This window comes from Chlamydia sp. (assembly GCF_017472245.1).
Lineage (GTDB): Bacteria > Chlamydiota > Chlamydiia > Chlamydiales > Chlamydiaceae > Chlamydia.
In genome coordinates, this window is sequence record NZ_JAFUQR010000002.1 from 1 (window position 1) to 57,671 (window position 57,671).

Genomic DNA, 57,671 nt, shown 5'->3' on the forward strand with positions numbered 1-57,671 from the left:
GCACCAGTCCAGCAAATCATTTAGGGAAACATTGTATTTTTCTCCTAATCGAGATTCGATTTCTACCAATCCTGTATTATGGAATGATTTTCCAATGATCATTTTATACGGGATACCAAGCAGATCACTATCTTTCAACTTAAAGCCCAGACGTTCATTACGATCATCAAGCAGAGGTTCATAGCCTTGTTCGTTAAGATTGTGATAAATTTGTGAAGCGATCGTCTCTCCTTCGGAATCGCCTCCATTAAACAGTATTGCAATAGAAAAAGGTGCGATAGCTGAGGGCCAGACTATACCTTTATCATCAGAAAGTTGTTCTAAGCAAGCCGCGAGAGTCCTTCCAACACCAATACCGTATGTCCCCATCCAACAAGGCTGTTTATTTCCATGCTCGTCTTGAAATTCTACAGAGAAGCAATCCGTATAACGTGTTCCGAGATTGAAAATGTGTGCGACTTCAACACCTTGAAAAATCTCGTAAGGAGCATATTCGTTTTGTGGGCAAAGATCGCCAGCTTCCGCTAAGAGAAAGTCTCCGAAAGTTGGAAGGGGAATATCTCGCCCCCAATTCACATGTTTGCAATGCACGTCTTTTCGATTGTTCGCACAGATAAAGTTTGTCATAGGGCGAGCTGTTTCATCAGCATAATAAGGAATTGGACAATGTAACGGTCCAATAAATCCTTTTTCAACATGAAGATGTTTGAGAATATCTTCATCAGATGCGAGCTGACAGTCATCAACTTGTAAGAAGGAGGCAACCTTTGTTAGGTTAATTTGACGATCTCCTCTGATGCAAATGGCGAAAAACTTTTCGCTGCCATTTTTGTTTGTTTTAACTACTAACGTTTTCAGAATTTGCTGTTTAGGAGTTTTAAAGAATGCCTCCAAATCCTCAATCGTTCGAATATTAGGAGTTTCGATCTCTTCCATAGGAAGAAAATTGGGGGCATAGGTGTAGGACGGAGGGATTGCTTGTGCAGCTTCTATGTTTGCTCCAAAAGAGCCGCTAACGCAGATAGTATCTTCTCCCAACGAGCAGAGAACATGAAATTCTTCAGATTTGCCTTTACCGATTTTCCCTCCATCTGCAGTAACGATTACGTACTTAAGGTTCAATCGATCAAAGATGCGTTGATAGGCTAAACGAAGTTTCTTATACTGCTCTTCCATTTGCTGTGGAGAGTCGGAAAAGGTGTAACTATCCTCCATTAAGAACTCTTTAGCTCGCATGAGGCCGAAGCGAGGTCGGATTTCATCGCGGAATTTAGTTCCAATTTGATAGAGGTGGATAGGTAGCTGCTTTCTTCCTGTCAGCCATTGTGATACGAATTCTGACACGATTTCTTCATGGGTAGGAGCTAAACACATTTCCTTATTTTCTCTGTCTTTAAGCACATAGAGCAATTTTTCTGATAAAAATGCTTCCCAGCGCCCTGTTTTTTGCCATAATTCTGCAGGATGCAGAAGAGGAAGGCAAACTTCTTGTCCTCCAATGGCATTGAGCTCTTCACGGATGATGGTAGTCATTTTTATGATAACTCTCTGGAAAAGAGGAGTATAGGCATAAATCCCTTTCGATGTTTTAAAAAGATAGCCAGCCTTCTCAAGTAGTTCATAGGAAAGAACAGAGGCTTGTTTATTGGCGTTTTTGGAAGTTTTATAAAACAAAAGGGATGCTCTCATAAGGAAGAAAGTGCTTTATTTTTTTCTCAAGGAAAAGGATCTTAACATAAGAATGTTTCTGAATCAATCTCTGTAATTTATGTTCATTTTGAGTTTTATTTATTTTAGATTTTCTGTTTTTTGAACTCTTGATATTTCTTTTGTTGGACAATTAGAATTGTTTTATTCTTATTAATAATTTTTATTTTTAAATCTCTATGTCTTCTATACAAGGAACACCAGGTTCTTCTCCAGGAGATCTTCCCAATTCTAGGGAAGATGAGGAGGTTAATCCAGAAGGAGTCACCCCTGCAGGTCAGACTGTTTCTTTATCTGCCACTGGGAAAAATGATTCTATTGAAAATGTCCAGCAGGTCGCTCTTCCAATCATTCAGTCAGATGCCATGGCTTCTTCTTCGATTTTGGGAGGGGCTGTCGGAGAAATGGAGGTTGCTGAGATTATTAATGATGTAGCAGAGAAGAGTGAAGCGAATGCTCAACAATTAGATGAAAATCTTGAAGCTGTTTCACAATTCATTTCTTCTAGTGAGGAGCAGTTAGAAGCTCTTGGAGCGAAAAGTAGGAGTTTATTGAAAGGGACGAAACGTTCTAGTGATCGTAGAGAGGGGGTGGTGTCTCAAAGACTAAGACTCGGCTCTCTTTCTGCGCGAAGTAGATTATCATCTGTCCGATCTTCATTAAGAAGACAAGCTAGAGAAATGCGCCATGGAATGGGATTAGTTTCTTCTGCTCTTGCAGGGTTGCATAAGAAACTACGTACAGTTTCCGAGGAAGAACTTCAAAAAGCTTTGGGGACAACTGGAAAGACTGTTCTTTCTCGATTAAATCAGTTAGGGCTGAGGGTAAATGATAGAGGAGAATGGAGACTTCGTGGAGATGGAGAGGTAGGAAGGCTAAGTCAATCTATTCAAGACCTATCTCTGATTGCAGAACGTTTGTATGACGAGCGATATCTTGATCCAAATGCTGAAGTTGCTGAAGAGGATGTGGCAACTTGTTGCTCTGCAGCGAAGAAAGCTTGTCTTTTTTTACAAGAGCACTTGATGCATGCTCTACGTATTATCTACAACCTGATACTGCGTTTCTTTAATTTGATCTCAAAGAAAGTAAGAGGAACAGAGCCTGAAAATACAGGTTATTACACTCATCCAGGAATATTTATCAATCCTTATGCATCTTACTTAGGAACTCCAACTTCTTTAGAGGACCCACGTTCTTTACGAGATAGATTAAGAGATGGAGACGGATCAGGGGACGATATTCTTTTCTCAATGCCTCAAGATGAAAACTTAAATTCAGAATCTGTTTCGGACGATGACAGAGGATTTCGGTAAAAGTTTAGAGAGTTTGGCATAGAATCTAGTCCAATAGTATCTACAGAGTGAAAGGAAACAAATTGATGTGCCGGAGTCATGCTAAATGGAAGGCCAAGAAATCGGATGACTTCTTCATTAAAAGTTATTTTAGAAAGAATAGGTTCTGCACTAATTTGTCGCAAATTTTCTTCATTAGTTTTCTTGCTCAACAAGTAGCGGATAATATACGCAATTTGCTTTCCAGATAATTTGTAATCGACACTGCACGCTGCACAGGCTCCTTCCATTACCAGGGATGAGTCGTCTGTGATAAGAGGTATATTTTCTTTTAAGATACTTTTAATAAGTGTAGTGCCCATTTTTTCTGATAAGGCAGAAAAAGGGAAAAAGACTGCGGACGGACGATTTTCTGCAATAAGCTGAATGCGAGAAGCAACGTTCGCCGTAGAGATAGGTAATCCTGTTACTTTGATGCCTGAAGAGCGAAGCTTATTTGTGATTTCCTCCTGTAAAGAGGAAGGGAAAGGCTCATGGGGTTGTAAGTAAATTAAAGAGGTTGCGTTATTAGTTACCGCATGAATTGCGAAACAGCATTGGTTCGTATCTACGCTATCATGAACACCATATATATTAGACTGTTTTTTAGGGAAACGCAGAGCATCCCCATTAGGGACAACAGCATAGATAATAGGCTTCTGTGTTTCGATTTGACTCATCACCTTGGTAGCAATAGGTCCCAGCGTAACAATGGCAATAATATTAGGGTCGTTATGAAGAGTGCGAGCGATTTTTCTTGCTCTGAGTACACTATCTTCAGCATTGAACAGCGAAATTGTGGGCATATTCCCAAAGCTAGTAAGTTCTTTTTTACAGCTTTCGATACATTCACTGAGAGAATTATGTGAGAATGAAGAAAAGATCGCTATACCAGGAGCTGTTGGTTCCGAGCGAAAAGAAACAGCGATTACGGAAATGAAGGAACAGGCTAGAGAACTACAAAAAAGATAGCTAAAAATTTTTCGCAAAAGCATACAGAGATCCCATTATTGTAGAGCAGGAGCCATTTGTAGACGTTCGCAAGCAACCAATATATCTTCACGCTTCCCGAGGGAAGAGAATCGAACAAATCCTGAGCCGCAAAGGCCAAACCCGATTCCCGGTGTAACTGCGATATGGTATTCTTTTAAGAAAAAGTCAAAAAGATCTCCGTCAGAAATTGTTTTGATAATAGGTTTAACCCATAAATAAGGGGCGTGCTTTCCACCAAAAACTTGAAATCCAGCCTCTAATAGAGCATTTCTGAGTAGAGTGCTATTCTTTCTATAATAGTGAACTGCTTCGAGCTTGGGAAGAATGGATAGGCCTGCGATACCGGCTTCTTGGGCAGGTATTGAGGCTCCATTAAACGTTGTCGAGAGAAACCGCTCCCAATCTCGAATAACGGAGAGTCCGTCCCTATAATTCAACTCTTTAGGAACTACAGTCCAGCCTAATCGAATACCAGCAAATCCCAATGGCTTAGAGAAAGAGTTAACTTCTATTGCACAAAAGCGTGCATCAGGAATTTCAAAGATGCTCTTAGGTAAAGAGGGGTCCGAAATAAATGTACTGTAAGCGGCATCAAATAAGATAAGTATATCGTGTTCTATGGCATAGCGAACAATCGCTTGTAGTTGACTTCTATTCAATACTGTTCCTGTTGGATTGTTAGGGGAGCACAGACACAAAATATCGATCGAGGAGTTCTCTGGAAATACTGGGAAAAAGTCATTTTCTTCTAAACAGGGAAGAGAGATGATCTCTTTTGCTCCTGTTAAGCGAGCGATATCAATATAAGCAGGATAAGAAGGATCTTGGACAGCAACGATTTGATTAGGGCCAAAAAATGATAACAAGCGAAAAATATCAACCTTTGCTCCGTCAGAGATAAAAATTTCTTCAGGATCAACGCACCCTCGGTAGAAATCTTCAGACAATTTTTGTCTCAGAGCAGGCAGTCCAAAATCTGGCCCATATCCACAATAAGTTGTTGGAGAGCTCAAGCGTGCAATAGCGTTAGAGAAAGCTTCAGCAACACTAATGTCCAAAGGTTGAGTAGTATCTCCAATAGATAAGCCAATAACTTTATGTTGAGGATTTTCTAAACGAAATTGGGTGACTCGCTTTTGTAGATCTGAAAATAAATAATTTGGCGTTAATGACGCGAAATTATGATTTCTTTTCATGGGACACCTACTATGCTAGCAAAACACAAAATAATCAAAACAGTGGACGGTAATATAGAGATGAGATTACCATCTGTCCAGAGTAATTTTTCTGAGTATAAAGATTAAAAACCGTAACTTAATCTAAAGCCATAGTAGTCACATTTTTCTCGGATGAATTGTCCTTCATGAGAGAAGCCTTGATGGTACTCCAATACAGCGCGAACTTTGCGACCTATGTCTTGGAATTTAGACCATTCCATACCTAAAATATAAGTTTGATCTATAGAAAAGTCATGCTCTTCCCAAAAGCGAAAATGCATAGCAAAAATGGGTTGGGCATGCAGGTTATCCTCACGTAAACCGAAAGGCCGGAGTTCCACTCCTCCCTCAAAATAAAGAGGGTCTTCTGGAAAACTTAAATCTCGACTGATAATGTAGCCAAGACCTCCATAGATTCGGATTTGTGGGGTGTAGCGGAAAGATGCGAAGAAATCAATAGCTTCATCGCTACGGTTATAGCGATTGTTAGGAGGCAATTGATTAGCGAGAATGAATTCGTCTCCTAAATGAGAGGAAAGATGCCAAAGTCTCATGCGATAGCTCCACTTATTGACGGCAAAACTACACAAAGCAGAGACAAAAAAATCGGAGTTGACCATGCAGGCATCAGGGTGATCTAGGTCAAATACGGAGAATACAGCTCCTTGAAGACCAATATCCATATCTCCATGGAAACGAGAAACGTCGAATAGTCGAAGGAAAATGAAATCTCCTCCGAACACAGCAGATCCGACACGTTTCCCTACAACTTCATCATCAAAACGAATTCCCGCACTGTTAGTTGCTTGTCTAGGATCTGCTATAAGAGGAGTGAAGAGGATAGTATTTTGCGGTAGCCAGATAGCTTCTTTTCCGCAAACTTTTGTGCAGAAAGAGCGTTGTTCTGGAAGGGATGTTATGTTGGACCCTTGGTGGTGACAGGTTTGGTAGGAAGCCTGACAGATTTCAACAGAGTGAATAAAAGGAAGATCTTTGATCAGATTAATGATAGCGTTACGTGTAACATCATCTGTAGGGAGAGAAAATAGATAAGCTACTTGATTTTCAACAATAACCTGACAGCAGCTATCTAAAAAATGCATGTCAATTAAAGCCTGTACATAGCCGGAGTGGAAACAGTCATCATCAGCATGGACGATATTTTCAGGAAGTTGATCTGTATGGGTTACTTCTTTCCAATGACTTTGGCAGTCAGGACAGGACTCCGTTTCTTTAGTAAAAGCTACCTGCGATAAGCCAAGAGAAAGGATAAGCAAATAACCTAAAGGTTTCATCATTTTGGTATGGGTTAGGAGACAACCTCGTTATAACTCGGAGGCAGAGAAAAAACAAGATTTTTTGGGAGAAGAGTTTCGAAGTTTTAGCATATTTTTTTTTGAAAGGAAAAAAATGCTTTTATAGAGGTCAATGAAATCAAGAATAGGTATTCTTGTGTATTAGTAAACTGTATAGGAAAGGCTTAAAAAGAATAGGTCTTCCTTAACCCTTTAAAAGGAAAGGAGAAAATTTTGCTAGAAGGCTTTTGGGTTTTAGAGGTTAGGGTTACTACAAAGGCACGAGAAAACAGGGTAGTAGGACTCGAAGATGGTATATTGAGAGTTCGCGTGACTGAGGTTCCGGAAAAAGGTAAGGCTAACGATGCTGTTGTAGCATTGCTTGCAAACTTCTTATCGATTCCCAAGAGCGATGTCACGCTAATAGCAGGAGAAGCGTCTCGTAAGAAGAAGATATTATTACCTAGGGCTGTGAAAGCTTTTCTGTTTGAACAATTCCCTCCACAATCTTCTCCCTCTGCAGAAAAACGATGTTAAAAGATGCTTTTTCAAACAATAACTAGTCCATCTGGAGCTGGGGGATAGTCGTATCCTATAGGAAGTTCTCCAGCAAGAAATTGTTCAAATACAGCGACTCCAGCTTCGGGTGATGTAATGCAGTATAGGCAGTTGCTGATCCATTCAGAACCGCGGATAGTTCCTGCTTTGAGATTAATCTCATAGGCGTGAGCGACCTTTTCTTTCCAATACTCGACGGGTCCGAGAAGGAAGATCGGAGTCGGTAGCTTGGCCCCAGTTTTCAGATAGACAAGCTCTAAATAAAGTTCGAAATCTGTACCAACACCTCCGACAACTAAAATAGCTAGATCTGCGTAAAAATGCTCTTGTCTTTCTATAAGTTGAGGGAGACGGTAAGTCATTTTGGCATCTAAAAATTCGTTTGTAGGCTGGTCAATTTGTGCTGGTGATGCCTCCAAATCGAGAACAGTCCCACAAGAAAGGATACCAAGCTCTTTAGCTACACGATTTCCCGTTGCCATCACTCCTGTTCCTCCTCCGGTGATTACCGCGAGAGGAGTTGGTTTTGAGAAACCAGGAATTCCCATTTTTTGTGCAGCTTGCTGCACTCCTTCCAGAAGTGTACGGAGTTGTGCGGAGAAATTATTCTCAAGAAGACGTGATCCATAAATGGCAACAAAATATGCAGATTGGAACTCTTCGACTCGATGTTTAACAACAAACATTCCACTATTTTTGTCGCGTCGTTTCGTGTATTGTAATACTCTTCCGCTCTCTTCATCTGCCCAAAAAACATCAATATTTGCTTGATGAAGATCTAATAACAAACTTCGGTCGTTGTGAGAGAAATAATTACCGTGAGTATAAGAAGGGATTTGGAAGTAAATTTGTTTGAGATAATGACGTACATGATAGGAGATCAGCATACCTTTCAGGCTAGATGAGGGGAAAAATCGGGTGAGTAAGGCTCCCTCACTGTTGATGAGCCCTGTTTCCATGGCCTCTAAGAAAGGATAACAGGGTTGAGCACGAATATACTCATCTCTGTTTACCTGATTCTCTTCGGGTTGGTATGCAATTGCAGATCCTGTAAGCCAAGAGTCTGAGTTAAGAGAAGGAATTTCGCTTCCTTTGGACAAATAAGTAGTTGCTTTTACAGGTTCTTGAGGGGCCGTTTCAAAGATTTTTTTTATTTCACTTTCTGATTGCAATGAGGTTCGTAATAAATCTCGATTACAAAAGTAGGAGTGTTCTTTGTAAGGTTCGATAGTAAAAAATTCCAAAGGAATTCTTTCTACAGGTGTGGAAGGAGTTCCAAAGAATTCAAAAATATCCCCAGACTCTCGTGTAGTTGGTTCCAGAATATTAGCAGAAGTATGTGTGAGGCCTTGAGGGAGAAGTTGATCGACTACACGAGCAAATACTGTGCGGATATGTAAGGGCTCTGTTTTAATCAAGAGAATGTCCTCCCCACAGGGGATATGCTGCCCTTCAACAATCTGTTGGTAAAGAGCTAAGAAATGACGGATGCTTAGTTTAGGATTGCCGAGAGATTTTTGAATCAGAGGAAGGAGACCGTAGATGTCTGAATCGTAGCGGACCACTCCTGGTAAAGAGGGAAGAGATACGATCAGGCGATCATCTACCACATCAAAAGAGATTAGATGTTCTAGCTTTTTTCCGAAGCAGAGCAAGGGTTGTCCAGTTTTATCAGTATTTTTCAACATGCTTTCAAGATAATCTGGAGAGCGAACAAGTCTACGATCATCTGCAGCAAATAATTTAGCTACCCTATCTCCTGGCTTAAGAAGTGCAAGCATAGCTTCTGCAATTGGTCCATGACTAGTGAATCGAACGTGCAAGTGTGCTCGGTGTTGGTTTTGGCTAAGTTCGCAGTGAAGAAGAGATGCATTGATCCCTAACTGAGCTAGAGAACTTTTCAAATTAAGATGAATACAATGAGAGGGTAGTCGAAATCCAAGAAAATAGTTAGGGATATTTTGAATTTCAATTTCTCCTTCATATACACCAGCATCAGTTGATTGAAGGGAAGAACATAAGTAGCCATCAGGAGAGACGGCATCATGATGAGAGTGAAAGAGTGTCATTGGAATCCTCGTATGTGAAGAACCAGCTTATCTGAAAAATTTTTTTGAGAGAGCACAAAGGATGCTATATGCTGTTTAACAAGAGGTTTGTAAAGAATTTATTTTTAAATGTGCTGTGTGTAAAGAAGGCTCAACGATTCCCCAATAGCAAATACCTCCAGCGGAGAACTTGATATTAATCTTAAAGAGCAAGTAGGATGGAGGATTTTCAGCTTTTGGATAAGGGACTACCAGCCGAGGTTGTTCGTTGTTCTATTGTTGAGGGGATCACGGAGGATAATAAGAATGCAAAATCCAAGAAGTGTTGGCACGCATGATGGTTCTTTTCACGCAGATGAAGTGACGGCTTGCGCTTTATTGATCTTGTTCGATCTTGTTGATGAAGATAAAATCATTCGAACTAGAGACCCTGAAAAGCTTGCACAATGTGAGTATGTTTGTGATGTAGGGGGGCGTTATTCTTTAGAAGATAAGCGTTTCGATCATCACCAGGTATCTTATTCTGGCTTCTGGAGCAGCGCGGGTATGGTTCTTGATTACTTGCGTAATTTAGGATTCCTTTCTTTAGATGAGTATGAGTACTTAAATAATACATTGGTGCACGGTGTAGATGAGCAGGACAACGGACGTTTTTTCTCTAAAGAGGGGTTCTGTTCTTTCTCTGACATCATCAAAATCTATAATCCCTTGGAAGAAGGGGGGAATACAGATAAAGAGTTTTTCTTTGCTTTACATTTCGCAATAGATCTACTCATTCGGTTACGAAAGAAATTTCGTTACGATTGTGTTTGTCGGGATGTCGTTAAGCAGGTAATGGCAAAAGAAGATATTTGTTTGCGTTTTGATCGTCCACTAGCATGGCAAGAAAATTTTTTCTCTTTAGGGGGTGAAAATCATCCTGCTGCTTTTGTAAGTTTTCCTTGTTCTGATCAGTGGATTTTACGAGGGATTCCTCCAACTTTAGATCGTCGGATGGAAGTAAGAATTCCTTTCCCGGAGGAATGGGCAGGATTGCTTGGTGACCAGTTAGTTGCAGCTACGGGTATTCCTGGTGCCATTTTCTGTCATAAAGGACTATTTCTCTCTGTGTGGGACAGTCAAGAAAGTTGCGAAGAAGCGTTGAATTTAGTGTTAAAACGACAGGGATTAGTATGACTACAATTTTTGAGCATATTATAGAAGGAGCAGTGGAGTGTGATAAAGTTTTTGAGGATGAAAATTTTATTGTGATTAAGGATAAATTTCCTCAGGCTCCAGTACATTTACTTATTATTCCGAAGAAGCATATTGAGAAGTTACAAGATATGCAAGGAGCAGATTTTTTCTTGCTTGCGGAAGCTGGAAAGATTATTCAGCAGATGGCTCGCGATTTCGGTATAGAAAACGGATATCGTGTTGTTATCAATAATGGATTAGAAGGAGGACAGAGCGTATTCCACCTACATATTCATCTTCTTGGTGGAGGCTTGTTGGGCTCCATAGCGTAGTTTGTTTGTCGATACCTTGCTATGTGGAAGGTTCTGATTCTATCCGTCGACAGATGCTTTTTCACGAGTATCATGCAGCAGCACGAGAAGCCAAAACTCTCTTAAATACTAACTGTTCGTTATGTGAGGTTCGTACAGCTCTGCAGGCATTGGCTAGAAATCACGAGTACGGATTTTGGGAAGAGGCGTTTCTTCGGTCTAAACAGCGTTTCCCTTCATTGGAATCCGATCGCGTGGTTCACGAAGATCTTGCCGCAGCTCTTCTTTATAAAAATATTCGACATTCTTCACTTACCGTTCGAGTGATCACAATTTTGGCTGTAGGGATGGCGAATGATTATCGATTAGTCCCTATAGTTTTACAGGCTTTGGCTGATGATAGTGATACGGTGCAGGAGATTGCTTTACAGGTAGCCGTTATGTACGGTTCTGGTAGTTTGCTGCATGCTGTAGGCGATTTAGCAAAGAATGCTTCCTCTATAAATGTTCGCATAGCGGCATATCGTGCAGCAGCCTTGTTAAAAATTACAGATTTAGTCCCTCATTTACAAGGTATTATTCGGAATTCTCAATTAGATGGATCTGAGAGAAGAGAAGCTTGGAAAGCTCTGTGTGCGCTTGCCTGTCCATCCGGTAGTGTGTTGACTGGGATTGATCAAGCTTTGATGGCTTGTGAGATGCTAAAGGAGCATCCAGAAAAATCTATAGAGAAATTCATTCATCATTTGTTTGTTATAGATCATCCAGAAGTTCAGGTAGCTACTTTACAAATGATTTTAAGGAGTGGGAAACCGCACGCATCATCTGTGATGGAGGTCGTTCAAAGATTGGCTTTTGATTCTCCCTCTGTACGAGTTCAGATGCAGGCTGCAGCTGTTTTGTATCTACAGGGGAATTCTTTAGGAGAAGATAAGCTTATCGAAGGATTAACATCATCTTCTAGTGCGATTTGTGAGGCTGCTTCAGAAGCAATTTGTTCACTGGGGATCAGAGGAGCTTTGCTAGCAGGGAGATTTCTATCAGTAGTACAAGGAGTCCGTGCCAAGGTAAATTTAGCGCTTGTTCTTTTAGTAAGTAGAGAAAAGATAGAAGAAGCAGGAGATGTCATAGCTATGTTTATGCATCGAATAGAGTCCTGTCGAGCTATTGAACAATTTTTGTATGAAGATCAGAAGATTCTCGCGCCATCTTCTCCTTTACAAGCAGAAATTGTAAAGAGAGAGTTGGCTAAAAAAATAATCCGTTTGTTAGTCGCTGCTCAGTACAGTAAGGTGAAAACAGTTGTGACTCAATACTTAGCAGGACAACAGATAGGATGGAGTTTTTGTTCTGGAGTTTTTTGGGAAGAAGGAGATAGTGAGGTCTTTGCTGAGCCTGTACAGGAAGAGAGCTTTGCTTTTACTTTAGAGAAAGCGCTTTCTTCTTTGCAACGAGAGGGTAGTGAAATGGGGTTGGACGCAGTAATACGCCTGTATCCAAATAGTCGTTGGCAAGATAAATTGACCATTCTTGAAGCTATTTCTTTCTCAGAAAACAGAGAGGCAGCTTGGTTTTTAAGAGAGCGCTGTCTACAGGAAGCAGCGTCTTTACAGTCTGCAGCAGCCGGGGCTCTGTTTGCCTTGTTTAAATAACTAAGTTCTAACTATTAGCTGTAATAGTAGTTTTTTAAAATTTTCCGTGTTCGGGCAGAAAGTTTGCATGCTGTCTTTTTAATAATTACCCGGAAGTTTCTTCGCTGATAGGGGCTGCCCTCGGAGCGAGAGGAGCTGGACGGACGAATTGTTTCGTAGCAAGTTGGAGGGAATTCTGTTAACAAAGTGTAACATTCGGAGCCAGCTTGAACAGGAACGCTTGTGGAAGAGTTAATAATTAATCTAGAAAGCTTTTGCCATTCCCGAGTCATTTTCTGGGAAATTCGAGCGCATGAGAAGGCTCCTAACGAGAAGGCAATGGCAACTCCTAGTAAAACAAAAGGGATAAAGGAAGCAAATGCTGGAGTAATCACAAACTGTATGATGACCCCAACAATAGCGAAGAGTGCTGTAAGGACCGCGAAGCATAAGGTGAGGATATCCAGGTAGTGAACCCGAGAACAAAGCTTCAGCATTTGTTGGTAAGTTTCTGTTAAGGAGGTCGATGGAGAGGGGCGTAAGCCTTTTAATGAGGTAATCGGACCCCCAGATTGTAGTCCTTTGATCGGGTGGTTCTTGCAGCGTAGAACAGAGAGTTTGGATTCTGACTTAGCAACTGGTTTGTTAAGAGAAACAAGCGCAACATCCACACTCGTAGGAGAAACGATGCTATCACAAAGCTCGCAGTAGAAATAGTGATCGTTGTATTCAAGAGTATTTTTATATCCAGGATAACAAGGAATGGATCCGAACATTATTTTTAAAGCCTCTTATGAGTAGCCCAGAGATTTTAACAAAAGCTTTGTTTGTCTTCAATAAAGCTTAACATTTTTATTTGAAATTAATTTCTATTTTTAAGATCTGTTTATTTTAGTTTTTATAATAGAAACTATTATGTTTTGTGAGAAAATATGCTAAAACAAAAATGTAAATTGTTTTTTATACAAGGGGTGATGTGTTTAACTTGTAGCTTACTGTGTTATTGTAGGAAGCTGCTCAAAGGAGGACCTGATTATGCCGATGAAGCATTATTTCAAGCTTTTCTTACAACGTTGATCGACGTTATCTCTGATATCAAACAGTTACCTAAAGGATCAGAATAGATAAAAATTTTTAAATTGGCCCCCTTCTCATGAAAAGAAGGGGGGCAGTTTTTTATAAAAAATCTTTCCTTTCTATTTCTTTTCTCTCTTCTCTGTGTATGATTTGTTCTTCATTTGTGAAAAACAAGGACAAAAGATTTCATGGACAGATGCCGGGTTTTGTTACCTTATGTGTTTGATCAACGAAGGAACCCTGTTATTCGCTTATCTGAAACTTTATTGATAGGTAATGGGAAGCCTATTATTGTTGCCGGGCCTTGTACTTTAGAAAGCTTAGAGCACACGATTTCTTTAGGGTTAATGGTTAAGGAGGCTGGGGCGCATATCTTCCGAGGCTCTGTTCGTAAGCCAAGAACTAGCCCATATTCTTTTCAAGGTTGGTCACCTGATTGTGTAGTTTGGCATAGTCAAGCAAAAGCTGTGCATGGATTATTAACAGAAACAGAGGTTTTAGATGTCCATGACGTTGAGATGACCGCAGAACATGTAGATTTTTTGCGAATAGGGGCTCGTAATATGCAAAATTTTGTGCTACTGAATGAAGTAAGCCAGAGTCATCGTCCAGTTATTTTAAAAAGAAATCCTGGCGCCACGGTTAAGGAGTGGCTTGCTGCAGCAGAGTATTTGTTACGTAATGCAAGCTGTCCAGGTGTGATTCTTTGTGAGAGAGGGATTCGTTCTTTTGAAACATCTACTCGTTATACACTAGACTTGAATTCTGTGGCATGGGTCAAAAAGGAGACTAACTTGCCTGTTATTGTTGATCCTTCTCATGCAGCAGGCACTCGTGATTTGGTGCAGCCTCTAGCTCGTGCGGCAATAGCACTTGGAGCAGACGGCGTAATGATTGAAGTGCATGAGAGACCGGAGCTTGCTTTGTGTGATGGAGCGCAACATATTTCTCCTGGAGATTTGGCAGAATTATCATCTTGGGTACAAAAAGCAATTCCTTCAAAGGAGGAAAATGCTTGTGCATAGATTCTTATTTTTTTTAAGAAGAGTGCTGGGTATATTCTCTTTCAATATATCTTTGGGCTGGAATGAATATGTGTGCAAAAAGAGGAAGATTTTGGAGAGCTTTTTTAGCTGTTATTTGTAGTTTCTGTCTGACAAATTGTTCAAAAGAAGGGGAGACTTCTCTCAGTGAGAAGTTCATTGTGGGCACTAATGCAACTTATCCTCCTTTTGAATTTGTTGACAATAAGGGAGAAATAGTTGGTTTTGATATTGATTTGGCTAAGGAGATTAGTAAAAAATTAGGGAAACAATTGGATGTTCGAGAGTTCGCTTTTGATGCGCTTATTTTAAATCTAAAGCAACATCGGATTGATGCAATTATGACAGGAATGTCCATTACTCCATCTCGTTCGAAGGAAATTCTTATGATTCCTTATTACGGCGAAGAAATAAAACATTTAGTTTTAGTATTTCAAGGAGAAAACGAGCAGCCTTTACCGTTGACTCAGTACAGTTCTGTTGCTGTTCAAACTGGAACGTATCAGGAAGACTACTTACGGTCTCTTCCAGGAGTACATGTGCGATCTTTCGATAGTACTTTAGAAGTGCTTATGGAAGTGATGCATAATAAGTCTCCTGTAGCGATTCTAGAGCCATCTATTGCACAGGTTGTTCTAAAAGATTTTCCAACTCTTTCTACTGCAACTATAGATCTTCCTGAGGATCAATGGGTTTTAGGATATGGAATTGGAGTTGCGTCTGATCGTCCTGTTTTAGCTTTTGAAATAGAAGGGGCTTTGCAAGAGATAAAGAAAGAGGGAATTTTGGCTGAGTTAGAACAGAAATGGGGCTTAAACAGTTAATTTCAAGAAACTTAAAAGGTCCTTGTATGGAGGCGTCTTCTTCTGGGAAGATTGTTTTTTTAGGCACAGGAGACCCTGAGGGGACTCCTGTGCCATTTTGTTCTTGCGAGGTGTGTTCACAAAGAAAGATTTATCGTTTACGTTCTTCCGTATTAGTTCAAAGTCAAGGCAAGAATTTTATCATTGACACAGGGCCAGATCTTCGATCTCAATTATTGAGATACGAGATTCATCGCCTGGATGGGGTATTTCTTACGCATCCGCATTATGATCATATTGGTGGACTTGATGATCTCCGCTCTTGGTATATTACGCATTTAGAACAAGTTCCTATTGTACTTTCTTCATTCACCTATGATTATTTGTGCAAAACCCGTGAGCATCTGATTCAAAAAGAAAATCCTGAACATAGTTTAACGGCTTCTTTGCGTTATATCATTTTAAATGAAAAATGTGGGAAACAGGAGTTGTTAGGTCTCCCGTTTACCTATGTTTCCTATTTTCAAAAAAATTGCCAAGTGACTGGGTATCGTTTTGGAAATTTAGCATATCTGACAGATATGTCTTGTTATGATGAACAGATTTTAGATTATTTACAGGGAGTAGATACTGTTGTTGTTTCCGCTTCATTGGGCGTTCTTCCAAAAGCGTTTGGGAATCGATCTCCTTCTCATTTAACTCTAGAACAAATAGATCTCTTGGTGGAGAAGATAGGAGCTTCGCGTTTAGTGATCACACATGTTAGTCATTATCTACATAAAGTTCTGGAGGAAGATCTCACGAGAGAGTGTGCTTATGATGGGATGGAGCTTTTATGGACATAAGGAAAAAAATGAATGAGTAAAGATAATTCGATAGAACAACAAGAGCGACAAAACACAATAGGTTGGAGATTTTCTCTTCCAAGGGCAGAACAAGATCCTGCGCAAGTTTTGGCTGTTTGCTGTTATGCAAATCGTGCAGAACAGGAGCGAGTTTCTGAATATGTTGAGGAATTAATTTCTCTCGCGAAGTCTTGCGATCTTAGTATATTGGAGACTTGTACATGGTTGTTGCGCTCTCCTTCTTCTTCTTTTTATCTGAATGAAGGGAAATTAGAGGAAATTGAGCAAATTTTAGAACGGTTTCCCACGATAGGAACCTTGTTGGTAGATGAAGAGATTTCTCCTTCTCAACAAAGAAATTTAGAGAAGCGATTGAATGTCGTTGTATTAGATCGTACAGAATTAATTTTAGAGATTTTTGCTAGTCGTGCGTTTACTGCTGAAGCAGGATTACAAGTAGAGCTTGCGCAAGCACGATATTTATTACCAAGATTAAAACGCATGTGGGGGCACCTTTCCAGGCAGAAATCCGGAGGGAGTGGGGGAGGTTTCGTAAAAGGAGAGGGAGAAAAACAGATTGAATTAGATCGAAGAATAGTTCGAGAGAGGATTCATAAGCTTTCTAAAGAATTAAAAGCTGTTGAACGACAAAGAAAAGAACGTCGTAAAGCTAAGGAAAAGAATCAGATACCAGCTTTTGCTTTGATTGGTTATACAAACTCAGGAAAAAGCACTCTCTTAAATCTACTGACTTCGGCAGAGACTTATGCCGAGGATAAGCTTTTTGCAACATTGGATCCTAAAACCCGGCGTTGTGTTTTGCCCTGTGGTCAGCGAGTATTACTTACGGATACAGTAGGATTTATACGGAAACTTCCACATACTTTAGTTGCTGCATTTAAAAGTACTTTAGAAGCCGCATTACATGAGGATATTTTACTACATGTAGTCGATGCTTCACATCCTCTCGCTTTAGAACATGTTGAAACAACACGATCTATTTTACAAGAATTAGGAATAGAGCAGCCTCGAGTCATTACTGTATTGAATAAAATAGATAGAATCTCAGATTGGGGAGTGGCATCTAGGTTACGTCTTATTTCACCAACTCCTGTATGCGTTTCTGCTAAAACTGGAGAGGGAATCCGCGATTTGCTGCAAGCTATGGCTGATATGGTGCAAGAGGATTATCCTCAAGTACTTTTACATCTTCCTTATAAAGAATATGGACTATTTACAGAATTGTGTGATGCAGGATTGGTGATTTCTCATTACTATGAAAATGATGTACTCGTAGTTAAAGCATTTTTACCTAATTTTTTACGGAAAAAGTACGCAGAGCATATCGTGGGGATGGATTAAAAAACACACTACTACTTAGAAAAAAATGGATCGAGAAAGATTATAAAAGACAGAGAGGAAATCTTTCTCATGTCAAAGCTTCTTCATAAGGAGGATCATTGTGGTGAAAAGTTTTTTGGATTGCGAGGCATTTGTTGCTTTGCAGGAGGTTGCTTTGCAACCCATTGATTTAACTTTTCCGGGAGTCTTATCCCAGAAACGGATTCAGAAGTATGCCTTGTCTGCAGAAGGATTTACCTTTAGTTATGCTACAGAGCGTGTTGATGAAAGGTGTCTTAATGCTTTAGAAGGACTCGCCGAAGAGCGAGAGTTAATCCAGCAGATGGAGCATATGCAACAGGGCATGATTGTGAATTATATACAAGGATTTCAGAGCGAGTCTCGTCCTGTGTTACATACGGCAACACGAGCATGGGTTAGAGAGAATGATCTCCAGAAAGAAGCCTTGGCTATATCTCGTCACTCTGAGGAGGAGGCTTATCGTCTTGCAGAGTTTTTGTACAAAGCCCGATCTAAATTCTCTACACTTGTGCAGATAGGTATTGGTGGATCAGAGTTGGGCCCTAAAGCTATGTATTTTGCTATGCAAGGAATCTGTCCATCCGATAAGCGGATCTTTTTTGTTTCCAACGTGGATCCGGATAATGCTGCAGAAGTATTGCAAGAGATAGATCTTGAAACAACTTTAGTTGTTGTCGTATCTAAGTCTGGGACAACTTTAGAGCCTGCTGTGAATGAAGAGTTATTCAGACAAGCGTATCAAAACAAGAGGTTGTCTGTTGCAGAGCATTTTGTATCTGTCACTTCTGTAGGAAGCCCTATGGATGACAAGAGTCGTTATCTAGAGGTATTTCATCTTTGGGATAGTATTGGAGGCAGATTCTCTTCTACTTCTATGGTAGGAGGGGTAGTATTAGGATTTGCTTTCGGCTATGAGGTGTTTACTGAGTTTTTGCAAGGTGCAGCTTCTATGGATGAGCATGCATTGACTCCGAAAATGGAAAAAAACCTGCCTCTTTTATCTGCTATGCTTGGAATTTGGAATCGCAATCTGTTGGGATATCCTACAACTGCTGTTATCCCTTATGCGACAGGATTAAGATATTTTACTGCACATCTTCAACAGTGTGGAATGGAATCCAATGGAAAAAGCCTTTCTATACAAGGGAAGGAAGTAGGATGTAAGACTACACCTGTTATTTGGGGAGGAGTGGGAACAGACTGCCAGCATTCTTTTTTCCAAAGTCTTCACCAGGGGACAGATATTATTCCCGTGGAGTTTATTGGGTTTTTACATAATCAGCGTGGAGTGGATTGTGTACTATCGGGGAGTTCTTCTTCTCAGAAATTATTCGCCAATCTTGTTGCGCAGTCTTTGGCATTAGCTCAAGGACAAGATAATGCAAATCCTAATAAGAAATTTAGGGGGAATAGACCTTCCTCGTTACTGGTGGCTCAGCAGCTGACTCCTCGTATTGCCGGAGGATTACTTGCGTTTTACGAGCATAAGTTTGTCTTTCAAGGTTTTTGTTGGGGGATAAACTCGTTTGATCAGGAAGGAGTTTCTTTAGGGAAGGAATTGGCGACTAAAATTATAGGTATGATATCCGGAACTGGGTCGATAGAGTTTCCTGAAGCTCAGAATATGTTAAGACTTTTTAACGTTTTAGAATAACGTTCTCGAAGACCCAAGTTCCTGATATTTTATATACACAGTTTTTATTTTAAATATGTTATAATGGGCCCGTTTCTCTTAAAAAGAAAAGTTTTTTGGGGGCTCTTCTATGTTTTTTATTCGTGCACGATTCATTGGCTTCCTAGATGTTCATGGTTATCTAGCAGCTAAAAAAGGACAACAAGTCATGCGGTCTGGATCGAGTATGTGGGTAGGAACCCGAGGGCCCATTTTTTATAAAGTGCTTTGAGTTTCTAGCCGACTGAAGTCCCTCTTTTGAAGGGCTTTTTTTTATGCCGAAATCTTTATTAAATAGAGAGACTTGATTCTTTTGTTAGCCAAACGTATGTTGGGATCAGAATTGGTGTTTTGTGAACACTGCATTGAAAGAGTGTGCATTTGGAACGAGCAAAGGGAAGGAGGCTTATGTTTTCTCGAGTGGTGAGCGTTGCAGTAACGGGGGGAACAGGGCAAATAGCTTACAGCTTTCTATTTGCTTTGGCTCATGGAGATGTTTTTGGTTCTGACACTGGGATAGATTTGCGTATATACGATGTTCCTGGTACTGAAAGGACTTTATCAGGGGTGCGTATGGAATTAGACGATGGTGCGTTTCCTCTGTTACAGCGTGTGCAAGTAACTACATCATTGCATGATGCTTTTGATGGTATTGATACAGCTTTTCTTATTGGAGCTCTTCCTAGAGGCCCAGGAATGGAAAGAAGAGATCTTCTAAAGAAAAATGGAGAGATTTTCGCTACTCAAGGAAAGGCGTTGAATACAGTTGCTAAGCGGGATGCAAAGATTTTTGTGGTTGGCAATCCTGTTAATACTAACTGTTGGATAGCAATGCACCACGCGCCTAGATTGGCGAGAAAAAATTTTCATGCGATGTTGCGCTTGGATCAGAATCGTATGCATAGTATGTTAGCGCATAGATCTGAAGTCCCTTTAGCTGCAGTATCTCGGGTTGTTGTTTGGGGGAATCATTCTGCAAAACAAGTACCGGATTTTACCCAAGCATTAATTTATGGACGTCCTATTTCAGAAACGATCACGGATCGTGATTGGCTAGAAAATATCATGATACCCTCTGTGCAAAATCGGGGAAGTGCTGTAATAGAAGCTAGAGGGAAGTCTTCTGCAGCTTCCGCAGCAAGGGCTTTAACAGAGGCTGCACGGTCTATATATCAGCCTAAAGAGGAAGAATGGTTTTCTTCTGGAGTGTGCTCGGATCATAATCCTTATGGATTACCTGAAGATGTGATTTTTGGGTTCCCCTGTCGCATGTTAGCAACTGGGGAGTATGAAATTATCCCAGGACTTCCCTGGGATACATTCATTCGTGGGAAGATACAAATTTCACTTGATGAGATCCTTCAGGAAAAAGCAAGTATTTCTTTATAAAGGAACGGACATCTTGTCCTAACAGGCTAGATGGTAGCTTCTGGGGTATAAAGAAACTCTTTGGCTATGTATGCTGTGGAATCCCGCAGCAGGGCTTGCGCGAGCATGTCTCCTAAAAGTCCATGGTATAGAAGACCCTTAGATCCTAATCCTCCAAGATACCAGAGTTTTTCTTGGACCCGGCTGATTATAGGCAAATGGGTGGGGCTCGATGACCGCATACCTGCGTAGTAGTTGAGAACTTTAGCATCTTTGAGTCCATGGAAAAGAGCCAGAATAGGAGGCATAATTTCTTGATAAGCTACTTCAGCATCTGGAGTAGCATCTGGTTGGTTGTGCTCAAAAGTTGCTCCCAGTATGCATGTATTTCTCTCTGTATCAGCCACCATGTACTTAGGCCCGTTAATGCTAAACGGCGGCATGGGAATGTCCGCTGGCCAAGCAATTTCTACAAGTTGGCCCTTAACTTTCGATAGAGGAAGGTGTTTCAGTTCAGGGAGAAGATCTGCATTAGCTCCGGGAGTAACGATAATGTGATCATAAAACTCAGCAATGGCAGAAAGATCATCGATAAGTTCATCATAGTATTGTGTCCCTAGGCTAGCACAGGCATTCCATAACCCATTGATGTACTTATCATTGTTAATTGTTACGCCATGTTTGACATAGAGAGCCCCAAGCCCTTCTGGAATTACGATCCCAGGAATCGTGATTTCGCAGCGAGCCTTATCCCACCATTCCGTCTCATTAGGAAATTCTTGTGCTCTTTGCATGAAAATTGCTGCTTGTTCTTGTGAAGCTGCTGGACGGAGGATACCATTAGATGTAACAATGGGTTCTCCTATCGAAAGGCTGGCTTTGGTAATCAGAGCATGAGTTATAGTGATTCCGAGATCCGCTAGTGGTCGTTTAATCGCTTTTTTCCCTGTAAAACCATGGAGAAGACCAGAAGACAGTCCAGAAGCTCCACTTCCAATGGGTGTTGGGTCAAAGAGATCTACGCTAACTCTTCCCTGTGTATAAAGAAGAAGATGCCAGGTCACGGATAACCCTGCATATCCTGCTCCCAAAACCGCTATGTGCATAAAGTACCTTAAGAACTGAAAAAGATTTTTTTAGAAATTTAATCTGGATTTACTTTTGAGGATAAGAGAAGAGTCTTTTAAAGAATAGAAAGAACTGATTCTCCTCAGGGGAGAATCAGCTCTTTTTTAAGGAATTGAGAAGCTGAGATAGTGGTACTTAACACACTTTTTATAAGTGAATTTTACCTGCAGAAAATAGAATTATTGCCAGTAAAGCGATAAGAGCCATTACGGTCATTTTCATGATTTCTTTACGATTCAAGAAAATCTTTTCTTGTCCGTGTTTTAGACTCGAGTCTACGTAGAAAGGAATCCCTAAGGCAAGAAGAACAGCAACCATAAATAAATGTTGCAGCCCTCCAGCATAGATCAGCCATAAAGAGTATAAACTTCCCAGTAGGCCTGTGAATATCGCAACACGAGCTTTAATAGGAGCTCCTGTGGGATACTTTTTACCGAGACTGAGTTTAACAAGGAAAAGAGCACTAGTCAAATAAGCGGGAAGAACCATAACTCCTGTTATCTCTAACATTGTTTGCCAAGCATTAGAGGAGAAATACACCAGTAGCATGGTAATTTGCATCAATCCACTTGTGATAAATAGAGAGAATGAAGGCGATCGCTTATCATTTTCGATGGCAAAGCACGCTGGGAAGGTTCCATTTTTTGCCGCTGCGTAAGGGATTTCTGCTGCAAGGATAGTCCAAGATAACCAACTTGTTAGGACAGCAACCAGAAGCCCTACATTCATAAGAACTTCTCCCCATTCCCCAACTAGAAAATTCAAGACGCCAGCAGTGGAAGGATCCGCAATTTTAGCAAGTTGATATTGGTATAAGGAACCAAAAGGAAGTAAAGAAAGAAGGACATAAATAAGTAAGCATCCTGAAAAGCCTAAAATGGTTGCTTTCCCTACAGAAGAAGGATTGGCAGCTCTACCTGATACGACTACAGCTCCCTCGATACCAATGAAAGCCCAAAGAGTAACTAACATCGTACTTTTGAGTTGGGAGCCAATAGGCCCTAAAAAGTGTTGTGGAGATTCTCCCCAAAAGTTTGTTTTGAATATCGAGATTTTAAAGAACAGTGCAGTAATAAGAATGAAAATAAGCAAAGAAGTTAATGTGAAAGCTTCACCAATGATATTAACGAAAGTCGCTTGACGGATTCCTTTTAGAACAATGTAATTGAATAACCAAATGAGTATAGATCCTAATAAAATAGACAAGAGTGTATTCCCTCCTGCAAAGTAGGGAGGAAAGAAATAGTTAAGAGCATCCATGGTAATCACGGCATACCCGACATTTCCAAAGATTTGGCAAAGCCAATATCCCCAAGCTATTGTAAATCCAATATAAGGACCAAATCCTTCTCTGCTATAAGTATAGATCCCTGCTTTTAAATCAGGGCGAACAAGCGAGAGTGTTTTGAAAGTGTTCGCAATAAAAAATATCCCCATGCCAGAGAGAATCCAAGCCAGGATAACAGCTCCTGCACTTGCGGAGGCTGCCATGTTTTGAGGAAGGCTGAAAATACCTCCTCCGATCATAGAGCTGATCACGATTCCAGTGAGAGACAAGGTTCTTAAAACGTTTAAGGGAGCCGCTTTTTTCGTAGAGGATTGTTTTTTTAAAAACATGGCAAACCTCCTTTTTTATTGAATAACAGCAGGAGCTGCATTTTCAAAATTTAGAAACCCAAGAGCAGTTAGGCAAAACCCGAATTTCTGTGTGATATTGATATAGTTATGGAAATACTGAAATTCACTATGTTTGCTTACTGAGCGAAGATCTAATTCATGTTGAAGAGATTTTTTTAACCACATTTGGGCATGGGATTCAGCAATGTCATCATCAATCCAGGTTGGGAAAAACTCAACGTATTCAGCTGCCCAGCCTCCTATAAGTTCTCCATTTTTGTCTTTGCCCCAACAAATACCTATACCCGTTGCTATCGCTTGGGTTCCACTAGCAACAGCTGCTCCCTTCCCCGCCATAATAACTTCCAATACAGATCCATGTTTGAAAAATTTTGTGCATTGATCGACAGGTAGGATATTTCCAAATAACTCCTTAGGCAAAACGGAGGTGTAGGGAACGATATTGAAATTCTCTATTTTTGCTTCTAGTAAAGCAGAATCATAACAAAAGGTTTCAAAAGGTTGAGGAGGCATGCCGTCATTAGATTCACCAACGCCTCCTGTATGAAAAGCTAATGTAGGGTAACGAGTTCCGTAAGGCATAGGGCCTCCTTTTTTATTGTTCAAATGATTTTCAACCGTAAGAGCGCTTTCCCTTCAAACAAATTGTTAGATAGCTAAATTGGCGCGAACACTATAAACTTGAGCAGACTGTTTGCTTGGGCGAAGGGCTGGATAGAGATAAAGTTGGAAATCTGGGGAGAAAGAAAGGTAGGGGCCGCAGCCGATAGTAGCGAATCCTTCGATTACAGTTTCGTATTTTCTTTGAGCGCTTGAAGCTGCAGAAGGATTTACGTTATTAAACGCGCAAGCAATTCCAAGTAAATCTTGCGGGTTACGGTCAAATAAATTTGCAGAAACTACACCAAAAGAGTAAGTTCTGTTAATAGGGAATGCCTGTCCTGTAGCACCGCCATATCTTCCAAATACATAAAATTTAGGAGAAATATACTGACTAGCATTCACAGACCATCCGGTTGTCTGAAACAGCTGTTCTGGCACTTTTCTGGTTGAGTAAAGGAGAATGGAGTACTGACCGGATCCTAAGCGACAATTTGGAGCCCATGATGCGTAGCCGTAGAAGTTGTATTTATTTTTTGTTAGATTATTCCATTTGATAGAAGAGCCAGAGATGTTGTAAGCATCTTGAAATCCTACTTGAAGGCAAGTACTTTCTGTTGGAGTTATTTGTAGATAAGCTCCGAGACTTCCAGAAGAATAGGTAGCTGTTGGATTTTGTGATAACGCGTAACTAATAAAACCTTGTTGTTGATCATTATTGTATAGCGTTCCGTCTACGGAATAGAGAGAGTATTGACCAATTGTTAAATTTACTTTTTCACCAGGGAATGTTTGAGAAAAAGTAAATTGAGAGAAAGTGTTTTGGCGAGAGGGGTAATCGTTTATGCTTCCAGCAAGCATGATGGCATTGCCTGCAAGAGCTGCATTCCCTTCCCAATAGCGAACCAGAGTATAAGATATCTGAAAAACTCCTGTTCCATACGAAGAGTCATACACAGTGATAGACGCTGATGGATTGAAACAAGTTTGCCAGCAGGGAGGGTCAGCTTCCAGAGGAGTCTGCCGTGTGCCATATCCAGGGTCGCGGATGGTAAGAGTTTTCAATTGGGAGATTCTAGGATTGAACCATTGAGGGAGAATGGACCAATCTAATGCAATTTGTGTTCCGGCTACGTTTTTTAATTCTTGTTTAATATTTCTAATAGAAAACCCATTCGAGCAGGGGTTTGCTTTGATTAGGTCACAGATGGGAGATAGAAGACCTCGTTGCTTAGATAAGGAGATAGGCTTGTCGCTATAAGAATAGGGAGTGTAATTCTCCTCTTCCGAAGGTTTTTGAGTGGGCTTTTGAGTAGGTAAATCTTTCTTATGGAGATGTCTGTGTAGCTTATTATCGTAGCGATGATAGTGGCGATGAGCGGCTTGTACTGCGTTCGTAAACGAAAGAGAAATCAGGGTAGTTAGTAAAACCGAGCGAAAAAACACAAAAACCTCAAAGGAAACTTTTCTATGCATGTAGTAAAAAAAAGATTTTTTTTGCCAGAGTTTAATTTCTTCTTTAATTAGTCATTTATTTATCCAATCGATGACGGGATAGAAGAGCTGCAGCCTCATTGCTTATTAGTTTTTGTCGGTATAAGTATTGGATTTTGGCAATATCAGGAAGGTAGACAGGAGGGAGATACTGAGAAGCTGTGTAAACGACACCTAAATAGGAGATCTTTTTGTGTTTACAAATTTCGCCAATGCGCAAAACATTGTATTTTTCATTATCAATATAAATAATTTTTTCTGGCAAAGAGGTTTGTGCATCTAGAAAGTACTGTAGGCCCGGTCCTTTACGAATTTCCGCCCCAAAGAGAACTCCTTTTGTGAAACTGATCATGGATGGAAGCTTTGTATCGGGCAGATTTGATTTCTCAAAGGAGAGATTTATGGATGCAAGTTGGTTAAAAGTTATTTCTTGAGCACAAAATTTTCGTTCTGAATAGGCAAAGACAATCTTGTTTTGATGTTGAACCTTGTTAATCAATAAAGGAATGGCCGTTTCTATCTGTTTGATAGAACCTTGGTGCTGAATCGCTAACCACTCAGGATAAAGAGCTTCCCAGGCTTCTTGTTCTGAAGTCCCTAAGGCGCGCATTCCTTGTATGGAGCGTTCAAACCAGGTAGAATGACTAAGTGCCTCTGCTCCTTGAAATAGAACATCATCAATATCAAATATTAACCAATAGTTCGTGTCATCATAAAGGATATCCGAAGCAATTTCATGAATCGTTTTAACGGTTACAATGCGTTGAGAAGCCTCAGAGATCCAGGGAGACAGCAAGACAACAAAAAAGAACAAAAAACGCATAAAGCCTCTCAAAAACGAAAAGTAAGATAAAAAAAATTTTTTTATGAAGCGATGGAAAAAAGAGAGGCTAAGACAGCAGCTCTGCGAGAGAAAGTTTTTTCTAAATGACTAAATGCAAGATCTGGGAACCATAGGCGAAATTGTAAAAAAGCCTGTTCCGAAAACATTTCATGTCCATGAATGATAGTACAACCTTGAGATCGAGCATACTCTGTGAACATATTGTATTTAGGAATTGTATTGATATCTACAATACAAGGAGCCAGAGCTAAGGGGATTTTGGAGTGTGGGGGGAGACAATTTATAATAAGAGAGACGGAATGAAGAGGGAGGCCCTCTAGGTTAAAAGCCGTTGCTTGATATCGAGAAGCAATGGCTTCAGCATGAGTTTTAGTACGATTAAAAATGAGAAGTTCACAGTTAGCTTTGCTTAATCGAGCTGCTATAGATTGAGCGGCTCCTCCTGCGCCCAAAATAGCTACGCGTTGATGATGTAAAGGAATGTTATACCGAGTCAAGACCGTGAAAAGTCCCTCTCCATCGGTGTCGTGACCTGTAATTTCTCCGTTGTGGATCACCAGCGTATTACAAGAACCCGATACTTGTACAGATGGAGCTTGTTTGTCAAGAAATGGTAAAACAGCTGTTTTTAAAGGAGAGGTCACACTTATCCCCAAGAAGGGGCAGGCTCGGATAGTAGAGAAAAATTTGGGAAGTTCTTGAGGAGATAGCGGAAGTTTAATGTAAGGGTAAGGAATTCCAAGTTTTTGGAAAAAAGGATTATGAGTAAGGTGTCCAATACTACGTGAAGTGTCTCCAATCAGACCGCAAATACGCGATTGTGGAGAAAGGTTCTTGTAATTGTAAAAGTAATGGTGTTTAAGAGAAAGTTGTCCAGGGGACACAGGAGAAGAACCTGTGTTCATTGTATAGGTAAAAGGATTTTGCAAGATAGGAGATAATATACGTGAGGAGCGGCCTATTTCTCCTAAACAAAGAAGCGTTACATTCTTAGGAAGAAAACGTTTTTGGAGACAGGTATTGAGTACATCAGAAGTTGAGGATGGGGAAACAGCAAGCTTATAATAATCCACTAATGAAGATTTCATTCCTGTGTATAGTTGTAGAAGATCACTGTGTTCGCTTGTATGCAAAGAGCGAATAATTTTGATGTCTGGATAAAGTTGGCGAATACGTGAGATACCTTCCTCTGGGAAGGCAATATCTACATCCAAATAGTTAGGATTCAGTTTAGCCAATGATAGCATTTTGTTTATCCAAGCTACTTGGGAATATGTTTCGTTTTTCCATGTGAGAATAGAGATAGGGGCAAGGGAGATAAGCTTCTTTAGTTTTAAATCAGATACAGAAAGAAGATCAGCACGCATCTCGAAACAACAACTTTCTTTCAAAGATCGTAGTAGTTGATGTTTAGCCTCAAGGAAAGAAGGTCCCTTAATGATTGTACATAGCATGGAATTCCTCTTCTAGTAACTGAGTAAGAATGTGCTTCGATATGGGTTGACAGAATCGTCCACCGAAAGACGCTGCCTGACCAATTTCTTCTATCATAACAAACGAAGGTAGGAGAGGATTTTGGTTTTTTTTATCATAGGTAAGAGCAGTAAGAATATGGGTATGACTATAAGAAGGGACTTGAGGAAGAGCGTAAAGTTCTTTCAAGGAAGTAGGGAGATGATATCGCTGAAGATCCTTAACTAAAGAATGCAGAATATTTGTGTTGCGAGCGATACCTAAAAGAAGAGAGAGCTTAGTTTCCAAAACCATTCCCACGCTTATAGCAAATCCATGAGAAATTTTTTCTGCGAATAGCATCTCTAAAGCATGTCCTAGCGTATGGCCAAAGTTGAGTATTTGACGTATTGTATAGTCCTTGAAGTCCTTTTTTACTACGGAGGCTTTACAAAAACAGTTCTGTTTAATGAGGAGAGATAAGTGGTCTAAAGTATTTAAGGAAGCAGGATTCTGAATCAAAGGTAGGATAGAAGGATCTACAATATAGGCGTGTTTTATACATTCCGCCATGCCATGGTAAAATTCTTGCTTAGGAAGGGTACGTAGTATTTCAGGGCAAATCCAAACATCTTTAGGTAAATAAAAAGAACCAATACGATTTTTAACATGGTCCAAGTTAATACCATTTTTCCCTCCAATACTCGCATCAATCATAGCAACTAGGGTCGTGGGAATGGAAATGAATGGCATACCTCGACAGTAAGTCGCTGCAACAAATCCTGCAATATCCAAAATGACGCCTCCTCCAACACCAATAAGAGTTGCTTGTCTAGGAATAGCAAGATCTGTCAGCTGTTTGTGCAAAGACAGGAAGGTTTCTCCTGTTTTTGCTTTTTCTCCTTCAGGGATTACAAGGAGCTGAACAGAAAATCCTAGAGAGCGCGCTGTTTTCAGTAAAGGAGGTAGGAAAAGTGTTTTTAGTTGAGAATTGGTCACAAAAACAAGAGGGAAGTCTTTGGATAGCACAGCAAATAACTGTGGGTTACATAGCGAATCTACCAAATGAATATTGTGTGGAGTATCCGTGATGAGCTCTATCATAATTTGGCACACCGGTTTTGAAGAAGCAGGTCTACTAAAGTTAAATCAAGCATAGCTTCGACAACTGCGACTGCACGGATAGCAACACAGGGATCGTGACGTCCATCTCGAGGTGTCTGATATATTACAGGGGTTCCTTTTTTTGAGATTGTAGGACAGGGTTTTTTTATGGATGATGTGGGTTTGAAGGCAACTCGTCCCTCTAAAGGCTGACCAATGCTAATGCCCCCTAAAGTACCCCCACAATGATTGGTTTGTAAAGATACTCCTGCCTCTGTAGTAACAAATGAGTCTAAATAAGAGGAGCCGGCCATCTGTGCTGAATTGAATCCTTCCCCTATCTCAAATCCTTTAGCTGCTGGGATGCTCATCATACCTGCTGCCAGGAGTGCGGGCAGTTTACCAAACACAGGTTCTCCCAGGCCAATAGGTAAAGGGGAAGTAACAAAGGAGACAATCCCCCCGAAAGAATCCTCAGAATTATGGAGGAGTAGATGATGAATATCGTCATGAGGAATAGTAGTATAAAAAGGGGAGCTGTGTACTTTTTCAATTAGAGACGGAGTAAGTTTAGGATAAGTTTTATTCTCTATAGTTCCTATCCCAGAAAGGAATGCAAGTGTTTCAATCCCTTGAGATAGAAGAATTTTTTTAGCAACGACACTAGCAGCAACACGAGCAGCTGTTTCTCTAGCGGAAGAGCGTCCTCCTCCACGATGATCTACAAATCCATATTTCCCTTCATAGGCATACTGTGCGTGTCCTGGGCGATAACAATGGTTCAATTGTTCATAAGAATCACTGGAAACATCTTCATTGCGAATAAGAAGAGAGATAGGAGTTCCTGTTGTCTTATGTTGGTAGACACCGGATAAAATTGTTACTGAGTCTGGTTCTTGGCGAGGAGAAGTATAAAGTTGTCCAGGTTTTCTTCTCTTCATAGCAGGAAGAAAGTCTTCTGATGTTAAAGGAAGCCCTGAAGGACAGCCATCGATAACAACTCCGATAGCAGGACCATGAGACTCTCCCCAGGTAGTGATAGAAAATATGGAGCCATAACAGTTATGCATAGGCGGTCTCTTTTATAGTCAAGAAGCGGGAACAAAAGTCCTGACAAGCTGTTGTGATATATTGAGGGGAAGTTGCTGTTTCTAAAAGAAAAATATTTGTTGTGAGTAAACGGAGTTTTTCTAATCGTTCTAGCAAAGCATTTTCTAACGAAGAAACATTTTTAAGTCTTTCTGGTAAAGGTCTTTGTTGCAAGCGTTGGCAAAGAATTGTGAGAGGGGCGTCCAATAAGACTAAAATAGCATTTTTCTGCTGTAAAATATGTTCATACGCTTGTTCATTAAGGGGGGTGTGGCCTCCCAAAGCAACTACACTTGGAATGGCCGGCACACTAATTAAAGCAGCGAGTTCTTTTTGGCAAAAACCTTCTTCCCCATAACACTGGTAAATCATTTTAGGGGAATCTCCAAGAAAACGAGCTGAAAGAAGATGATCGGTATCAAAAAAAGGTAAGGATAAAAACTGAGCTAAAAACTTACCAAAAAAGGTTTTACCCACAGAAGGAAGCCCGCATAGGAAAATTTGCTTAGTAATGTTGAATGTTGGCATGCAATGTCCGTGCTGTAACTACGAAATGCGGAAAACTTTTGTTTATACAGCGTGTGTCACAAAGTATGGTTTGTCCAGACGAGGCGTGAACTCCCGCTACTGCCAGAGCCATAGCTATGCGATGATCATTATGAGAACAAACAACAGCCCCGTGTAATCGAGAAGGCTCTATGTATAAACCGTCGTCAGTAGGATAAACTAACCCTCCCATTTTTCTTAGTTCTTGGGAGATGGCTTTAATTCGATTGCTTTCTTTGTCTTTGGCTCCGCGCGCATTATATAAACGGGAAGGTTTTTTTGCAAAACAGCAGAGAACCGCTAGAATAGGGAGCGCATCTATAAACGGGTCCATATCGATAGTTCCTCCGGAGAAAGAAGAGGGATGAATTTCAACATGATGTTCTCCTATGAGGATATTGGCGCCTAGATTTTTTAAAAGAAAGAACAGTTGTTTATCTCCCTGTGAATCATGAGCGGGAAGGTTATGTAGAATAGTGGGATTAGGAGAAGAAGAGAGCAAACCTAGAGCTGCTAAAAAGGCTGCAGAGCTGAAGTCGCCTGGAACCGAGTAGGAAAAATTTTTAAGAGATTGTCCTCCAGGGAAGGCTAAGAAATCTCGTTTTCTAGAAAAAGAAATATTGAGGGAGTTAAGCCAATTTAAGGTCATATCAAACCAGGGGCGTTCTTTAAGATTTTCAATAGAAAAAGAAAGAGGCTCAGGAGCTATAGCTGCAGTAATAGCTAATGCAGAGGCATACTGGGAATCTTGCCCCGAAACTATGGTGTGACCAGAGGATAGAGGCCCCCGAATGACGAAAGGAATGGAAAGAGATTTTTTTTGACGAACCTCTATTCCGAGCTGTTTCAAACTGGAGAGAAGAGGCATTATAGGCCTACGTTTAAGAGAGTGTGTCCCTGTAATGAGAGTGGGGGATGGAGATAAGGCAGAAAGAGCCGTTAGAAATCGTAGAGCTATGCCAGAATTTCCCATATGCAGACGGCGATGATAGTTATCTTGAGGATGGGGATTTCCTTGTATATGTAAAGATTTCCCCACTATTTTGATTTGAGACCCAAGTTTTTTACAGGCTGTGAGCATTGTATACGTATCGGAAGAGGAAAGACAATTGTCTATGACAGATAATCCTTGGGATAAAGAAGCAAAAAGAATCGCTCGCAGAGAATGAGATTTTGAAGGAGGAACGGTAACTTCTCCGTAAGGAGTTGAAGGAGAAATTAAAAGAGCTTGGTTCAAGGTAGTAACTTAGTAGGTTGCAAAAAAGATTAAAGATGAAGAACTAATGTAATCTTTAGAAGAGTTTTTTGCATGAGATACTTGTGTTATCTGAAAGGAAAAAAGATAATTACCTTTTTTGTTGTGAAGAGGATTTTATTTTACTGTTATAATTAATTTTGAAAAAAGGATTTTTGTGTTTTTATATGGTTTCTAAGGTTCCCGGAAATAGTGAGCCTGTTGATATCAATGCTCTTAGCAACCTTTCTTCGATACAGAACCAAGGTGCAGGAACCTCTTTGCCAACGGTTTCTATTCCTGAAGAAACTGTTTCGAGACCAGGATTAATATTAAAACACTCAGCAGAGCTAGTAGCCGGTATTGTGGTATTAGGCCTTGCGTTAGCCGTTGTTGCTGTTGCTTTAACAGTATTAGCTCCAGGAGTTCCTCAGGCTATCGTTCTAGCAATTGCTTTCTCAGGACTTTCTGTCGGTAGTGTAACCACCTTGCGGAGCCTCATTCATGGAGTAAAAACTTTAATCTTTCCTAAAATGACTGTTAAGCAGCGGGCAAAAAGTGCGGCTTTTTTAGGTGCCGGATTGACTGGTGTAGGGATTGTGCTGAAACTTGGAGCTTCCTGTATTCCTGGAGGATATGGGAATGTTATAGGGAAATTTGGAGATATCTCTTATAGCAGGGGAAGCGGAGCTTTTTTTTCTGGATTTGCTCACTATCTCTATGTTCGGTTTTTTCAGTCAGCAAAGGCTGCATCCGGAGAACAGCTTTCTCCAGAAGAGATGCTTATTGAGGGAGCAAAAATACGAAAACTTGCCAGAGGCCTAATCCTACTAGGGATTGGTTTCACATGTTTAGGCATTTCTTTAGCTGTTGTGGGAACTTTTGTTGTAACTGGAGGAGCAGCGACCGCATTAGTAGTGTTGGTTCCTCCTTTAATAAGTTTAGGGATCTTTTTAGTTGTTTCCAATTTGCTTCATACGACTATTGGTCAATGGAGAGCATTTGTTAAAGCGCAAGAAGAACAAGATTTGCTTGTTGATGGAAAACTAAAAAATATTGCCCAAGCAGACTTCAATCACCAAGTGAAAGAAGATGTAGAGATTTCTGATTTTACTAATACACCTGGTTTTGTAAAGCGTTTATCTCAAAAAGAGATAAATGATGCTTTATCCTTAACGAAAAAACAAAAAAGAATTCTGGTTATTTCAGGATTGCTATTAATAGCAGGAATTACTTGTACTGTATTAGCTGGCTTTGCAGGATTCCCTGTCGTACAAGTGTTATTGCTTTCTTCCATAGGAGGAGCTATATCATCTGCAGCTGTTCCTATGGTTGCTTCCGGAGTTGTTCATGCTGTGCATCAATTAAGGGCTCGACTGCGGATTAGCTTGGCTCGTAGAAAAGAGGCTCGCTTAAAAGCACGTATGATGAGCGAGATGAATGAACGTGAGGGTACGACGAGTTGGCTTTCCAAAGATCAGCAAGAGGCAACCTGGAGATTAGCAGGAAAGGCTGCAATTATCCAGACAGAAAGGGCTATTCGAGAACAAGTAAATCAGGCAAATAAGGAAGAACGATTCCAGTCTGTTATTATTGCTACAATGATTCTTTTAGCTGGGGTAGGAATCTTAGCATTGACCTTGATTCCGGGATTAGCACCTATATCTGGAGGAATTTTGGCAATGGGGGGAGTTTTCTTAGGAATTAGTATTACGATGTATCTACATCGTTTTATTCGCTGGCTCCATCAACAGCTAATAAAGCTTCATAATTACATTCAACGTAGAAAACACATCATTATCTCAGGGGCTGCAGAATGTGACTTTGATGCAGAAGACATCATAGTTGATCTCGTAGCAGATTCTTTTGAAGTCGATGGGGACTTATTCTTGGAAGCGTGATAGACTAAAATGTGTTTTTTAGGGAAACACTGGTTTTTATTAGATAGGAAGGAAAGTTTGTTTTTTCGCTTCCTTTTCATATTGGAGCTATTTCCTAACTTATATTATACTGCGGAAGTTTCTTTTAGCGTTTCTTGCAAAAAGGAGAGAATATCTATTTTGCGGAAATTGTGAATTGGAGTTACTTACCGTACTATGAAAAGTATAGGTCTTATTGGAAATACTGGGAGAATGGGGGCTCTGTTGACGCAGGCATTACTCTCTCATCCACGTTGTTTTCTAGGGAAAGGGTTTTCAAGAAGATCGCAGACCTCATTAGATGAGGTTGTTTCAGGGAATGACATTCTAATAGATTTTTCTGCTCCAGAAATTACTACAGCTCTTTTAGACCTTTTACTAATGATGCCTAGACCTGTGATTATTGGTACTACGGGATTCTCTGCTGATAGTGATGTGTCAGAGAAGATGATTGCGTTGTCTGAAAAGGTTCCTGTTGTCATTTGTCCGAATGCAAGTTTAGGAGCATATGTGCAGAAACGATTAACTGCTTTTGCGGCTAAGATTTTTGATGCTTCTTATGACGTACGTATTCTAGAAACTCATCATCGTACAAAAGCAGATGCTATTTCCGGTACAGCACTTTCTTTAGCAGAAACCGTTCGTTCTGCAAAGAAAGAACGTGTTGAAAAAGACGGACAGCCTGCTATCGAAATATATGGTTCCCGTGTGGGAAGCATTTTTGGGGAACATGAGGTTTCTTTCGTTGGAGAACATGAACGTTTTGTTATTCGGCATGAAGCCTTTTCTAGGCAAATTTTTTCTAAGGGAGTGTTGCTCATCTTAGAGAAGATTCTTGAAGGGGCTTTAGCAGCAGGGCGCTATACTTCGGATATTTTGTATAAAGACCTTGTGGGAAATGGTTTTTGATTAAGAGCTTATGACGATGCGCATTGCTGTTTTAGGCGCTACAGGTCTTGTAGGGCAAAAATTAATCGCGTTATTACAAAAACATAAAGAATGGGAGATTGCCGAGATAGGGGCCTCTCCAAAGAATCATGCCCTAAGTTATGAGTCTGCGTGTTTATGGCAAGAGCCTTTGATGGATATGCCAGATTCTGTCCGTGATCTTTCGATTCGTTCCGTTGAAGAAATAGAGTCGGACATTGTCGTATCTTGTTTGCCAACAACAGTAGCTTTTTCTGTAGAAACCTCTTGTTTGTCTTTAGGGAAAATAGTATTTTCTAACGCCGATGCTTATCGGATGCATGAGTTAGTGCCTATTTTAATTCCTGAAGTGAATAGTGATCATCTGTCCCTTTTGGATAAGCAACCTTTTCTAGGGAAGATAATTACAAATTCTAACTGTTGTGTTGCAGGAATTGCGTTAGCGCTTGGTCCTTTGTTCTCGTTCACTTTAGAACATGTACATATTGTTACTTTGCAATCTGCTAGCGGAGCTGGGTATCCGGGGGTTTCTTCTCTGGATTTAATTGGAAATACAGTCCCTTACATTTTAGGAGAGGAAGAGAAAATATGTCGTGAGACTTTGAAAATTTTGGGTTGTCCAGGTTCTCCCGCAAAATTTTCAATAACAGCGTCTGTACATCGTGTGCCTGTCGCCTACGGGCATGTGATTTCGATTCATGTTACGTTTGCTAATGAAGTTGACCTAGGAGAGATTATTGCTTGCTACGAAAAAGATACTGCTACATATGTTTTGCATGATTCTCCTTGGCATCCTCAAGTTCGAAAAGATCTGACTCATGACGATATGCGGTTGCACATAGGGCCTATTTCTTACGGTGGAAATACAAAGACAATTAAGATGTGTGTTCTTCTTCATAATCTAGTTCGTGGCGCTGCTGGGGCGTTAATAGCGAATATGAATCTTTTTCGTAGTAGAATGAAGTTCACTTGTCAAGAGGAGTTGGCGCATGCTTAGAAAGAGAGAAGCTCCACTTGTCTGTAAGTTTGGTGGGACTAGTGTGGGGACGACTCAAAGCATTCGGCGTGTTTGTGAAATCATACAAGAAGAAAAACCCTCTTTTGTTGTTGTGAGTGCAGTTGCTGGTATTACAGATTTATTGGAATCATTTTGTAGGAGTTCAGAGTCTCAAAAGACTATGTTGTCTGCGATTATCCGAGAAAAGCACATATCGATTGCAGAAGAATTAGGTATAGAAGCTTCATTTGAGAATCTCTGGGAGCCTTTAAGACTTTTAGAGAACTGTGAGAGTCTTCAGGAAGAGGATCAAGCAAAAGTTTTAGCCATAGGAGAAGATTTATCTTCTAGATTGGTTTATGGTTATTGTTGTGCGAATGGACTCAATATGGAGCTTTTAGAGGCTCGTCAAGTAGTGCTTACTAATTCTCAGTTTTTGAGTGCTGAACCCAACTTGGCTTTAATGCGAACAATATGGGACAAACTGTCGTTAAAGGAAGATACGGTTTATCTCATGCAAGGTTTTTTAGGAGCAACTTCTTCTGGAAAAACTACAATTCTTGGGCGAGGAGGGAGTGACTTTTCTGCTTCTTTGATAGGAGAATTATGTGAAGCAAGGGAGCTTCGTATCTATACAGATGTTTGTGGAGTGCATACTGCTGATCCAAAAATTGTAGGAGATACAAAGCTTATAAACTTTTTAACTTTCGAAGAAATGCAAGGGTTAGCGAGTTCTGGGGCGAGGGTATTGCATAAAGATATGTTTAAGTCTTGTATGCGAGCAAAAGTCCCTATCTTTGTAACTTCAACGTTTAATTCGACCAGAGAAGGAACTTGGGTTTGTGCATCATTAAATGAGAGCCCTAGAGATCCTATTTTGAAAGCTCTTTCGTTGAAACAGAACCAGTCTCTTTGGTTAGTCGAATACAGTTCTCCCTTCATGAGACTAGAAAATATTTTAGGTTGTTTACGCAGCGTAGGAGCTCCTCCTGACGTTGTCTTAGCTCAAAATTTTGGAGTGTATTTCACTACAGATTGGAAGGAAAACGATCAACTAATAGTAGATGTTCTCAAAGATTTCGGTTCGGTGAGCTGTGAAGGGCCCTTGTCTTTAGTTGCTCTAGTAGGGACCAAATTAGCTTCTTGGAGTATGACTGAAGTTTTTGAAGTTTTACAAGAAACTCCAGTTTTATGTTGGAGTCAAACAGATACAGTTATTAACCTGATCATTAATAAAGAGTTTGAAGTCGCTGTAGTAAGGTTATTGCACGATTATATAATAAGATTCAATGGGAGTATTTTATGAGCGTCTTGACGGCTTGTATTACGCCTTTTAAAGCGGATTTATCTATAGATTTTTCTGCTTTAGAAGGTATTGTTCGCGCGCAAGAGCATGCAGGTAACGGGGTCTTTTTATTTGGTAGTACAGGAGAAGGACTATCCCTAACATATGAAGAGAAGTTTTCTATTTTGTCTTTTGTTTCTACCTTAAACTTAAATGTTCCTATATTTTTGGGAGTGACAGCAACGTCTATCCAAGAAACGCTTTCTTGGATTTGTTTTGCCCAACAATGGCCTATCGAAGGGTTTTTTGTTCCTACTCCTTTATATACTAAGCCTGGGATACAGGGGCAAAAAGCTTGGTTTGATAAAATTTTAAGCGTAAGTAAAAAGCCAATCATTTTTTATAACAATCCTTCTCGTACAGGAGTTTCTTTATATCCTGAAGTAGTTCAGGCTTTCGCTTCGCATCCTTTGTGTATGGGAGTGAAGGATTCTGGAGGATTTGTACAAGTTTGTAAGCTATTTGCTAAGTCTGGATTGAAAATATTTTGCGGTGATGATGGTTTATGGCCAGATATGCAGTTGTATGGAGCTTCCGGAGTTGTTTCTGTACTATCTAATGTCTGGCCTGAACTAGCCAGAGATTATATTGCCCATGGGCATTCTTTGGATACATGGAAAAAAGTCTGTGCTTGGCTTAATTTATCTACTAATCCTTTGGGTATTAAAGCGTTAATGGCAGCGCAGAAAATGATTGAGTGCGAAGCTGTGCGCTTACCTCTTTCTGTACAAGATTTGCAAGAAAGAAATAGTCTTACGGGTATTTTAGCTTGCAGATCTACTTTGCAATCAGAATTGATCTCTGTATGTAAGCAGTGAATCACTGGAACAGATTTCGAGTAAGAATTTGAGTGCAATGGGATGGGCTTGAAATACAGCCTATCTATCTTGTTTTAAACTTCTTCTTACAAAGGGAATAATAAACTTAAACTGTGGGTGTCTATATCCAGCGGGGAGAGGCTCTAAGAAGATATGAGAAAAGTGTTCTTTTTTGCTTCTGTAGGTTTCTTTTGTATATTCTTTAATTTAGAGAGTAGAGGAGAAGGCTTTTACAAGGGATCAGGCGGAAAGATGGCGTTTATTTCAGGTGTTTAGTTAGCTGATAATCAGTTAGAAGTAGAGAGAGGAGAAAGAACTTCTTGTTGTTGAAATTCTGAAAGAAATTTGTACAAAATTAAGGTATAAATGAATCTTTTTTTGAAAATATTTCAAATTCTCTGAAACTTTGTGAATTTTTGAGAAATTTTATTCTTCAAGAGGAGAGAAAAGCTTTTGATGATTTAGTGTCTGTAAACAAGGTGTTACCAAACAGTGATCAGTCCTCTATCGATGAATCTGGAGCTGTCGCGAATACGCCGGAAGAACATAAAGAGATTGTTATTAGCGAATATATGATCAGAGATGTTCTCGATGCCTTGCAACAATGCACTAAGTCTTTTCAGCGCAAAGAAGAAGTCAATTCTCTAGAGAGAAAGGAATTGGAATTAAGGGAAAAGGGGCTTGCTTTTACGCAAGAGCGGCTGTCTTGGGAAAAGGAGAAGGCTGAAAAAGAGTTAGCTTGGAAAAAGAAGCAGTACATTCGTGATCTTGTTAAGTAAGAGCAGCGAGTTAGTTGATATTTAATATTTCAATACAAACTTTTTTCGTATGCGCTAAAACGTTCTTTTTTGTAGACTCAGGGGGGCTTTCCCCGGATTTTTTGTTGTAAAGAAGTAGTTTTTCGTGTTACGTTCTTTGTCGTGATGCGGCTGCTTTTTACACACTACGATTATCGTTCCGGGAAAGAATTAATAGAGAGAAGATATAGGGGCTCTGTTGGTGTAAAAAAGGCCGGATGTACGGTATCAAATTCGGTGGAATGTTAAGGAGGCGTATGGTTGCTAAGAGCATTGTTAAAAGCTCCGGAACTTTCATAAGTAAATCTTTTGTGAAAGTTTTCGCTGGATCCTTGTTCTTGGCCTGTTTAGCTAAGATCAGTATAAGTTTACCCTTTACTCCTGTTCCTATCACTTTTCAAACCTTAGGGGTCTTCTGTTTAGGGCTTGCTATGACGCCAGGGATGGCTGCTGCTACTGTAGGGGTTTATCTAATGGAAGGGCTGCTTTTCCCAGTATTTTGTAGTTCCTCTTACGGAATAGCGGTGTTCTGTGGTCCTACTGCTGGATATCTGTTTTCCTTTATGCCCACAGTAGCTCTTATTTCTTGGTTGTATAGGAAATGTGGAGGTGTAAGGGCGAAATCCTCCGTTGTAGCATTAGTTTTATTCGTTGGAGGAGGGCTCAACCTCTGTTTAGGAGCGTTGTGGCTAGCTTGTTTTCTCAAAAATATTGGAGTTTCGATTTCTTTTGATTTGTTTGAGGCTTTCAAAATGGGAATTTTGCCTTTTCTGATAGGTAAGGTGATAAAGATTGCTTTTGTTGTGCAGGGACGATCGGTACAGGAGCGGTTGTTGCATTAGGTTCTTTTGATAAGAGAAAGAAAAAGTCCTCCTAACGAAATAGGGGGACTTTTTTTTGTTGAGGCGAATTTTCTACCTGAGATACTGACTACTCCTCTTCTGAGATAGGATGAAAAATAAGAGTTAGGAGCGTCTTCTATTTTAGGTTCTCGAAAGTGAAAGCTCCACTTTCTAAATAGGATGTATGAAAAAAATTAAGATTTTCTTCGAAAAGAAGGAGCGTTTTTTGTGATTTTTGGATGATTGATCAGGTTGAATGGAAATTGAAATCGTGTAACTTAAGAAAGTTATAGCTAAATGTAATAGAGAGCATTCTAACAAAGATCGGACATTGAAAAGGCAGTTTCTACAGATTGCTGACTTAGGATTTAGAATGATTCGAGAAAGAGTGCTCGATCGAGGGTGAATGGGCAGATTCTTCTGTTGATGTGAGTGATACGGAGATTAGATCGGTTATACAATTATAAAAAAGCTATAAGAGGTGGGTCTTTTGTACAATTTTTTTTGTTATACCGGGCTTCCTATCTCTGACGAGGGAGGGGATGATGATGAGATCCAAAATCCCAAAACTAGGATGATAGCAGCATGTAGAGCTAGTATACCAGCTACTAGTATATAAGAAACAAGACCCCCAGAGAATACTAGGAGAGATAGTGTAAGAATAAGAGCTGCTACTAAGAGGGAGAGCTTTAAAACTGTAGAGCTTTTTAAGTAAGAGGTTAGGGTTTTATTGTTGTGAGCGTATTGATTACAAGGAGGTAAAGGACAGAAGGGAGTTTGCTCTGAAACTAAGGGATTCTGTTTTACAAACATGTGCCTATTATTAAATATTTTGATTTTTATTTCTTTTAAGGAAAGAAAAGATAAAAAAGTTTTTTCTTACCTTCCTCCCATTTTACTAAAACAGTCTATTTAGACACCTAAATTAAAAAAGAGAAGAAGTTTTAACTAAGATAGTTAGAGAATTTCGGAAGAGAAGGGATTCGAACCCCCGGTCCTTGATTAAGGGACTTCTGATTTCGAATCAGACGCATTCGACCACTCTGCCACTCTTCCGCAAAAAGACTCGGCGACAAGAGGACGCATGGTAACTCTTACCATAGTTTAAGATCAAGAGTTCCTTGTTTATATTTTAGAAAGTCAAGCGAAGAAAGGAACTTAAGATTTTGTATCGATGTTTATTAGTGTTTGTTTAGTAAAATATTTAGCAAAGTATAATTTTTGATTTTAAAATTAAAGATATACCTTTTGTTTTTTTTATTTTTGTCATGACAACGGACCACCCTTTTACGAATAAACTTATCACTGAAAAATCTCCTTATCTCCTCCTGTATGCTCACACTCCTGTAGATTGGTACCCTTGGTCTGCAGAGGCATTTCATAAGGCTTCATCGGAAGACAAACCTATCTTTTTGTCTATAGGGTGTACGCACTCTAAGTGGTGTCAGGTCATGCTTAAAGAAAATTATGAAAATCCTGAAGTTGCAGCAATCTTAAATGAGTATTTTGTTTGTATTAAGGTTGATAAAGAGGAACTTCCTCATTTAGCAAATTTGTATTTTGAACTGTCTCAGATGCTGTCTGTATCCGGGGAGGTACAAGATTTACCAACATGGCCTCTTAATGTATTTCTTACTCCAAACTTGCTTCCTTTTTTTAGCTTAGGATATGCCAATTTTTCTGGAAAAATGGGAGCTTCCTCCTTTGTGCAAATGTTAGAAAAACTACATGCTATGTGGGAAGATCGAGAAGATCGAGAGGTGCTTGTCCAACAAGCTGAGAAGGTAATTGAAGTTGCGGCATTTTTAGAAGAATGTTCTTTCAAAAAAGAGCCTTTGGACGAGAAAAAATTGAAATTGGTAACTGAGGATATTTATCAGGACGTTGACGCTCAATTCGGAGGTGTTAAATCTTTCCCGAAAACTTTACCTGGGTTGCTCAGCTTATTTCTTTTGCGAATAGGAGCTGAGTACCAAGATGGACGAGCCATTTTTTTTGTAAATAGATCTTTACGTACTGTGGCAAGTGGGGGAATTTTTGATCATTTATCAGGAGGATTCTTCTGTTACACTATTGATGATCGGTGGCTAATTCCTTGTTTTGAGAAACGGGCTTTTGACAATACTCTTATGATGCTCGTTTATGCAGAAGCAGGGATATATATGAGAAATCCAGAATTCATCCTTGTAGCTAAGCGAGTGCTTAGTTATCTAATAAAAGAGCTTTATGATTTCGAAACAGGAGCTTTTTACATTTCTGAATATGCCCAACAGAGAGGAGAGACTGACATTGATAGTCAGTACACATGGTCGGGGGAAGAAATTCGTTCCTTACTTGGGGATAATGCTGAGATGTTCTGTGAGTACTACGATGTATCTAGGGAAGGGATTTGTAATGGAAGGAATATTTTACACATCTCTCCTTACGTAGATAATAAGGAAATAGCTGAACGGTATCGATGTTCATCAGAAGAATTTCAAGCAAGATTAGAAGCTTCTAGAGAAAAATTACGTGTCTATAGAGCGGGTAAAACGAAATCTTTTAAAGATGATCAGTCATTGACATTCCAGAATGGTTGGGGGATTTTTTCTTTAATAAAAACAGGGTTGCTTTTAGGAAGTTCTGAATGTTTCCAAATGGCCGAAAAATGCGGAGATTTCATTTCGAAAAATTTATATAAAAACGGCCGTTTATTACGTCGATGGAGACAAGGAGAGGCAAAATATTCTGCTGGGTTAGATGACTATGCCTCAGTTATTATGGGATCGCTAGCTCTCTTTGAAATAGGAGCAGGGGCAAAGTGGCTAGTATTCGCTGAAGAATTGACAAAAGAAGTATTAATATCTTTTCGTTCTGAGACTGGAAGTTTTTATTCTACAGATGGAAGAGATTCTTCGTTGCTAATAAAAAAGATTTCCCTAGCAGATGGAGACTCTATATCTGGTAACGCTCTGTTTTGCCAAAGCCTACTAAAATTACATATTATTTCTGGTAAGAAACATTATCTAACATTTGCCGAAGACATTTTGCAATGTGTTCAAGGGAGGTGGCTAAAACATAAATTCTCTTCTCTAGGAGGCTTGATAGCTGCCCAAGAGTATTTCTCTAAACAGCATCAAAAAATTATTATTTCTTTAGGGAATGAGCAGAACAGAGAGCAGATATTGGATTGTTTTAAAGGCATTTTTCTTCCTCATACGTCTCTCGTTTGGCTAACAGCTAAGGATAGAGAAATTTTAACAACCTGTCTTCCGGAAAGTGAACAAAGATTAATTCCTTCGAGAGAAGACGGAGTAACGAAAATCTATTTTTTAGACCAAACTTGTGGACGGATATTTTCTTCTCTAGAACATTTTCGTGCGTTTCTTTCTAGCCAGTGTTGAATTGATTCGTCAAGTTTTTAGGATTGTTTGTTTTTGGTTCTTTTACGATTTATTTCAGAAAAAAGTATTTTTTGTGTCCTTTCGGTTGAGGATATAAGGATTTTTTGTTAGAAATGTTCTGACGGTTGGGGCCTCTTCTCCCTTGTAGGCTTTTTATTTAGGACGAAGATGTATTCCTTTTGGAATACGGGCTTCTTAACATCTTCAGTGAAATGTTAGAGGGACAGAGAAGAGGGAGGAGAGGGATCACCCAATATTTCTAAGGTTTTTCTACCTAAGATACAAATCAAGGATGCGATTAGTGAAACGTGCTGTTGTAGCTTGCTATCTGGGAACCGTAATTCTTTCGGGGATCGCTTCTGGCTACGAGGGGGCTTCTTTCTCGTCTGGATCTGTTGAACAAAGCCTTTCCGAGGTGGCTATACATAATCGAGTGTTGTTTAAGGTGGATGAAGACACTGTAGTTACAACCTTAGACGTCATTCATAAGCTTAATATTCTTTTTTATTCCACTTGTCCACAGCTGATAGATTCTGTGTCTGCAAGATCTCAATATTATGCTGCTATGTGGCCTGTAGTTTTGGAAGCTGTTATTAATGAATTTCTTATGGCAGCTGATGCCAAAGCCAAGAAAATTTTTATAGATCCAACCTCTGTAAATCAAGAGATTGAGTCCATGTTTGGTCGCGACCTATCTCCATTTTTCAAAATTTTCGATATGACTCCTGAAGATGTTTTTAATGTTGTTCATCGAATCATGGTTGCTCAGCGTATAGAGGGGATGATGGTTCGTTCTCGGGTTATGTTGAAGGTAACCCCAGGCATGGTGCGAACATATTATCAAAAGCTCGCAGAAGAGGCGGCACAAATCACGCAGTGGACATATCGGGTCTTGACTATCAAAGCGGGCTCTGAGTTTTTAGCCAATAAAATTGCCGGGAAGGTACAGGAGCGTTTAAACGAAGGAGCGGCATGGGATAAGGAGCGGTTAACTGCTATGGTTCTTTCTCAAGGTGGGCAGCTGATTTGTTCTGAAGAGTTCTTTCGAGAAGATGCGCAGTTGTCTGTTGCACATAAACAAGCTTTGGAAGAGATTCCTTTTCCCGAAGAGCGTTGTGGGAAAGCCATAGAGCATGCTTCTGGATTGAAGCTTTTTGTGCTTTTTAATCGCTCAACGAAAACTTTAGAACCTCTTGAAAAGATAGAACCTCAGCTAAAACAACAACTTATGATGGCTTTGGCTGAAGAGGAGGAAGCTAATTATAAAGGAAAATTGCATGCTCGCTATGGATTTGATCCCTCTGTTATAACAAAACTGCTCGCAGCAGACGCTCCTCAGTTATTTTCTTTATTATAAAGGCGGAGAGGGTGGCACGAAGTTCCATAGAGCAGTTAACCTCTTTTCTCAAGTCAGTGAACGGACGAGCTAAGAAGGCTTTGTCTCAGAATTTTCTAGTAGATGGAAATATTTTGAAGAAGATTCTTATGACGGCAGAGGTTCAACCCGGAGATTGGGTCCTTGAGGTAGGCCCAGGATTTGGGGCTTTGTCTGAGGTTTTAGTCTCTCAAGGGGCAAATGTGATAGCCTTAGAGAAAGATCCAATGTTTAAAGAATCTTTGTCCGAATTACCCATAGACGTTGAGATTGTGGATGCTTGTAAATATCCATTAGCATCTCTAGATGACAAAGGTTGGCGGGGAAGGGGGCGCGTAGTAGCGAATCTTCCGTATCATGTCACTACACCTTTATTAACAAAATTTTTTTTAGAATCTCCCCACCGATGGAAAACTGTAACAGTAATGATCCAAGACGAAGTGGCTCAACGCATTACTGCAAAACCTGGAGATAAGGATTATAGTTCTTTAACGGTTTTCTTACGTTTCTTTGCAGATGTTCGGTACGCTTTCAAGGTAAGTCCGAATTGCTTTTATCCTAAGCCAAGTGTACATTCGGCTGTTGTACATATGTGTGTACACGACAAATTTGCTTTACCCAGCCCGGAGAGGGAAGAGTTTTTTACTTTAACTCGGGCAGCTTTTGGACAAAGAAGAAAACTTTTAGCGAATTCTCTAAAAGATCTTTATCCAAAAGATAAAATCTTTGAGGTTTTAGAGCAGTTGGGATTTTCAGAGAAAACTAGGCCAGAGAACATTTCTTTCGAAGAATATTTAAAAATTTTTCGCTTATTAAAAGATTTTTAGAAAAAATCTCTTCTTTATAGTCTTAAATGCCCGAACTCTCCCTCGACAAGGCTTTCTTAGCATGCTACTTGACTGGCAAAGATACTGATCTACAAAACGAATCTTGGGATAACAACCTTTTACTAATATTGGAAGATACTGTTAAGCTTTTAGGCATTGTAAGTCTAGCTTAGGCAGCTATTTTTTAAGTTTTTGTGTAGGAATCTTTGGGATTATGATAAGAGATCTCGAGTACTATGATAGTCCAATTTTGCGTAAAGTTGCGGCTCCTGTAGATGAAATAACTGATGAACTAAGACAGCTTGTGCTCGATATGAGCGAGACAATGGCTTTTCATAAAGGAGTAGGACTTGCGGCTCCTCAGGTCGGACAAAGTATATCTTTATTCATTATGGGAGTGGAAAAAGAATTAGAAGATGGAGAACTTGTCTTCTGTAGTTTCCCAAAGGTTTTTATTAATCCTGTAATTGTTCAAAAATCTGAGCAGTTAGTCTTTGGAAATGAAGGGTGTCTATCTATTCCGGGATTGCGAGGCGATGTTGCCAGACCAGATAAAATTACAGTAACTGCAACAAATTTAGATGGGCAATCATTCACGATGGTTTTGGAAGGCTTTTTAGCAAGGGTCGTGATGCATGAAACAGACCATCTTCATGGGATTCTGTACATTGATAGAATGTCAGATAGTTGTAAAACGAAACAGTTTAAGAATAGTTTAGAGAAAATTCGTCGCAAATATAGTATCTTGCGGGGGTATAGTTAGAGCAAATAACTGTAGAGAGTTTTTTCTCTTTGCTTGTATTTAGCGCTACACAATCACCTAAAAGAGTATTGTTTGAGATGTGGGTACGCGCTTCTTTTGGTAATTTTTTAGGAGGATAGAGTGATCGCTCTGTTTTACGTTTTTTTGTTCTTATTTCTTTTGTTGTCCTTAGTGCTATGTGGACTAGTTCTTGTTCAAGAGAGTAAGAGTATGGGATTAGGATCATCTTTTGGTGTTGATTCTGGAGATTCTGTATTTGGAGTATCTACACCAGAAATTTTGAAAAAAGCTACTGGTTGGCTGGCGGTAGCTTTCTGTTTAGGATGTTTATTACTATCTTTTGCAACAAGTCACTTAGGGAAAGGAGAAGAAAAAGAAGCTTTACCACAGTATGTTGAAGACTTTGTGCAAGATGTTGAAGAATAGATATCTTTAGTTAGAACGAGCACAAGAAAAAAAGTGAAACCAAACTATTCAGTTTGGTTTTTTTTATCCAAAAGGATGGCAATGTTTATGTTTACGTTTATCTAACTTCAAATAGAAGAAACATCGCTTATCAGCTTCACGTTTCTCATACACTGAAAAGAATTGCCAATGCTCAAAGATTTTATGTCCTAAGATCATTTGATATTCTAGGTAAGATGGGGAACCTGGGCGATGCCATCCATATCGGAGATTAAGATTATAATTCCAATGAGGGTGTGGACGGACGAAAAATTTCCCTGTAATTAAATTTCTTTGATCGGAAAGTGGTGAGGCTAGTAAAGCTTCCAAGGATCGGCTTACGTCAATTATATAGTTATCTTTAGCACATTTGATGAAGCCGTACTTGCTTCTATGTAAAAATTCTAAGACTAGGCCGATATTATCATCTAGAATCCATTCCCACATAACATTAAGGTGATCCCAGCGGCTTTTATTCCAAATCCATTCAGCATCAACAGATAATGTGTTTCGGAGTGAAAAAGGTAGCGAGAACTTACAGGCTGTTTTAGGAAAAGTTTCTTTAGTATTAGCTTCATCAAAGATATAGGTTGTCCATAGTTTCAAATGAGAAGGGGACATCAGAGTTAAATGCTTGTTAAAAATTTTAGATTCAAACCCTATTTGAAGAAGGTTTATTGAATGAAAGGCATCTTTGATAGAGAAAATATACGGCTCATCTGAAGACAACAAAGGTCGTGTTGTTTTCAAGAAAGAACAAAAAGGTTCAATAATGTGACGAGCACAACAGTATTCTTTTTGTAAAGGTAGACGGTAATCAAGAGAGAGAGATCCGGATAGTTGACAATGATCTGCATCTTGATCAAGCATGCGGCTATAGCAAATAGTTGTTCCGGATAATGAGGGAGTTAATACCCCTATAGGGAAGGCTAGACTACGGAAGATTTTATGGGATGAAGATAGCCTCCAAGAAGAAAAATTTGTTCCTAAAATATTATTACTGAAATGAAAATCCAAAAAGCCTGCTTCGACACGATTTTCTAAAAAGATTCGCGATTGACCAATATTCACTGGTCGATGGTGCAGTATTACTTGAGGTAGTTCTTGTTTAACATTTTGGAAAGAGTTCACTTTCGCAGAAGCAGTGATTTCTCCGAATAGATTCTTATCATGCCAGCCTAAGCTAATTTCTGTAGGTCCAGTATTTTTTAAAGAAAAATTATTAGGAAAAATATCCGAAACAGTTTCCCAGCTGTCACTTAAATGGAATTCTCCAGCCAGATGGGTTTTTTCTTGGGAAAAAGCAAAATCTCCGTGCAATCGATAGCGATCTTTTGCTCCTGATGAGTCGATAGCCAGACGATGTGCATAGTAGCTTTTGATATTTATGTTATTGCCCGGCTTTTCTTGAGAAGAAAAGCGCATATTATATCCCAGACCAATTCCATGTTTGAAAAAGCTATCCAAAAACAAGGTTGTAGAAAAATGTTTTTTGGAAATAGGGGAGTAGCTTACTCCCAAATAGGATCCTAAAAAGCCTCCACTTCCTCCTCGGAAAGTAATTGGAGGTTTAGGAATTTCCATAGGCATAATCGAAATCTGAGGAAGTAGTAACACAGGAGTATTGCAAATCGATAGTCGCGTTGGTCCCATAGATAATACGCTATCTGAAGAGTATTCTAAATATTCTCCGGATAGACAAATATGCTTTTTAGGACCTTCAGAAGTCGAAATATATCCTTTGTGAACGATAATGGAGGTGGGGGAGATTGTCATAGTTGATCCCCCGATAAACCATGGGTACAAAGAGCATCGGCCGTTGGTCAATAAACAAGAATCAGTGTCTTCATAATATTCTAGGTAATCGCAGATTAAAATTTTCCCACGATAATTCACCATGACATTGCCGTGAGCAACGATTTTAATTCCACAATCTGTCCGGTTTTCGACATAGGCCTTATTGGCTTGAAGACGTAGATTATCATGAATATGTAATACCCCGTCCTCGACATCCATAATTCCTGTAATGCCTTTAAAATGGCTTAAATAAGAAATTTTTTTTTGAACTGCTTGTTGATGAGAAAGCCCCTCTGATGAGTAAGTATGAGCAAGAAGCATTCCAACAAAAAGTAGGAAAAATCGTTTCACTATGGATCACTCCACTATTCTCATTAACAATCCTGACAAAATGGGAATGTTTTTGTAATGTGTTTTCCTCATTAAAGAAAGGAAAGCTCGGATATCTTCATCAGTTTTAGAGGAAACTAAGGTTTCTAAAATAGCTAGCATAAGTTGAGTACGAGACTCTGGAGATACCTGATATCGTAAATAAGAAGAATGAGGAGAAGGAAGAGGATTTTCAGAGTCTGTAAATAAAACGGTATCCACTATTAACTGTTCAGCATATTGATATAGTAACGTTTTTTTTGCGGGGTCTTTCGTCATGGTATACAAAGCTAAGTTAGCATAAGCACGGATGATGGGCTCTCCAGGCGTTAATGCGGCTTTCGAGATCATGGGAAGTGCCTGAGGATGAGCTGTTACTGATAAAAAAGCAATAGCTTTAGCTGTGAGTGTTATTTTTTGTGAGGATAAAATACGGCTTAAGTAGGGCAAATAGGCATCATCAGGTAGTTTGAGTAATGAAGAAAGAATAGAATCTTCTGCAGCATAGTACATTGCTAAAGTTCGCGCTTTTTCTTCTTGGTTCTTGAGAGGAAAGGTTGTACATTCTTTCCAGAATTGTATTGCTTTCCCTGTTGAATGAGAAGGTAAGAATATGCGATGGATGATTTTATTTTCTAAAATCTCTGTTAAGTAATTAAGTACTGAACTGTTTGTACATCCTTGGTGAACAAGTGCTAAGGCTGCATTCAGTTTACTTTCTTCCTTGGTAGATCTATGAAAGATGGGGAGCAGAAGAGCTTCTCCTTTTTCTTGGGAGAGAAAACGGGACGTATAAAGGGCTTGGGGTAGTTCTTGCTGACAAAAAAGAGTTAAAATAGGGAGCGCCTCTTCTTCTTTTCCTAAAAATAACAATGTTTGCGCTGCGGCAAGAGCTACTTCAGGATGAGATTTGGAGCTCAGCATTTTAATTTTAGGATAACTGCTGGCATCTTCCATTTTCCCTAAAGCATATAGTGCACCTTCCTGATCTAAAGGCGCAGCACTGGTTAATAAATTACGAAGAGAGGGAAGAAATCTTTTCTGCTGATACTCTCCAATTAGATACGCAACATAATTTCTTGTCAGATTCTTAGGAGAAGAAAGAAGCTTATAGATGTAAGCATCAGCTTCCTCAGTTTCAAGTTGTAAAAAGATTGTTGCGGCTAGGTTCTGGATTTCTTCAGGAAGTTTGTGAATGAAAGAGTACAGATAGTCGCTTACTTTGCTGTTTTTCATACAAGCAAGACGATAGGCTGCTTCTAATCGAATGATAGGATGAGCAGCTGTTAATCCTTTAAACAGAAGACGATCAGAGGCTTTCCCTAACTGACTACATGCTGCATTTAAAATAAGTAACAGTTCATGGAGATCTTGAGTCTCTATCGCTTCTGAAAGCAGGTCTAAGGCCTCCGATGAACCAGAAAGACCTGCGCCAATAATTGCACTTTTGCGCATATAGGGATCTTCGGAAAAAAAGCTCTGTTGTAAGAACGATTCCGCCATTGTACGTAATACGGAGAAATTGTGCTGTTTATAGCTTTCAGAGGCTTCAAGATAGGCGTCTAGTGCTTGAGACATAGATTTTTGACAAGAGAGCAATATCTTCTGGGAAACCTGAGGAGGGAAATCGCCGTTTGCTGAAAGCGTTAGAGAAAGTAGTCCAAGTAAGGCTAAACGAGGTAATCCCATAAGCTGACGTTAAACTCCATGAGCAACTGGTTCAACGTCTTTATAGGCAATCCCTGGATATTATATACACAACCTTCTATTTGTTTGATAATTAACCCTCCACCATCTTGCACGCAATATCCCCCACATCTTTTTAAAGAGGAAAAAGCTCGGACATATGTTTTTAGATATTGGGGAGGAATATCAATAAAAGAAACCTGAGTTGTTTCTGATGCAGAGAGTACTTTTTTATTCTGCATAAGAACAAGGGTTGTGATTACAGAATGAGAAGAGCCACTCAGAGTCTGTAGCATTTCGATCGCGTGCTCTTCAGACTCAGGTTTATTAAAAACCTTTCCCTTATGAACAACAACGGTATCAGCAGCAATAATCAAAGAATCTGAAAACCCTCGAGAACAAACAGAAGCCGCTTTATTCCAAGCTAGCTCTTTTGTATACTCAAAAGGATCTCCAGAATACGCAATACTACGTTCATCGAAGTCGGAAGATACACAAACAAACGGAATCCGAAAGACTTCCAAAACAGCTCTTCTTCTTTCTGAAGAAGAGCCTAAGACTAATTGAGTTCCCACATGCTCCTCATACTCTCCCTTCTGAAAGGAGATTCTTATTTTATTTCTTTTTACCAGCTAAATACTCAGACATAGGACCATCAAAGAACGAAACCACCCCTTTATCGAAGATAAGCAGCTTTGTAGCACATTCGTCTATCAATGTTCTATCGTGGGAAACAAAAATAGCTGTTCCTGGATAATCGTTAATAGCCCAAGCTAAAGCAGAAACAGACTCTAAGTCCAAATGATTATTAGCTTCGTCAAGAATCAGCGTGTTGTGGTTCTCTAACATCATTCCTGCCATGAGCAATCTAGCAGTCTCTCCTCCTGACAATGCTTTGACTTGTTTAAAAGCATCGTCACCTCCGAAAAGCATCTTGCCTAAAACACTTCTGATATCTTGGTCCGTAATTCCGGTTTTACGTCTACGTAACCATTCAAAGAGAGACTCCTCCCCACAATCTTTTAAGACATCAGCGTGATTTTGAGGAAAGTAAGAGAACACTGCATTGTGACCTAACTTGATTTGACCTTGAGAAGGTTTTTCCACCTCAGCCAACAACTTCATCAAAGTTGTTTTCCCTAAACCATTATTTCCAATTACGCCAATCTTATCCCCTTGATAGATCTCTAAAGAGAATGGCTTAAACAATGGATCTGCATCATAAGTTTTACTAATATTTTCTATAGAGAAAACAACCTTTCCAGAAGCTTTTTCCGATATCGGAAAACGAATATATGGTCTCTGAATATTAGATTTTTTCAGCTCCTGAGGTTGTAATTTTTTTATCTCTCTTAAACGAGATTGTACCTGGCTTGCCCGAGACCCTGCTCCAAACTTGGCTACAAATTCCCTTAATTGGGCAATTTTTTTCTCCTTGGACTTAATATCTGCCTTTTCTTGTTCTCTGGAAGCTGTTTTCATTTCAACCATGGCATCATAATTGCCCGGGTAAATGATAATCGTATCGTAATCGATGTCTGCAATGTGTGTTGTGATAGTATTCAAAAAATGGCGGTCGTGGCTGACCACAATGACTGTACCATTATAGTCTCTGAGAAAGTTCCCCAACCAGTTAATAGAATGGAGGTCCAGGTGGTTAGTAGGCTCGTCTAAAAGTAGTGCTTCAGGATGGCCGAACAAAGCCTGACAAAGGAGAACTCGGAATTGCAAATCTAGAGGGATGGTAGACATCTTTTGTGAGAAAAATTCTTCTGGAATACCAATACCCAGAAGCAACTCTTCCGCTTCAGATTCTGCGCGATATCCATCCTCCTCGCCTATAATCTCTTCGATTTCTCCGAGTTCCATTCCTATTGCATCTGTAAACTCTTCTGCATAAAGAGCATCACGACGCTGCATGGCCTCCCACAAACGAGAGTTCCCCATGATAACGCAATCTAAAACAACAATATCTCCAAAGCTATCAATGTTTTGACGCAGGATACCTATTTTTTTCGGTAAAGAAATAGTCCCTCGGGAAGGTTCTATAACTCCTGTAATGATTTTCAAGAGGGTAGACTTCCCTGCACCGTTTGGCCCTGTCAAGCCGTAACGATTCCCAGGATTAAATACAACGGACACATCATCAAACAGGACCCGAGTCCCTAGGGTCTTGCCGATCTTATCAAGAACAATACTCATGGCAAGAAGGATAGCAAAGAGCCTCTTAGAGTACAAGAAGTTTGCCTGTAGAGCTAATTCTCCAAGTTATGAGGGTGAGTTTCATCGTGGATTTGTTTTTTCAGTTTCATAGAAACATGAGTGTAAATGGTGGTTGTTTCAAGAGAGGTATGGCCTAGTAGTAATTGAATAGTCTTTAGGTCCATGCCTCGTTCTAACCAATGAGTTGCAATAGTGTGACGGATTGTATGAGGAGTAATGGTGCCGGATAATCCTATTTCGAGAAGGTACTGTTGGAATTTTCGATCTATAGATCGAGGGGATAGGCGTTTACCAAAACGGTTTAAAAAGCATGCTTGGTGATCTTGTTCAACGGCAGTTCTATCTGGATGATTTAAATAATTTTTTAGCCATTGGACAGCCAAGCCTGTCATAGGAACTATGCGTTCTTTTTTCCCTTTACCACGGATATGTAAAAGATGTGATTGGAAATCAATATCAGAACGATTGAGAGCAGTGATTTCACTAATTCTCAGTCCAGAGCTATAAAATAATTCGAGTAAGCAACGATCTCGAAACCCTGTAACTTTATCCAGTTTAGGAGCACTCATTAGGGCAAGAACTTGCTCATAGGTGAGTGGAGAAGGAAGTTCTTGAGGAAGGCGGGGACCTCGAATCATTTCTGCTGGATTTTCCGGTATTAACTGATTTTTTACACAAAATTTAGCGAAACTTTTAATTGCAGATAGTCGACGACGCACCGTACGCTTCGAATGATTAGTTTGTATTTGTTCCAGTAGGTAGAGCCTGAGGATTTCTTTAGTAAATAAGGAAAAAGAAAGAGAGCCTTGAAGGCGGGTATCCTTATGAAGAGATAATGGAGGAGTTGGAGAGAGCCCACTTTTTTTTTCTAAAAAACATTTTAGTGAGTTGAGGTCTATGCAATAATTTCTTAGCGTATGTGGAGAAGCGACTTTCACATTTTGTAGATAATCTAGAAACGCATAAAAGGATGTGATCATTCCCTCTCCTGCTACACTCACCATCAAAAATTTTTAGTTTAGAAGGTATTCCTCAATAGAATATGTGTTAAATAGCATTTTTTGGGAACTCATAGCTACGAAATTCTTCGGCTACAAATACATTGGGGAAAATGTCTCCAGCTTCTAAAGCAAATTCTTCTGTTGTATTATAGCGTGCAGAAAAATGGGTGAGAATCAGTTGCTGAGCTTTTGCACGTTTTGCTTGTTCTGCAGCTTGCCTTGCGGTCATGTGGTAATGGCTACTAGCTAGGTGAGCATGGCTTTCTAAGTAAGTGCTCTCACATAGAAAAATGCGAGCATTTCTGGCCAAGTCAACAATAGCTTGGCAAGGGAGAGAATCTGCGACAATCGCAACGCTATCTCCTTTGCGCGTATAGCTGACATCTTCTAAACGGATGATATTCCCGTTAATTTTGACATATCCCTTACTAATAAGTTCTTGCATGATTGGGCCTTTTAGGCCTATTGCTTTAATTTTTTCTGGGACAAATTTAGTAGTATCGGGTTCTGTAATTCGCCATCCTAAGGTATCAACTAAGTGATTCAATTGGCGTGTTTCTATACGAAAGGAGCCAAAATCTTCTATGATACCCTCGTTGCTGATAGGATGCTCTATAACTTTGATTGTTTCATGGTATATAGTGCTATAACGAAGTCTATCGAAATATTTTTTCCCTGAAGCAGGGTAATAACAGTGTACAGGGTGAGAAATTTTATCTAAGTTTAAGCGCATAAGCATAGAGCCTAAGCCTAGGCAGTGATCTCCATGGAAATGGCTAATAAAAATGCGAGAAACTACTGTAGGAGCAATATTCGCATAAATAAATTGGCGTTGAGTCCCTTCTCCTGGATCGAATAGAAGCCCCTCTCCATTCCATCGAAGAAGATATGCTCCATGATTACGATGACGAGTTGGTTGTTGACTTGAACAGCCTAGAATAGTTAATCCACGATAACTCATTCAATATCCTACTTTTAAAGAAAGGATTTTAGGAAAGGAAAAATTATTTATACTCTGATGAGCTGTCAGTTTCTCTTAAAAAACTAAACACTTAAGAGTTTAGAGGATAGCGGTTGTTCCTAAAAGAGGTAAATAAGTCCAAAGAAAAAATTTCTGAATCTCTTCGAGTTTTAGAGGAAAAATTATATCTCCAGTTAGGCCTAAAAACAAGTAAAAGCTCATAAAGGATAAAAAGTCTTTGAATAACTGAATTTTTAGAGAAAAGAGGATTTTTCACTAAAATATAGCTTATGATGCTATGTGCATTGGATAGCAAGTAGTTAATGAGATATTTTATTAAAATTTATAAGCTTAAGATATTTTGTGAATGAACGTAACGAAGTTTTCGTTTTTTTTACGACTGAAGGAGCCTTCTGTTGAGCGATTGATTTTGCAATATCAGGAAGTATAGGGAATAAGAGTAGTAGGCAAGAGCCAATAGCTAAGGAAATTAAACAAATACTAGTTCCTAATAAGGGAAAAGCTAAGGAAAGAAATATACCGGAGATAGTGCTGACTGCGGCTAGTGACAACAGAACAAGGTATGTGATGTTGACAATACGTTCGGTCCTTTGGAAAGTTTCTCTGTATTTAGTTATAGAAGAGGATTCAGGAAAGAAAGATTTGATAATTGACGGGAGAGGCATAATAGCTGCCTATATTTATTTTTCTGATTTGTTGCTGAATAAAATTATGGAGAAATTCTCTGAGCCTACAAGCTCAGAGAACTTTGTGTTACACCTCAGGAAAGGCTATCTTAAATACATCATCGTAGTGACTGACAAAGTGTACTTTAAGTCCTTTTTTGAGATATGCAGGAAGCTCATCGTAATCTCGACGATTATCTTCAGGGAATATCAAAATATTTAATTTAGATCTTCTTGCTGCAATAAGTTTTTCACGTATACCCCCTATACCCAAGACCCTTCCAGTTAAAGTGAGTTCACCGGTCATCCCGAGATTGTTTAGAACTGGGACATCTAAAAGCAAAGAGAGCAGAGAGGTTACCATGGTAATACCTGCTGAAGGCCCGTCTTTGGGAGTAGCTCCTTCAGGAATGTGGATGTGGACCTGCGATTTTTCAAAAAACGTTAAGCCTGGTGCGTAGCGCTCTAAAGCACTATGAAGGTATGTCCATGCTATTTGCGAAGACTCTTTCATTACGTCTCCAGCCTGGCCTGTTAAATGCATGTCTGCTTTCCCTGAAGAAGAAGGCACTTGAACACTTTCTATATACAAGGTTGCTCCTCCTAAGGAAGTCCAGGCCAATCCTGTAGCAACTCCCACAGGAGTTTTTTCATAGAAACGATCACTTGAAAAGATAGGTTTGCCAAGGTAATCGTGTAAATTTTTTGGCGTGATTGTGAACCGAGATTTTTTGGTAGGATTTTTCTCTTGGTTCTGGACAATCTTCAGGGCAATTTTTCTCAAAACTTTTTTGATATTTTCATTTAATGTACGAACCCCAGCTTCTCTAGCATAATTGTTGATCATATGTTTGAGAGCTTCTGGTTGGAAAGTAACATGTTGAGCAGAAAGACCCATTTCTTTTCTTGCTCGAGGAACGAGATACTTCGTAGCTATTTGTAGCTTTTCCTCTAAGATGTATCCAGATAGACGTAATACCTCCATACGATCCAATAAGGGATCCGGAATGGAATCTAGTACGTTCGCTGTCAAAATGAAAAGTACATTCGATAAATCAACGCGAACATCTAAATAATGATCCAAAAAGTCCTTGTTTTGTTCAGGATCTAACACTTCCAGCAGAGCAGAAGCGGGATCTCCATGATAGCTTGCACCAATCTTATCAACTTCATCAATCATGATCACAGGATTCATAATTTGACTCTGTTTCAAAGCTTGCACAAGTTTACCAGGCATAGCTCCAATGTAAGTTCGTCTATGCCCTTTAATTTCAGCTTCATCGCGCATCCCTCCTACAGAAAAACGGAAAAATTTGCGGTGTAAAACTTTAGCAATACTTCGACCAATACTCGTTTTCCCTACTCCTGGAGGCCCAACTAAACAAATGATACTGCCTTTCATACCATTTGCTAATTTGCCTACACTAATCAATTCGAGAATACGTTGCTTTATATCCTCTAACCCGTAGTGGTCTTTGTTTAAGATAGATTCAGCTTTGGCTAAATCATGATACTCTTTAGTTTGAATTCCCCAGGGGATAATAGTTAGCCAATCGAGGTAGTTGCGACAAACTGCATATTCTGCTGAAGACGTCTCCAAGGTTTGTAATTTATCCATTTCATCTTGGATCACATCCATTGCATGTTGGGGGACGTCCCGTTTAGTTAAACGTTCCATGAATTTTTCGAGATCAACAGCGTGGTCGTCCTTTTCTAATCCCAACTCTTTTTTGATAGTCTTCAATTGTTCTTTTAAGAAAAACTCTTTCTGACTTTTTGTAATAGTCGCTTCAATTTTCTGATTAATGCTGCTTTGTAGACGACTCAAATCTAATTCTTTTTTTAACAGGACAAGAGCTTTGTCTATGCGATCGTGCATATTAGTAGTTTCTAAGATCTCTTGAAGCTCTTCTCTTGTTGCTGTGGTTAGAGCAACAGAGAAGTCTGCAAGCTTACCTGGCTCAGTAAAGTCCGAATGTCCTAAGAAAATTTGTAATTCTTCTTTGAATAGCGGGTTTAGCTTCAAAAGGTCTTTAATGATTGATACGATGCTAATAGAGTAGGCCTTAAGCTCTTCAGTTAACTCTTTGTTTTCTTTGTGATAAGAGACTTTAGCTTTTAGATACTTGTCTTGGATCGGCTTTACGATTTGGATGCGGTCTTCTATGCTCAATAGCACTTGAGCACTACCACCTTCGATAGGCATGATGCGTAAAATGCGTGCGGATACACCTACACGATGAAGCTGATTAAAACCAACTTTTAAAGTATTGGCATCTTCTTTTTTAGTTAGAACAAGCCCTATGTGTTTTTGGGAAGATTTTGCTAACAGAGTGAGTACTTCGTAATGGGGGCCGGCTTCTATGAGAAGAGGGGCTGCCATGCCAGGGAAAAAGGGGCGTTTATTCAAAGGAAGAATAAATAGTTCTGAAGGAGGATTGTGGTCCTCTGTTTTTTCTTCTATCTCTGCGGATTCATCGAGAAGTTTTTCGACCTCTGAAGCATTTGGATCTAGATTTTGAGAATCTGTATTATTCGTCGAGTTCACAATTGTCCTTGGGCAACTAGTTCAAAATCCTTGGAAGAGCAAGGGTTGTGTGCGTACGTCTGGTGTTGCTTCTTCTTACTGATATACTACAAAATCACAACAATTAGTGCATCTAACACGAAAAGTGTAGTAGCGTTTTCGCAAGTTATGGCTTAGAGAAATGGTGAAAATTTATTTTGTTTAATTAAAACTATCGAACTAGTTTTTATTAAGCACTGTTTTGATTTTAATGGGTGGGAATTAATTTTTTGAATTTAAATTGTTTTAACAGTTATAATTCTTCGCCTAAATCAGTTTAGGAGTTTGGGCTGTGTACAAATATTTTATTATTGACACTTCTGGTTCTCAACCATTTTTGGCCTACGTCGATTGT

At 39.7% G+C, this 57,671-nt stretch carries 51 protein-coding genes and 1 tRNA gene (1 of these 52 running past the window's edge); 26 read left to right on the forward strand and 26 right to left on the reverse strand.

Annotated features, from left to right (window positions below; all coding sequences use genetic code 11):
* Positions 1-1,689 (reverse strand): proline--tRNA ligase (locus IJ490_RS00075; RefSeq protein ID WP_291891156.1); only part of this gene is annotated, 1,689 nt, incomplete at its 3' end.
* A gap of 197 nt (positions 1,690-1,886) precedes the next feature.
* Here IJ490_RS00075 and IJ490_RS00080 point away from each other — a divergent pair.
* On the forward strand, positions 1,887-3,023 hold the full coding sequence (locus IJ490_RS00080; RefSeq protein WP_291891158.1) for a hypothetical protein: 1,137 nt from the start codon (positions 1,887-1,889) through the stop codon (positions 3,021-3,023).
* On the opposite strand, the gene IJ490_RS00085 is transcribed toward IJ490_RS00080, so the two are convergent.
* From IJ490_RS00085 to IJ490_RS00095, 3 genes are all read right to left on the reverse strand, one after another.
* Positions 2,966-4,036 (reverse strand): ABC transporter substrate-binding protein, encoded by a 1,071-nt coding sequence (locus IJ490_RS00085; protein ID WP_291891160.1) that lies wholly within the window; start codon positions 4,034-4,036, stop codon positions 2,966-2,968. The two genes, IJ490_RS00080 and IJ490_RS00085, sit on opposite strands and share 58 nt — an antisense overlap.
* A 12-nt stretch (positions 4,037-4,048) precedes the next feature.
* Complete coding sequence (locus IJ490_RS00090) at positions 4,049-5,230, reverse strand: LL-diaminopimelate aminotransferase (protein ID WP_291891162.1); 1,182 nt, start codon at positions 5,228-5,230, stop codon at positions 4,049-4,051.
* 104 nt (positions 5,231-5,334) lie between these two features.
* The gene (locus IJ490_RS00095; protein ID WP_291891164.1) at positions 5,335-6,549 is read right to left on the reverse strand and encodes a DUF1207 domain-containing protein; all 1,215 of its coding nucleotides are present in this window, start codon (positions 6,547-6,549) and stop codon (positions 5,335-5,337) included.
* A gap of 231 nt (positions 6,550-6,780) precedes the next feature.
* On the opposite strand from IJ490_RS00095, the gene IJ490_RS00100 reads away from it, so the two are divergent.
* A complete protein-coding gene (locus tag IJ490_RS00100; RefSeq protein WP_291891166.1) occupies positions 6,781-7,083 on the forward strand; it encodes a DUF167 domain-containing protein in 303 nt (100 codons plus the stop codon).
* A gap of 11 nt (positions 7,084-7,094) precedes the next feature.
* Here the strand turns inward: IJ490_RS00100 and IJ490_RS00105 are convergent, their stop codons facing one another.
* Entirely contained in the window at positions 7,095-9,173 is a 2,079-nt protein-coding gene (locus IJ490_RS00105) for an LOG family protein (RefSeq protein ID WP_291891168.1), read from the reverse strand.
* Positions 9,174-9,458: 285 nt separating this feature from the next.
* On the opposite strand from IJ490_RS00105, the gene IJ490_RS00110 reads away from it, so the two are divergent.
* The 3 genes from IJ490_RS00110 to IJ490_RS00120 are packed head-to-tail and all read left to right on the forward strand — an operon-like array spanning position 9,459 to position 12,291.
* On the forward strand, positions 9,459-10,328 hold the full coding sequence (locus tag IJ490_RS00110) for an MYG1 family protein (RefSeq protein ID WP_291891170.1): 870 nt from the start codon (positions 9,459-9,461) through the stop codon (positions 10,326-10,328).
* The gene (locus tag IJ490_RS00115; RefSeq protein WP_291891172.1) at positions 10,325-10,660 is read left to right on the forward strand and encodes an HIT domain-containing protein; all 336 of its coding nucleotides are present in this window, start codon (positions 10,325-10,327) and stop codon (positions 10,658-10,660) included. The genes IJ490_RS00110 and IJ490_RS00115 overlap by 4 nt, the downstream gene beginning before the upstream one ends.
* Positions 10,661-10,713: 53 nt before the next feature.
* Positions 10,714-12,291, forward strand: coding sequence for a HEAT repeat domain-containing protein (locus IJ490_RS00120; protein ID WP_291891818.1), 1,578 nt, complete (start codon positions 10,714-10,716; stop codon positions 12,289-12,291).
* 14 nt (positions 12,292-12,305) lie between these two features.
* Here the strand turns inward: IJ490_RS00120 and IJ490_RS00125 are convergent, their stop codons facing one another.
* Positions 12,306-13,046: a hypothetical protein gene (locus tag IJ490_RS00125; RefSeq protein WP_291891174.1), complete on the reverse strand. Its 741-nt coding sequence runs from the start codon at positions 13,044-13,046 to the stop codon at positions 12,306-12,308.
* A gap of 156 nt (positions 13,047-13,202) precedes the next feature.
* On the opposite strand from IJ490_RS00125, the gene IJ490_RS00130 reads away from it, so the two are divergent.
* From IJ490_RS00130 to IJ490_RS00165, 8 genes are all read left to right on the forward strand, one after another.
* A complete protein-coding gene (locus IJ490_RS00130) occupies positions 13,203-13,394 on the forward strand; it encodes a hypothetical protein (RefSeq protein ID WP_291891176.1) in 192 nt (63 codons plus the stop codon).
* Between the two features lie 141 nt (positions 13,395-13,535).
* Entirely contained in the window at positions 13,536-14,372 is an 837-nt protein-coding gene (gene aroF, locus IJ490_RS00135) for a 3-deoxy-7-phosphoheptulonate synthase (protein ID WP_291891178.1), read from the forward strand.
* A gap of 68 nt (positions 14,373-14,440) precedes the next feature.
* Positions 14,441-15,214: a transporter substrate-binding domain-containing protein gene (locus tag IJ490_RS00140; protein WP_291891180.1), complete on the forward strand. Its 774-nt coding sequence runs from the start codon at positions 14,441-14,443 to the stop codon at positions 15,212-15,214.
* A gap of 26 nt (positions 15,215-15,240) precedes the next feature.
* Positions 15,241-16,038, forward strand: coding sequence for an MBL fold metallo-hydrolase (locus tag IJ490_RS00145; protein ID WP_291891820.1), 798 nt, complete (start codon positions 15,241-15,243; stop codon positions 16,036-16,038).
* Between the two features lie 12 nt (positions 16,039-16,050).
* Positions 16,051-17,400 carry a GTPase HflX gene (gene hflX, locus IJ490_RS00150; protein WP_291891182.1) on the forward strand — a complete coding sequence of 450 codons (1,350 nt, stop codon included), beginning with the start codon at positions 16,051-16,053 and terminating at the stop codon, positions 17,398-17,400.
* Between the two features lie 97 nt (positions 17,401-17,497).
* On the forward strand, positions 17,498-19,075 hold the full coding sequence (locus IJ490_RS00155; protein ID WP_291891823.1) for a glucose-6-phosphate isomerase: 1,578 nt from the start codon (positions 17,498-17,500) through the stop codon (positions 19,073-19,075).
* A gap of 109 nt (positions 19,076-19,184) precedes the next feature.
* Positions 19,185-19,325, forward strand: coding sequence for a protein LtuA (gene ltuA, locus IJ490_RS00160; RefSeq protein WP_291891185.1), 141 nt, complete (start codon positions 19,185-19,187; stop codon positions 19,323-19,325).
* 176 nt (positions 19,326-19,501) lie between these two features.
* Positions 19,502-20,482 (forward strand): malate dehydrogenase, encoded by a 981-nt coding sequence (locus IJ490_RS00165; RefSeq protein ID WP_291891187.1) that lies wholly within the window; start codon positions 19,502-19,504, stop codon positions 20,480-20,482.
* Positions 20,483-20,508: 26 nt separating this feature from the next.
* Here the strand turns inward: IJ490_RS00165 and IJ490_RS00170 are convergent, their stop codons facing one another.
* The 10 genes from IJ490_RS00170 to aroA form a co-directional block, all read right to left on the reverse strand.
* A complete protein-coding gene (locus IJ490_RS00170; protein ID WP_291891189.1) occupies positions 20,509-21,567 on the reverse strand; it encodes an FAD-dependent oxidoreductase in 1,059 nt (352 codons plus the stop codon).
* A gap of 169 nt (positions 21,568-21,736) precedes the next feature.
* Positions 21,737-23,206, reverse strand: a complete 1,470-nt coding sequence (locus IJ490_RS00175; protein ID WP_291891191.1) for an amino acid permease — start codon at positions 23,204-23,206, stop codon at positions 21,737-21,739.
* A gap of 15 nt (positions 23,207-23,221) precedes the next feature.
* Positions 23,222-23,809, reverse strand: a complete 588-nt coding sequence (locus tag IJ490_RS00180; RefSeq protein ID WP_291891193.1) for a pyruvoyl-dependent arginine decarboxylase — start codon at positions 23,807-23,809, stop codon at positions 23,222-23,224.
* Between the two features lie 66 nt (positions 23,810-23,875).
* The gene (locus IJ490_RS00185) at positions 23,876-25,273 is read right to left on the reverse strand and encodes a carbohydrate porin (RefSeq protein ID WP_291891194.1); all 1,398 of its coding nucleotides are present in this window, start codon (positions 25,271-25,273) and stop codon (positions 23,876-23,878) included.
* 85 nt (positions 25,274-25,358) lie between these two features.
* Complete coding sequence (locus IJ490_RS00190) at positions 25,359-26,144, reverse strand: DUF2608 domain-containing protein (RefSeq protein ID WP_291891196.1); 786 nt, start codon at positions 26,142-26,144, stop codon at positions 25,359-25,361.
* Between the two features lie 41 nt (positions 26,145-26,185).
* A complete protein-coding gene (locus tag IJ490_RS00195; RefSeq protein ID WP_291891198.1) occupies positions 26,186-27,619 on the reverse strand; it encodes a bifunctional 3-dehydroquinate dehydratase/shikimate dehydrogenase in 1,434 nt (477 codons plus the stop codon).
* The gene (gene aroB / locus IJ490_RS00200) at positions 27,600-28,721 is read right to left on the reverse strand and encodes a 3-dehydroquinate synthase (protein ID WP_291891200.1); all 1,122 of its coding nucleotides are present in this window, start codon (positions 28,719-28,721) and stop codon (positions 27,600-27,602) included. Before aroB ends, IJ490_RS00195 begins: the two co-directional genes overlap by 20 nt.
* Positions 28,718-29,791 (reverse strand): chorismate synthase, encoded by a 1,074-nt coding sequence (gene aroC / locus IJ490_RS00205; protein WP_291891202.1) that lies wholly within the window; start codon positions 29,789-29,791, stop codon positions 28,718-28,720. The genes aroB and aroC overlap by 4 nt, the downstream gene beginning before the upstream one ends.
* Positions 29,784-30,338: a shikimate kinase gene (locus IJ490_RS00210; RefSeq protein WP_291891204.1), complete on the reverse strand. Its 555-nt coding sequence runs from the start codon at positions 30,336-30,338 to the stop codon at positions 29,784-29,786. The genes aroC and IJ490_RS00210 overlap by 8 nt, the downstream gene beginning before the upstream one ends.
* Positions 30,316-31,593, reverse strand: coding sequence for a 3-phosphoshikimate 1-carboxyvinyltransferase (gene aroA, locus IJ490_RS00215; RefSeq protein WP_291891206.1), 1,278 nt, complete (start codon positions 31,591-31,593; stop codon positions 30,316-30,318). The genes IJ490_RS00210 and aroA overlap by 23 nt, the downstream gene beginning before the upstream one ends.
* A 185-nt stretch (positions 31,594-31,778) precedes the next feature.
* On the opposite strand from aroA, the gene IJ490_RS00220 reads away from it, so the two are divergent.
* From IJ490_RS00220 to IJ490_RS00250, 7 genes are all read left to right on the forward strand, one after another.
* On the forward strand, positions 31,779-33,491 hold the full coding sequence (locus IJ490_RS00220) for a hypothetical protein (RefSeq protein WP_291891209.1): 1,713 nt from the start codon (positions 31,779-31,781) through the stop codon (positions 33,489-33,491).
* 195 nt (positions 33,492-33,686) lie between these two features.
* Positions 33,687-34,418, forward strand: coding sequence for a 4-hydroxy-tetrahydrodipicolinate reductase (gene dapB, locus IJ490_RS00225; RefSeq protein ID WP_291891211.1), 732 nt, complete (start codon positions 33,687-33,689; stop codon positions 34,416-34,418).
* Between the two features lie 10 nt (positions 34,419-34,428).
* Entirely contained in the window at positions 34,429-35,433 is a 1,005-nt protein-coding gene (gene asd / locus IJ490_RS00230) for an aspartate-semialdehyde dehydrogenase (protein ID WP_291891213.1), read from the forward strand.
* Positions 35,426-36,739, forward strand: coding sequence for an aspartate kinase (locus IJ490_RS00235; protein ID WP_291891215.1), 1,314 nt, complete (start codon positions 35,426-35,428; stop codon positions 36,737-36,739). Before asd ends, IJ490_RS00235 begins: the two co-directional genes overlap by 8 nt.
* Positions 36,736-37,596 carry a 4-hydroxy-tetrahydrodipicolinate synthase gene (dapA, locus tag IJ490_RS00240; RefSeq protein ID WP_291891217.1) on the forward strand — a complete coding sequence of 287 codons (861 nt, stop codon included), beginning with the start codon at positions 36,736-36,738 and terminating at the stop codon, positions 37,594-37,596. Before IJ490_RS00235 ends, dapA begins: the two co-directional genes overlap by 4 nt.
* Positions 37,597-38,012: 416 nt before the next feature.
* Positions 38,013-38,375 carry a hypothetical protein gene (locus IJ490_RS00245; RefSeq protein ID WP_291891219.1) on the forward strand — a complete coding sequence of 121 codons (363 nt, stop codon included), beginning with the start codon at positions 38,013-38,015 and terminating at the stop codon, positions 38,373-38,375.
* Positions 38,376-38,650: 275 nt separating this feature from the next.
* A complete protein-coding gene (locus IJ490_RS00250) occupies positions 38,651-39,235 on the forward strand; it encodes a biotin transporter BioY (protein ID WP_291891221.1) in 585 nt (194 codons plus the stop codon).
* 507 nt (positions 39,236-39,742) lie between these two features.
* On the opposite strand, the gene IJ490_RS00255 is transcribed toward IJ490_RS00250, so the two are convergent.
* On the reverse strand, positions 39,743-40,048 hold the full coding sequence (locus IJ490_RS00255) for a hypothetical protein (protein ID WP_291891223.1): 306 nt from the start codon (positions 40,046-40,048) through the stop codon (positions 39,743-39,745).
* 155 nt (positions 40,049-40,203) lie between these two features.
* Positions 40,204-40,291, reverse strand: a tRNA-Ser gene (locus IJ490_RS00260).
* 212 nt (positions 40,292-40,503) lie between these two features.
* On the opposite strand from IJ490_RS00260, the gene IJ490_RS00265 reads away from it, so the two are divergent.
* The 5 genes from IJ490_RS00265 (at position 40,504) to secG (ending at position 46,009) form a co-directional block, all read left to right on the forward strand.
* Positions 40,504-42,618 carry a thioredoxin domain-containing protein gene (locus IJ490_RS00265; protein ID WP_291891225.1) on the forward strand — a complete coding sequence of 705 codons (2,115 nt, stop codon included), beginning with the start codon at positions 40,504-40,506 and terminating at the stop codon, positions 42,616-42,618.
* A 292-nt stretch (positions 42,619-42,910) separates the two neighbouring features.
* Entirely contained in the window at positions 42,911-43,975 is a 1,065-nt protein-coding gene (locus IJ490_RS00270; RefSeq protein WP_291891227.1) for a hypothetical protein, read from the forward strand.
* Between the two features lie 11 nt (positions 43,976-43,986).
* Entirely contained in the window at positions 43,987-44,820 is an 834-nt protein-coding gene (gene rsmA / locus IJ490_RS00275; protein ID WP_291891229.1) for a 16S rRNA (adenine(1518)-N(6)/adenine(1519)-N(6))-dimethyltransferase RsmA, read from the forward strand.
* A 214-nt stretch (positions 44,821-45,034) separates the two neighbouring features.
* Positions 45,035-45,583, forward strand: a complete 549-nt coding sequence (gene def / locus IJ490_RS00280; protein ID WP_291891232.1) for a peptide deformylase — start codon at positions 45,035-45,037, stop codon at positions 45,581-45,583.
* Positions 45,584-45,703: 120 nt separating this feature from the next.
* Positions 45,704-46,009, forward strand: a complete 306-nt coding sequence (gene secG, locus IJ490_RS00285) for a preprotein translocase subunit SecG (RefSeq protein WP_291891234.1) — start codon at positions 45,704-45,706, stop codon at positions 46,007-46,009.
* Between the two features lie 63 nt (positions 46,010-46,072).
* Here the strand turns inward: secG and IJ490_RS00290 are convergent, their stop codons facing one another.
* The 8 genes from IJ490_RS00290 to lon form a co-directional block, all read right to left on the reverse strand.
* A complete protein-coding gene (locus IJ490_RS00290; RefSeq protein ID WP_291891235.1) occupies positions 46,073-48,175 on the reverse strand; it encodes an Organic solvent tolerance protein OstA in 2,103 nt (700 codons plus the stop codon).
* 6 nt (positions 48,176-48,181) lie between these two features.
* Positions 48,182-49,882, reverse strand: a complete 1,701-nt coding sequence (locus IJ490_RS00295; RefSeq protein WP_291891237.1) for a HEAT repeat domain-containing protein — start codon at positions 49,880-49,882, stop codon at positions 48,182-48,184.
* Positions 49,864-50,454 carry a Maf-like protein gene (locus IJ490_RS00300; protein ID WP_291891239.1) on the reverse strand — a complete coding sequence of 197 codons (591 nt, stop codon included), beginning with the start codon at positions 50,452-50,454 and terminating at the stop codon, positions 49,864-49,866. Before IJ490_RS00300 ends, IJ490_RS00295 begins: the two co-directional genes overlap by 19 nt.
* A 40-nt stretch (positions 50,455-50,494) precedes the next feature.
* Positions 50,495-52,081 carry an ABC-F family ATP-binding cassette domain-containing protein gene (locus IJ490_RS00305; RefSeq protein ID WP_291891828.1) on the reverse strand — a complete coding sequence of 529 codons (1,587 nt, stop codon included), beginning with the start codon at positions 52,079-52,081 and terminating at the stop codon, positions 50,495-50,497.
* 53 nt (positions 52,082-52,134) lie between these two features.
* A complete protein-coding gene (locus tag IJ490_RS00310) occupies positions 52,135-53,082 on the reverse strand; it encodes a tyrosine recombinase XerC (RefSeq protein WP_291891241.1) in 948 nt (315 codons plus the stop codon).
* Between the two features lie 67 nt (positions 53,083-53,149).
* Positions 53,150-54,064 (reverse strand): ribonuclease Z, encoded by a 915-nt coding sequence (locus tag IJ490_RS00315; protein WP_291891243.1) that lies wholly within the window; start codon positions 54,062-54,064, stop codon positions 53,150-53,152.
* A gap of 320 nt (positions 54,065-54,384) precedes the next feature.
* On the reverse strand, positions 54,385-54,750 hold the full coding sequence (locus tag IJ490_RS00320) for a hypothetical protein (RefSeq protein WP_365820931.1): 366 nt from the start codon (positions 54,748-54,750) through the stop codon (positions 54,385-54,387).
* An 88-nt stretch (positions 54,751-54,838) separates the two neighbouring features.
* Positions 54,839-57,298, reverse strand: a complete 2,460-nt coding sequence (gene lon, locus IJ490_RS00325; protein ID WP_291891245.1) for an endopeptidase La — start codon at positions 57,296-57,298, stop codon at positions 54,839-54,841.
* A 310-nt stretch (positions 57,299-57,608) separates the two neighbouring features.
* On the opposite strand from lon, the gene IJ490_RS00330 reads away from it, so the two are divergent.
* Positions 57,609-57,671: the 5' end (the start) of a tRNA (adenosine(37)-N6)-threonylcarbamoyltransferase complex dimerization subunit type 1 TsaB gene (locus IJ490_RS00330; RefSeq protein ID WP_291891247.1), read on the forward strand. 570 nt of this gene lie beyond the right edge of the window; only the first 63 of its 633 coding nucleotides appear in the window; it begins with the start codon at positions 57,609-57,611; the stop codon falls past the right edge of the window.

What these genes read in the sequence shown, in the direction of transcription:
- IJ490_RS00180 (WP_291891193.1), bottom strand. Translation starts at nt 23,809, where the DNA reads ATGCCTTACGGAACTCGTTACCCTACATTAGCTTTTCATACAGGAGGC.
- IJ490_RS00170 (WP_291891189.1), bottom strand. Translation starts at nt 21,567, where the DNA reads ATGCACATAGCGGTTTTGGGAGCAGGATATGCAGGGTTATCCGTGACC.
- IJ490_RS00310 (WP_291891241.1), bottom strand. Translation starts at nt 53,082, where the DNA reads ATGATCACATCCTTTTATGCGTTTCTAGATTATCTACAAAATGTGAAA.
- IJ490_RS00320 (WP_365820931.1), bottom strand. Translation starts at nt 54,750, where the DNA reads ATGCCTCTCCCGTCAATTATCAAATCTTTCTTTCCTGAATCCTCTTCT.
- IJ490_RS00120 (WP_291891818.1), top strand. Translation starts at nt 10,714, where the DNA reads ATGCTTTTTCACGAGTATCATGCAGCAGCACGAGAAGCCAAAACTCTC.
- asd (WP_291891213.1), top strand. Translation starts at nt 34,429, where the DNA reads ATGACGATGCGCATTGCTGTTTTAGGCGCTACAGGTCTTGTAGGGCAA.
- ltuA (WP_291891185.1), top strand. Translation starts at nt 19,185, where the DNA reads ATGTTTTTTATTCGTGCACGATTCATTGGCTTCCTAGATGTTCATGGT.
- IJ490_RS00105 (WP_291891168.1), bottom strand. Translation starts at nt 9,173, where the DNA reads ATGACACTCTTTCACTCTCATCATGATGCCGTCTCTCCTGATGGCTAC.
- IJ490_RS00115 (WP_291891172.1), top strand. Translation starts at nt 10,325, where the DNA reads ATGACTACAATTTTTGAGCATATTATAGAAGGAGCAGTGGAGTGTGAT.
- IJ490_RS00110 (WP_291891170.1), top strand. Translation starts at nt 9,459, where the DNA reads ATGCAAAATCCAAGAAGTGTTGGCACGCATGATGGTTCTTTTCACGCA.
- IJ490_RS00195 (WP_291891198.1), bottom strand. Translation starts at nt 27,619, where the DNA reads ATGCTATGTACAATCATTAAGGGACCTTCTTTCCTTGAGGCTAAACAT.
- dapB (WP_291891211.1), top strand. Translation starts at nt 33,687, where the DNA reads ATGAAAAGTATAGGTCTTATTGGAAATACTGGGAGAATGGGGGCTCTG.
- IJ490_RS00250 (WP_291891221.1), top strand. Translation starts at nt 38,651, where the DNA reads ATGGTTGCTAAGAGCATTGTTAAAAGCTCCGGAACTTTCATAAGTAAA.
- IJ490_RS00090 (WP_291891162.1), bottom strand. Translation starts at nt 5,230, where the DNA reads ATGAAAAGAAATCATAATTTCGCGTCATTAACGCCAAATTATTTATTT.
- IJ490_RS00265 (WP_291891225.1), top strand. Translation starts at nt 40,504, where the DNA reads ATGACAACGGACCACCCTTTTACGAATAAACTTATCACTGAAAAATCT.
- IJ490_RS00125 (WP_291891174.1), bottom strand. Translation starts at nt 13,046, where the DNA reads ATGTTCGGATCCATTCCTTGTTATCCTGGATATAAAAATACTCTTGAA.
- IJ490_RS00165 (WP_291891187.1), top strand. Translation starts at nt 19,502, where the DNA reads ATGTTTTCTCGAGTGGTGAGCGTTGCAGTAACGGGGGGAACAGGGCAA.
- IJ490_RS00080 (WP_291891158.1), top strand. Translation starts at nt 1,887, where the DNA reads ATGTCTTCTATACAAGGAACACCAGGTTCTTCTCCAGGAGATCTTCCC.
- IJ490_RS00175 (WP_291891191.1), bottom strand. Translation starts at nt 23,206, where the DNA reads ATGTTTTTAAAAAAACAATCCTCTACGAAAAAAGCGGCTCCCTTAAAC.
- IJ490_RS00315 (WP_291891243.1), bottom strand. Translation starts at nt 54,064, where the DNA reads ATGAGTTATCGTGGATTAACTATTCTAGGCTGTTCAAGTCAACAACCA.
- aroB (WP_291891200.1), bottom strand. Translation starts at nt 28,721, where the DNA reads ATGATAGAGCTCATCACGGATACTCCACACAATATTCATTTGGTAGAT.
- aroF (WP_291891178.1), top strand. Translation starts at nt 13,536, where the DNA reads ATGGACAGATGCCGGGTTTTGTTACCTTATGTGTTTGATCAACGAAGG.
- hflX (WP_291891182.1), top strand. Translation starts at nt 16,051, where the DNA reads ATGAGTAAAGATAATTCGATAGAACAACAAGAGCGACAAAACACAATA.
- IJ490_RS00220 (WP_291891209.1), top strand. Translation starts at nt 31,779, where the DNA reads ATGGTTTCTAAGGTTCCCGGAAATAGTGAGCCTGTTGATATCAATGCT.
- IJ490_RS00130 (WP_291891176.1), top strand. Translation starts at nt 13,203, where the DNA reads ATGCTAAAACAAAAATGTAAATTGTTTTTTATACAAGGGGTGATGTGT.
- IJ490_RS00270 (WP_291891227.1), top strand. Translation starts at nt 42,911, where the DNA reads ATGCGATTAGTGAAACGTGCTGTTGTAGCTTGCTATCTGGGAACCGTA.
- IJ490_RS00210 (WP_291891204.1), bottom strand. Translation starts at nt 30,338, where the DNA reads ATGCCAACATTCAACATTACTAAGCAAATTTTCCTATGCGGGCTTCCT.
- IJ490_RS00140 (WP_291891180.1), top strand. Translation starts at nt 14,441, where the DNA reads ATGTGTGCAAAAAGAGGAAGATTTTGGAGAGCTTTTTTAGCTGTTATT.
- IJ490_RS00145 (WP_291891820.1), top strand. Translation starts at nt 15,241, where the DNA reads ATGGAGGCGTCTTCTTCTGGGAAGATTGTTTTTTTAGGCACAGGAGAC.
- IJ490_RS00095 (WP_291891164.1), bottom strand. Translation starts at nt 6,549, where the DNA reads ATGATGAAACCTTTAGGTTATTTGCTTATCCTTTCTCTTGGCTTATCG.
- IJ490_RS00305 (WP_291891828.1), bottom strand. Translation starts at nt 52,081, where the DNA reads ATGAGTATTGTTCTTGATAAGATCGGCAAGACCCTAGGGACTCGGGTC.
- def (WP_291891232.1), top strand. Translation starts at nt 45,035, where the DNA reads ATGATAAGAGATCTCGAGTACTATGATAGTCCAATTTTGCGTAAAGTT.
- IJ490_RS00295 (WP_291891237.1), bottom strand. Translation starts at nt 49,882, where the DNA reads ATGGGATTACCTCGTTTAGCCTTACTTGGACTACTTTCTCTAACGCTT.
- IJ490_RS00085 (WP_291891160.1), bottom strand. Translation starts at nt 4,036, where the DNA reads ATGCTTTTGCGAAAAATTTTTAGCTATCTTTTTTGTAGTTCTCTAGCC.
- IJ490_RS00255 (WP_291891223.1), bottom strand. Translation starts at nt 40,048, where the DNA reads ATGTTTGTAAAACAGAATCCCTTAGTTTCAGAGCAAACTCCCTTCTGT.
- IJ490_RS00235 (WP_291891215.1), top strand. Translation starts at nt 35,426, where the DNA reads ATGCTTAGAAAGAGAGAAGCTCCACTTGTCTGTAAGTTTGGTGGGACT.
- dapA (WP_291891217.1), top strand. Translation starts at nt 36,736, where the DNA reads ATGAGCGTCTTGACGGCTTGTATTACGCCTTTTAAAGCGGATTTATCT.
- IJ490_RS00190 (WP_291891196.1), bottom strand. Translation starts at nt 26,144, where the DNA reads ATGCGTTTTTTGTTCTTTTTTGTTGTCTTGCTGTCTCCCTGGATCTCT.
- aroC (WP_291891202.1), bottom strand. Translation starts at nt 29,791, where the DNA reads ATGCATAACTGTTATGGCTCCATATTTTCTATCACTACCTGGGGAGAG.